Below are 55,665 nucleotides of genomic sequence, written 5' to 3' on the forward strand. Positions count from 1 at the left end.
GAGACGCACGGCGCACACGGACCGGCCGGTGCGGCCGGAGGTCCGCCGAGCGTGTACCACCCGCAGACGGCCGCGGTCCCCTCGTACGAGGAGTACGCCGACCCCGCCGCCGCCCACGGCTGGCAGAACGCGTACGACGAGACGCGCGAGCTGCCCGCCGTACCCTCGGCCGGCGGCCCCGGCGAGGCCTTCGCCGAGGCGTCCGGCCGGGCCGACCGCAGGCGACGGCGGAAGCGGGGCGGGCGCCGCCGGGCGACCGTCGTCGCGGGCGTGCTCGGCGTGGTCTGCGCGGGCGCGGTCGTCACCGTCCTGCTGGCTTCGGGGCCCTCGGCCACGCCGCGCTCCGGCGACCGGCAGCGCACCTTCGGCGGCGCACCGGGCGGGGCGAGTGCCGGCCCGGCCGCCGCTTCCCCGGTCGCGACGGGCGGAGCCGGACGGGACGCCGTCACGTCCACCGCGTCCCCGTCGGCCGGCGCCTCCGCGTCCGGTACCGGCGCGCCGTCGGTCTCGACCACCGGTTCCCCGCCCGGCACGGCTCCCTCGGCCCCCGCCGCGACGGCCCCCGGCACCAGCGTCTCGACCCCCTTCCAGCCCGGCGGCCAGGGCAGAGGACGGGGACATGCGAAGAGGCCCAAGTAGCGGCACGCGGCGGTAACTTGGGTTCGCCGAGGGAAGGGCGGGCATGGAGTTCTCGCTGTTGAACGACGAGCCGGTGACCGAGCCGGACGCCGATCTGCTGGGCGCCGGCCGGGCCGCCCGGGAACTGGCCCGGCTGCTGCACGACTCCCGTACGTCGACCCCCTTCACGCTGGCGGTCGACGCCGGGTGGGGGATGGGCAAGAGCTCTCTGATGCGGCTGGTCGAGGCGGAGCTGCGGCTGCGGAAGGACACGGTGGCCGTCTGGTACAACGCGTGGACCTCGACCGGGCCGGACGCGTTGGAGGGGCTGATCAAGTCCGTCCTGATGCGGTTCGACCGGCGGGTGCTGCGGCGTGCGCTGAACCGGCTGGCCGAGCGGCGCACGCTGATCACGGCGGCCCGTACGGTGGCCGCCGTGGCGGCGGCCCCGCTCGGGGTGGCCGGGCTGGTGGACCGGTTGTGGCGGGAGCTGTCGGCCGATCCCACGTCCCGCAACGCGATGCGGGACTCGCTGCGCGAACTGGCCGCGGAGTGGGCCGAGTCGACGGCGTACGAGCCCCGGCGGCTGCTCGTCGTCTTCATCGACGACCTCGACCGCTGCTCGGAGGAGACCGTGCTCGCGGTGTGCGAGGCGGTCAAGGTCTACCTCGACGTGCCGGGCCTGGCCTTCGTCATCGGCTGCGACCGCTCGGCCCTCGGCCCCTCGGGCCTGCTTCGGGACCTGTCACCGGCCGGGTCGGCGTTCATGGAGAAGATCTTCCAGACGAGCTACCGGTTACCGGGGCCGAGTCCGGACGACGTCGAGGCCTACGTCCACCGGTGCGCGCTGCGTTCGGGTCTGCGCGAGCTGCTGGACGACGATCTGGTCAAGCTGATCGCCGAGCGCTCCGCCCGCAACCCGCGCCGGATCAAACGGCTCATCAACGGCTTCGGGCTGGAGTACGGGCTGAACCCGGTGTGGGCCCGGTTCGCCCCGGAAGCGGTGATCAGGACGCTGCTGCTGCAGCACCTCTACGCCGATTTCTACCGGACCCTGCTCGCGGGCGACCGGAATCACCCGGACGCGGCCCGGGAGTTCCTCGACTACCGCAGGGCCCGCAGGGTGCTGAGCAGCCCGTCGGACACGCCGGATGCGGAGGACTGGGGGATCACGGTCTCCTGCGTCTCGGGGCACGGGCTGACCGCGCCGCCGCGGGACCGGCCCGAGGAGTGGGGGCCGTTGCTGGCCCGGCTGGAGGAGTATCTGCCCACCGGTTTCCCGGCGCTGGAGCGGGACCCGAGGTTCGTGACGCTCGTGCAGGAGCTGATGGCCATGGCCGACGCCGATGAGCTGGTGCGCCAGCTCCAGTACGGTGCCGCGCCGGTCACGTCCGTGTATCCCGGCGATGAGCGCGACATCACCTACGACGGGACCCGCGCACGCTCGACTCCCTATGAGGGCGCACATGTGCTGTGGGTGGACGACCACCCGGAGAACAACAGCAGTGAAGCGGGACGCCTGGAGGCGCTGGGCGCACGGGTGTGGATCGCCCGGGACGCCCGGGAGGCCGAGCAGGTCCTCGGCGCCGTCCGGGTCGACCTGCTCCTCTCGGACGTGGCGCGGGGGTGGCGGAGCGAGGCCGGACTCGACGCCCTGCGCCGCTGGCGCGACAGCGGGCGCTACCAGGGTCCCGTCGTCTTCTTCTGCGGGCGGATCACCCCGGACCGCCAGGCGCGGTGCCGGGAACTCGGGGCGCACATCACCCTGTCCAGCGCGGAGTTGACCGTCCTGACCGACAGCCTGTTGCTCGCGGCTCTCGCGGCCCGCTCGGCGGACTAGTCGCATACAACTCCTTGCCCGGACACCCCTCACACTCCACAATGCTCATGACAAATGAGCGGGCGGCCGGAAGTCTTCCGGTCGCCCAAGTCATAAGAGGGGACCCCCACATGAACAAGCCTCTCCTTGCCGTGCTCTCCTCCCTGGCCCTAGCCGGGGTGGGCGCTGCCCCCGCGGTCGCCGCGCCGCAGGCGAAGGCCCCGAGAGCGACCGTCGACTTCGCCGGCACCGTCTCGCTCAGCAACTGCTCCGGCTCGGTCATCCGCTTCCCCAACTCCGCCGACAGCGACCCCGCGCTCGTCATGACCAACGGCCACTGCCTGGAGACCGGTTTCCCGTCCCCGGGCGAGGTCATCACCGGCCAGTCCTCCAGCCGCAGCTTCGGCCTGCTGAACTCCTCCGGCAGCAGGATCGCCACGCTCCGCGCCAACCAGGTCGTCTACTCGACCATGACCGACACGGACGTCACGATCTACCGGCTGACCACCACGTACGCGCAGATCAAGAGCTCGTACGGGATCAACGCGCTCACGGTCAGCGACAGCCACCCCGTCGCCGGCACCTCCATCAAGGTCGTCTCCGGCTACTGGAAGCGGACCTACAGCTGCAGCATCGACGGGTTCGTGTACCGGCTGAAGGAGGGCGACTGGACCTGGAAGGACTCGGTCCGTTACACCTCCTCCTGCAACACCATCGGCGGCACCTCCGGCTCCCCGGTGATCGACACCGCCAGCGGCAAGGTCGTGGCCGTCAACAACACCGGCAACGAGGACGGCGAGACCTGCACGGAGAACAACCCGTGCGAGGTGGACGAGAGCGGCAAGGTCACCGTCCGCCAGGGCATCAACTACGCCGAGGAGACCTACACCATCCCGGCCTGCTTCACCACCGGCAACAAGCTGAACCTCGACGCGTCCGGCTGCACCCTGCCCAAGCCGTGATCCGGGCTCAGCGGTCGGTCCGGCGGACCGACCGCCCGGCCAGCACATCCGTGCGCCGGCCGTCCTCGATCACGAAGCGGCCGTCGACCAGGACGTACGGGATCCCCGTCGGCAGCCCGCGCGGCTCGGCGAACGTGGCGCCGGCCGCGACCGTGACCGGATCGAACAGGACCAGGTCGGCCCGGTAGCCCTCGCGCACCAGCCCGCGGTCCGGCAGACGCAGCCGGGCCGCGGGCCGCGCGGTGAGATGGGCGACGCACTCCTCCAGGGAGAGGAGACCCGACTCCCGTACGTAGTGGCCCAGATAGTGAGGGAACGTGCCGTACGCGCGCGGGTGCGGCTTGGCGCCCTGAAGGATGCCGTCGGAGCCGCCGGTGTGGGTGGGGTGCCGCATGATCGCGCGGACGTTCTCCTCGTGGCCGACGTGCTGGAGGATCGTCGGGCCGAGCCGGTCCTCGGTCAGCAGCCGCCGCGCCACCGTCCACGGGCTCTCGCCGCGCAGGTGAGCCGACTCCTGGACGGTACGGCCCACGAAGTCGCCGAGGGCCGGGTCGCTCACGCCGGAGATCTCGATCGTCTCCCACTCCACCGGCACGCCGTGGCAGCCGTCGGAGCCGCTCACCTCCAGGTCGTGCCGGATGCGTTCGGCGGTCGCCGGGTCGGCGAGACGGGCCAGGATCTCCTGGGGGCCGCCCTCGCTCGCCCAGCTCGGCAGCAGCGCGGCCAGGGTGGTGCAGCCGGGGGTGTACGGGTAGGTGTCCAGCGTGATGTCCGCGCCCGAGTCCAGCGCCTGGTCGAGGAGGGCGAGGAGTTCGGGTGCGCGGCCCTTGTTCACGCCGAAGTTCATGGTGGCGTGGGCGAGATGGAGCGGGCAGCCGGCCTCCCGGGTCAGGGCGACCATCTCGGCGTACGCCTCCAGGGCGCCGGCGCCGTAGGAGCGGTGGTGCGGGCAGTAGTAGCCGCCGTACCGGGCCACCACCCGGCACAGTTCGGTGAGTTCGGCGTCCTCGGCGTACATGCCGGGCGTGTAGGTGAGCCCGGAGGACAGCCCGACCGCGCCCTGTTCGAGCCCCTCGGCCACCAGCTGCCGCATCCGGTCCAGCTCCGCGGGCGTCGCCGGGCGGTCCGCCCAGCCGACGACCAGCGCGCGGACCGTGCCCTGCGGGATCAGATAGGCGGCGTTGACCGCGATGCCCCCGTCCAGGCGGTCGAGGTACTCGCCGACCGTGCGCCAGTCGAACTCGATGCCGTCCCCGTACCCGTTCCAGCCGGTGATCGCCCGGCGGACCTCCTCCAGGGTGCGGTCGTCCACCGGCGCGTACGACAGCCCGTCCTGGCCGATGACTTCGAGGGTGACTCCCTGGGCCGCCTTCGCGCTGTGGTCGGGGTCGTGCAGGAGGGCCAGGTCGGAGTGGGCGTGCATGTCGATGAAGCCGGGGGAGAGGACCAGGCCTTCCGCGTCCAGCTCGCGCATGGCGCGCGGGCGCAGGCAGCCGGCCGCCGCGGCCTCCCTGACGATCGAGACGACACGGCCGCCGTCGACCACCACATCGGCCCGGTACGACGGCTCCCCGCTGCCGTCGACCACGTCGGCGTCCCGGATGACCAGGTCCTCCACGAAAGGCTCCCTAGAAGTAGGTGCGGATGTAGTCGACGACCGTCCCGTCCGCCTCGGCCACCGGGATCAGCTGCCACTTGTCGAAGGACGTGCACGGGTGGGACAGGCCGAAGCCGACCCAGTCGCCGACCTCGACGTCCGCGTCCGGCGCGGTGCCCAGCCACAGGTGCTGGTCGGACAGGGCGGTCACCTCGATCCCGGTCGCCGGGTGCTCCGTGCCGTCCCGGCGTACCACCTGGACGACGGGCAGGTCCAGGTCGTAGGCGGCGTCCCGCTTGCCCGCGTTGACGAAGGCCTGGTCGGCCGAGGGGCGGGAGACGACCTGGGCCCACAGCCGGAACGCGGGCTCCAGGGCACCCTCCTCGGGGACCCGGTTGAACGGGGTGAGCCTCCTGTAGTGCACGTCGTCGTGCGAGACGTAGGCGCCCGAGCGGAGCAGCTTCAGGACCGGGCGGGAGAGTTCGGGGATCCGGGCGAAGACGTCGGCCACCGAGTCGAACCACTCGCTGCCGCCCGCGCTCACCATGATCTCCTCGGCCCCGGCGAACCGCCCCGCCCTGTCGAACTCGGCGGCGAGCGCGACCAGCCGGGTCAGCCACTCCCGCACGCGCTCCGGGTCGGCGCCGGGCACCTGGGCCTCGTAACCCGCCACGCCCACCAGCCGCAGCGTCCGTGTGCGGGCCACCGCGTCCGCGACCGCCCGCGCGTCCGCCTCCGTGCGCACACCGGTCCGGGCGCCGTCGCCCGCGCCCAGCTCCACCACGACCTCCACCGGCCGGGCGGCGCCGCGCAGAGCCGCGTCCATCAGCTCCGCCCCGCGCACGGAGTCGACGTAGCAGACGAAGCGGAACTCCGGGTCGGCGGCGAGTTCGGCGGCGATCCAGCGCAGCGCGGAGGCGTCCACCACCTCATTGGCGAGGAAGATCCGCCGCACACCGAACTCCCGGGCCACCCGCACCTGATGGGGCAGGGCGAGGGTGATGCCCCAGGCGCCGTGCTCGATCTGCCGCCGGAAGAGCTGAGGGGCCATCGAGGTCTTGCCGTGCGGGGCGAAGGCCAGGCCGTGCCGGCTCATGTACGTCTCCATGAGCGCCAGGTTGTGCTCCAGGCGCTCGGCGGACAGCGCGAGGACCGGGGTCGTGAAGCCGCCGGTGAACAGGTTGCGGCGCTGGGCGGTCAGCTCGGCCACGGTCAGGCCGTCGGCGTCCGGCGGGAGTCCCTTGAAGCGGTGGTCGACGCGTTCCTCGGCCAGGCGGGTGAGCGCTGCGGTGCTCATGAGGCCCCTCTCCACCGTTGCAACATCTGCAACGGTCATTGCATGTAGTGCTATCGGTGTCTAGCATCTCGCCGACACCCGGTCAACGGCGCGGCCGCCGCCCGGACATCGACAGGAGTCATCATCGACGACGCTGCTTACGATGCCGTTCTCGCCCCCGACGCCGTCGAGGTCGTCGCGCTCGGCGAGTCCATGGTCACGTTTCTGCCCACCCGGCCGGGGCGGCTCGCGGACGTGCCCTCCTTCGAGCGCGCCATCGGCGGAGCCGAGTCCAACGTGGCCTGCGTGCTGGCCGCCGCCGGGCACACCACCCGCTGGGTCAGCCGGGTCGGCGCGGACGGCTTCGGCGACCATCTGGTGGAGACGGTCGGTTCGTACGGCGTCGACGTGTCCTTCGTGCGCCGGGATCCGGCACGCCCGACCGGCGTGTACTTCCGCACGGCGGGCGACCGTGCCACGGACCAGCACGAGGTGGCGTACTACCGGGCGGGGTCGGCGGCGTCCGCGATGTCACCGGCGCACGTGGACCTGGGGGCGGTACGCGCGGGCCGGGTACTGCACCTGTCGGGGATCACGGCGGCGTTGTCCGGGGGGTGCCTGGAACTGCTGCGCATGCTCACCGCGCCGGGCCCGTGTCGGCGCCCGGTCTCCTTCGACGTCAACTACCGGCCGGGACTGTGGCGCGACCCCGGCGGGCCCGAGGTGCTGCTGGAGCTGGCCCGGAGGTGCGAGCTGGTCTTCGTCGGAACCGACGAGGCCGAAGCGGCCTGGGGTGTCACCGGAGGGCCGGAGGCGATCCGCGCGCTGCTCCCCGAGCCGAGCGTGCTGGTGGTGAAGGAAGGTGCTCGGGGGGCAACGGCGTTCGACGGCCGTCCCGGCCGTCCAGCCGCGGGCACTTCGTGCCCGCCTGGCTTCGGGCAGTCGTGCCTCCCCCAAAGCCTCAAGGACCTGGGGGGACCCCCAGGCGGCACGGGTGGGCGCAGCGGCACCCCGCAGGCGCGGGCGAACGAAACCCGCCCCCGCCCGGCCACCGCACCGCCCGCCTTCCAACCCGCCCCCACCGTGGACGTCGTGGCGACGGTGGGCGCAGGAGACGCCTTCGCCGCCGGCTTCCTGTCCGCGACCCTGCGCGGCCTCCCCGTGAGGGAATGCCTCAGACACGGCCACCTCACGGCGGCAGCCGCCCTCACCGTCCCCGGCGACCTCGCCGCCCCTCCCGCCCGCGGCCACGCCGACCGCCTGGCAGCCCTGGACGACCAGGCATGGGGGAGACTTCGACTCGGCCCCGGCTGGACGCAAGCCGAGCAGGCCACGGAGGAGGCGATCACCCCATGAGTCAGACCGTCGACCGCGCCCTGAGCATCCTGCCGCTGCTCGCCGAGGGCCCCGCCGACCTCGGCCAGGTCGCCGACCGGCTCGGCGTGCACAAGTCCACGGCGCTGCGGCTCCTGCGCACCCTGCACGAGCACGGCCTGGTCTACCGCCAGTCCGACCAGCGCTACCGGCTCGGCGCCCGCCTCTTCGCCCTGGCCCAGGAGGCGATGGAGAACCTCGACATCCGCGAGATCGCCCACCCTCACCTCGCGCGCCTCAACGAGAGCTGCGGCCACACCGTGCACCTCGCCGTCCACGAGGAGAACGAGGTCCTCTACATCGACAAGGTGGAGAGCCGCTACCCGGTGCGCATGTACTCGCGGATCGGCAAGCCGGTCGCGATCACCGTGGCCGCCGTGGCCAAGCTGCTCCTCGCCGACCTGCCCGAACCAGAGCGCCGCGCTCTCGCGGACAAGCTCGACTACCCCCTGTACACGGCCCGTTCGACCCCCAACGCCGCCGCGTTCCTCCGGGAGCTGGAGCAGGTGCGCGAACAGGGCTGGGCCACCGACCTCGGTGGCCACGAGGAGTCGATCAACTGCGTCGCGGCGCCGATCCGCGGCGCCGACGGCCGGGTGGTCGCCGCGATGTCGGTGTCCGCGCCGAACGTCGTCGTCACCGCCGAGGAACTCCTCACCCTGCTCCCGCAGGTGCGCCGTACCGCGGACGCGATCAGCGGCGAGTACTCCGGAAGAACGCCGGTGAAGGGCACCCCCCCGATGACCGAGACGCCAGCGAAGGGCACCCCCGCATGACCGAGAAGACCGCGCTCACCCCGAAGACCCACACCACCCCGCCCGCGAAGTTCTCCCACGGCGTGAAGAAGGGCAACATCCTCCAGGTCGCCGGCCAGGTCGGCTTCCTGCCCGCAGAGGAGGGCAAGCCCCCGACGCCGGCCGGCCCCACCCTGCGCGAGCAGACCCTGCAGACCCTCGCCAACGTCCGGGCGATCCTCGAAGAGGGCGGCGCGAGCTGGGACGACGCGATGATGATCCGCGTCTACCTCACCGACGTGGACCACTTCGCCGAGATGAACGCCCTCTACAACGCCTACTTCGAGGAGCAGGGCCTCACCCAGCCGCCCGCCGCGCGCACCACGGTCTACGTCGGTCTGCCGGCCGGCCTCCTCATCGAGATCGACGCCCTCGCCGTCCTGAGCTGACGGCACCTCACTCTCTCCCGCACGTCCCGCACGGCGCGGCCCCCCCCGGGGTGCCGTGCCGCGCCCCGCCCTGCCCGAAAGCACCAATGCATTTACGAAGAGGACCCCCGTATGTCCTTTCCGCTCGCCGCAACCGCTCCCGCGACCCCACCCCACACCGGAGGCCTGCTCCTCCTCGTCGACGGCACCACGGGACTGCTCACCGTCGCCGCCATCGGCATAGTTCTGCTGCTCCTCCTGATCATCAAGGTCCGGCTGCAGCCCTTCGTCGCCCTGCTCGCCGTCTCCATAGTCGTAGGCCTGCTCGCCGGTCTCCCGGTCACCGAACTCTTCGGCACCGTCCAGCGCTCCGACGCCGTCTCCACCATCGAGTCCGGGATGGGCGGCATCCTCGGCCACGTCGCGATCATCATCGGGCTCGGCACGATGCTCGGCGCGATCCTCGAAGTCAGCGGCGGGGCCGAGGTGCTGGCCTCCCGACTGCTCGGCCTGTTCGGGGAGGAGCGAGCTCCCCTCGCCATGGGCCTGACCGGCCTGATCTTCGGCATCCCGGTCTTCTTCGACGTGGGCATCTTCGTCCTGGCGCCCCTCGTGTACGCGGCCGCCAGGCGCGGCGGCAAGTCGATCCTCCTCTACTGCCTGCCGCTGCTCGCCGGCCTCTCCATGACCCACGCCTTCCTGCCGCCGCACCCCGGCCCGGTCGCCGCCGCCGGACTGCTGCACGTCCAGCTCGGCTGGGTGATCCTCATGGGCATCGTCTGCGGCATCCCCGCCGTCCTCGCCGCCTGGGCGTTCTCCGCCTGGATCGGCGAGCGGATCTTCGTCGCCGTACCGCAGGACATGGTCGAGGCGGCCGAGGAGGCGAAGCGGGCCGTCGCCGCCGAGCAGCGCGCACAGGGTGTGGAACCGCGGGAGAACCCGGTGCCGTTCGGCACGGTCCTCGCCATCATCGGCACGCCGCTGCTGCTGATCCTCGCCGCGACCTTCTCCTCCATCGCCCTCGACCCGTCCCCGGGCCGCTCGGTCCTGGAGTTCTTCGGCAGCCCCTTCGTCGCCCTCACCCTCGCCCTGCTGCTCGCCTACTACCTGCTGGGCATCCGGCGCGGCTGGTCCCGCACGTCCCTGGAGGCCGTGTCGACCTCGTCCCTCAAGCCGGTCGGCAACATCCTGCTGGTGGTCGGCGCGGGCGGGGTCTTCGGCGCCGTGCTCAAGGCCAGCGGGGTCGCCCAGGCCCTGTCTGACACCTTCCACGACGTCGGCCTGCCGGTGATCGTGCTGTCGTACCTGATCTCGCTGGTGCTGCGCGTCGCCCAGGGATCGGCCACGGTCGCGATCGTCACCACCGCCGGCATCGTGGCGCCGCTGCTGACGGGAGGCCACCACTCCCAGGCATTCGTGGCCCTGGTCATCATGGCCATCTCGGCGGGCTCCATCTTCGCCTCGCACGTCAACGACGGGGGTTTCTGGATGGTCGCCAAGTACTTCGGCATCGGCGAGCGGGACACGCTGCGCACCTGGACGGTGCTGGAGTCGGTGCTCTCGGTGGCGGGGTTCGCCACGGCGGGGGTGGTGAGCCTGTTCCTGTAGGCAGTATGGGTGGGTGACCTTCTCTTCCTCCCGGCCGACCGGTCTCGTCGACGACATCACCGCCGAACGCGACGCCGTGCTCGGCGAGTTGGCCCGGCAATCCGCCGACGGCCCGGAAACCGCCGAGCTGTGCGGATACGCGGGAGAGCTGAGCCACCGGCTGTATCTGCTGCGGGACGACGACGGCCGGGACGAGGAACTCGCCCTGGCCGTCGAGGCGTTCGAACACGCCTTCCGCAACCCGGGCGCCGAGCCGATCTGGTCGGCCTGGCGGGTCCGGTTCGGGCATGTGCGGGGTGTGCAGTACGACGGCGGCGGCGGGCGGCACCTGCTGGAGGACGCGTTCGAGCTGCTGCGGGCAGGAGCGGAGGGGCTGCCGGCCGACGACCCCGACTTCGCCTGGGAACGAGTGTGGGGGCGGCAGGTGCTCGCCGTGTGCGCCAAGCTGCGCTGTGTCGCCGAACCCGACTCCGCCGAACTGCTGGCCGAGGCCCTGCGCAGGCACGACGACGCCCTGCGGGACGCGGAGCCCGACAGCGAGGAAGAGGCCGAACTGCGGGCCGGAGCCGGATACCTGTCCATGCGGCGCGCCCTGCTCCACGGCGACCTCGACGCCGCCGACGCCTCGGCCCGCCACTACCGCGCCCTGCTCGACACCGCCCCGCCCGCCGACGTCCCGCACCTGCGCTACAGCCTGGGCCTGACCGCGATGGTGCGCGGCCGGGTGCGGATCGACCGGGAGGAACTGGAAAGTGCCCGGGACGCCTTCGACACCGCGCTCACCGAGGCCCGGCGGGCGGGCGGACCCGAACCCGACTGGGCGTTCGAGGCCGAGGCCAACGCCCTCCTCGTACGGACCCTGATCTGGTCCACCTGGAAGGACGTCGGCCACAGCCGGGCCGCCGAGGTCGAGCTGCGCCGCCTGCTGGAGCGGCCCGGCGCCGAGGAACAGCTGCTGCCGCAGTACCTGGACATGTTCGGGCGCCTGCTGTACGAGCGGGCCGCCGCCCGTGACGACGCCGAGGGCAGGGACCGCGGCATCTCCCTGGTCCGCCGGGCCATCGACACCTGGCGGCCGCAGCGGGACGGCGACATCGGCGCCACCGCGCTCTTCCTCGCCCTCTTCCAGCAGTCCCGTCACCACGACGACCCCCGCCCGGACCGTGCCGAGGACGTGCTGCGGGCCGCCGGTCTCGTCCTGGACTCCGGGACCGGCAACCACGACCTGCTGCAGTCCGCCCGCCTGCTCGACGGCTGGGCCCGCTTCACCCTCGCCGACCACGGGGTGCTGTCCGAGACCGACGGACACCCGGAGGGACTCGACGCCGAACGGCTGAAGCAGACCTGGGACGGCCTGCTCGACGACATCCGCGAGGGCCGGGCCCACGTCGACTTCGGGGAGGAGGAGTTCCTGCGGGGCATGGAACGGGACGTCGTCGGAGCCCGCCGGCGCATCCAGGGCTTCGAGCAGGCCCTGGCCCGGCTGCGCTCGCTCGAACCGGGCAGCCCCGGCCGGGCCCAGCTCGCCTCGCTGATGCTGAACAACCTCTCCCTCGTCGACCCCGAGGGCACCCACGTCACCGCCGAGCACCGGCGGGAGCTCACCCAGGCCGTCCTGGAACGGGCCGAACGGGACCCGGCCTGGCGGGGTCCGGCGCATGCCATCACCGGCTTCGCGCGGCTGCACGAGGAGATGAGCAGCGGCTCCGGCACCGGGTTCGACGAGGCACTCGCCCACTTCGACCGGGCCGAGGCCGACGGCGGCCTCGGCGACGAGCCCGGCTACGCCCTCGCCCTCGCCCGCTTCCTGGCCCAGACCCAGCGCGGCCAGACCGGCGGCGCCGACGACGACATGGAGGCCGGTGCCGCCACCTGGCGCCGGCTGCGCTCCGACCCCGCCCTGCCCGCCCATCTGCGCCGTCTGATGGACCTCCAGCAGGCGGGCTTCGACGCGCACACCGCCGTCCGGCGCGGCGACCTGGCCGCCGCCGACCGGCACATCGCCGCGCTCACCGAGGGGCACGCCGCGCTCAGCGCCGAGGATCCCTCCCGTATCGAGATCCTCATCCTCCTGGAGAACGCCCGCCTCGGCCGCGACAACCTCGCCCACCGCCTCGGCGTACCCCCGCTGCCGCCGCTCGCCGCCCGCCCCGGCGCGACGGAACTGCGGCGCGAGGCACGCCGGTTGCCGCGCGACCATCGCGCCTGGGTGCTCGGCGACACCGGCATGACCCGGTTCGCACAGGCCGCCGCCCGGCAGGACGGACCGGGACTCCTGGCGGCCATCGGCCTCCTCCAGGAGGCCCACGAACTGTGCGAACCGGGCAGCGACAGCCGTCTGCGCTACGCCAACGGACTGGGCATCGCCCACTGCGCGCTGTCCGAGATGCAGATCGACCGGGTGCGCCGACGCGAGCGCCTGGCCAAGGGCATCACCTTGCTGGAGGGCGTCTTCGTGGAGGCCGGCGGCCCCGAGCACCGCCTCTACGCCGACACCGGCCTGGCCCTCGCCCGGGCCCTGCGCACCCGCGACGACCTGCACCGCCGCGACCGGTCCCACGCCCGCGCCACGGGGCTTGAGTCCTTGCGCGGCCACGCCTGGGCCGCCCTGCTGCAGTCCGGCACCGACCACGCCACCGTCGCCGCCGCGCAGGCCACCGGGGCCGCGCTGGAGGTGGCCGGCTGGTGCCTGAAGGACGACCGTCCCGAGGAGGCCCTCCAGGCCCTGGACGCCTGCCGGGGCCTGGTCCTGCACGCGACCCTCACCTCCGCCACCGTCCCCGACCTGCTCACCGCCACCGGACACACCGACCTGGCCCGGGAGTGGCGGGCCGCCGGAGCCGACACGGCCGAACAGCCCTCCGACCCCCTCACCGCCGCCCGGACCCCCCTCACCGTCCCCAGCGCCCTGCGCCGGCGCGTCCTGGCCGCCCTCACCGGCACCCACCAGGCCCGGCTCCTCGACCCGCCCACCCCCACCGAGATCGCCGAGGCTCTGCGCACCCTCACCAAGGACGCCCTGGTCTACCTGGTCCCGGCCACGGAGGACACCCCGGGCACCGCCCTGGTCGTCACATCGAGGGGCGCGGTCCACGCCGTACCCCTGCCGACGCTGACGCAGGACGCGGCGCCGTTGCGGGAGTACGGTCCGGCGCAGGAGGCGTCCCGCGAGGAAGGCCCCCGCGACCTCGGCCCCGTCCCAGGCCGCCGTCCCGCCGCCCCGCCCTCCCTGCGCGCCCAGCTCGACCGGCTGTGCGGGTGGGCCTGGTACGCGGCGATGAAGCCTCTGCTGGAAGCCTTCGAGATGCCGGCCGGGCGGCTGCCCAGGCTGGCACTGGTGCCCATGGGGAAGCTGGGGCTGGTGCCCTGGCACGCCGCCTGGCAGGCGGGCGGGCCGCGCGGGCGCCAGTACGCGCTGCAGGCCGCCGAGATCTCGTACGCCGCCTCGGCCCGCCTGCTGTGCCAGGTGGCCGCCCGGCCCGCCGCCGAGCACACCGGCGCCGCCCTGATCGTCGGCAACCCCACCGGCGACCTGCGTCACGCGGGCGAGGAGGCCGACGCCGTCCAGCGGGCCTTCTACCCCGAGGCCCGCTTCCTCGGCCGCCGCACGACCGGCCCCACCGACGGCCCGGGCACCCCGGGCGAGGTGCTGCGCTGGCTGCGCGAGAGCCCGCGGGACGGAGGCGTGCTCCATCTCGCCTGCCACGCCTCCGTCACCGAGAACGCCCGCCGCAGCGCCTGTCTCTCCCTGCACGACGGCCGGCTGGCCGCCGAGGAGATCACCGGGGCGGGCGGCGAGCGGCTCGGCCTGGTCCTGCTGGCCGCCTGCCGCAGCCATGTCTCGGGCCGCGGTCACAACGAGGCCTACAGCCTCGCCACCGCCTTCCTCGCGGCCGGCGCCCGCTCGGTCGTCGGCTCGCTGTGGCCGGTCCCGGACGAGGCGACCTCGGTCCTGATGTTCCTCACCCACCATTTCCTGCGCACCCACGGCGAACCCCCGGCCCGGGCCCTGCGCCGGGCCCAGCTGTGGATGCTCAACCCCGACCGCGAACCACCGCCCGGCCTTCCGGAGTTCCTCGCCGAACGGGCCCGCCGCACCGACCCGCACGACCTGAGCGCCTGGGCCGGCTTCACCCACCTGGGCCACTGACCCCGTGCGCCGCCCTCGGCACGAACGTGCGCAGCGGCACCGTCACCGCCGTCCAGCGGCCCGCCGCCCCCAGGACGGGACCGAGGACCCGGCGCCCGGCGGCCGTGTCCCAGGGGGACAACCGGAACGGCACCGTGTTCAACTCCCGGTCCGCCACGATCAGTTTGAGCCAGTCCCGCGCCTCGGCCCCCGGCACCACCGGCCGGGAGGCGGGAAGCGACAGCTGCACGGGGTCGCCGTCCAGCGCGTGTCCCGTGTGCCCCGGGCCGATGAAGTGCCCCGGATACAGCACCGGGTCGCAGGCGTAGCCGTCGGTCAGGTCCAGCAGCACACACCACAGGGTGCGGTCGGGGGAGCGGTTGTGCAGCCGGATCGACACCCACGGCGGGCGCGGGCCGGCGGGGCTCGGTGCGTACGGGCAGACCAGCTCCCCGGACGCGTCCGGCCGCAACGGCTCGTCCGAGCCCCACGGGACGATCTCCAGCTCCACCAGCCCGTCCAGCAGCGAGGGCCGCGGGGCGAGGTCGCGCACCTGGTGCCAGCGGGTGAGGTGGGCCAGACAGTCCGCGACCCGCCCCGCGTCCGCAGGGCCTTCGAACGGCAGCGGCGCCGTGAACTCCGTACCGTCGCGCCGCAGGACGTGGGCCCGCCCGTCGCGCACATGCACCCGGAAGTGCAGCCCGCGCGCCTCCTCGGGCCCGTCCACCGGCCGTACCAGCGGCCCGAGTTCGCCGTTCAGCAGCCGTTTGTCCTCGGGATCGCCGTCCACCGTCACACTGGCCGGCGGCAGCGCGACCTCCGACAGCGCGACCGGATACACCCGCTCCTGCTCCGGCTCCCAGTCCACCGGCGCGACCAGCGTCCGCGCGGCCGACACCTCCAGCGCCCGTACGACCCCCCGGTCCGGCCCCTCGTCCAGCGCCGCGAACAAGGTGCCCCGCGCCGCCTCACCGCCCTCCCGCAGCCCGTGCACCCCGCCGCAGTCCACCTCCCAGCCGTCGGCGCCGTACCGCAGCAGGTGCGGGCTCGCCGTCCGGGCCGGGCCGCCGAGCAGCGGCCGGTCCGCCGCTCCGCCCGGCAGGTCGGGGAAGAGCACCGGATGCTGGGTGCTGCCCGCCCGCTGCACCCGCGCGGACGCCCCCGCGAGGAGCTCCCGGCAGGTGGCGCCGGGCCCGGCCGCCCGCACCGCGTCGACCAGCGCGTGCGTGAACGCCCCGTGTCTGCGCCCCTCGAACCAGCCCTCGTACGACGGCTCGTCCAGCCGGCTCGCCGCCAGCAGCACATGCCGGGCCGGTCCTGCGGGCTCCCGCGCGCCCAGGTCCCAGTCCGGCCGCGGCGGCGCGTACCGCTCGACGAGTTCCGCCTCGCGGGTCGCGCCCCCGGAGTGGCAGCAGTCCAGGACCGCCACGACCTGGGCGCCGCCCGCCGCGACCCGGTCCAGCAGCGCGCCGAGCCGTTTGTCCGGCAGCGGCCCGTCCACGCACACCAGCGCCTGGTTGCGGCCCGTCGCCTCGATCAACAGGTCGTCGCCGGTGGCGAGTTCCTCGGTGCCGTGGCCGGAGAACCACAGCAGGGCCGTGTCCCCGGGACCGGCCGAGCCGAGGTGCTCCAGCACCGCGTCCGTCACGAGGTCCACCGTCGCCCACGCGTCCAGCAGGACGCGGATCTCGGCCCGTTCGCCGGCCAGGTCCTCCAGCAGCCGGCGCGCCTCGGCGATGTCGTTCGCGCAGCCGCCCAACGGCGTCGCCACGTCCGCCGGGTAGTCGTCGATGCCCACCAGGAGCGCCTTGATCATCCCCATGCCGGAGAGTTTGCCAGGGTCGCACGGGGGTCAATACGCGGTACGGAGATGCACTCTTGACGTGACGTCACTAACCTTCACCTTCCGTGCATCGCACAACCGCTGACCACCCATGACTCTCGGGGGACACATGGGGAACACCGAACGGCCGCGCCGTATCGTGCGGCCGGCACAGCAGGGCCTCGCCGCTCAGCCCGGCCTGGGCGCCCGGCGGGCCTCCGCACCCGCGAACCCGGCACCCGGCGTCGTACGCCGCGAGCTGTACACCCCGCGCTCCCGGAAGCTGATGGACGCCGTGGGCCGGCTCGACGCGGGACTCGACGAGCAGGCCTGCCGGTCGCTGGCCGACTGGCTGCGCGAGCAGTACACGACGGCCTACGGCTCGGTACCGCTCGGCTACGTCGCCCGCTGCCACCTGGGCCCGCCCTACGTCGACCACCAGCTCAGCCTCCTCGGCGTCATCGTCCGGCACTTCTCGGCCGCCGAGCCGATGCCCGAGCCGTTCTCGGCCGCCCGCATGCTCGCCCGCTCCGGCGGCTACGCCTACATCGAGGTCTACGACGACGGCCTGATCCTCCCCGTCCTGGACGACGGCACCGTCGTCCGCCCCTGATCCCGACCCCCGCCCGCTCACCCCGCAGCACGCGAACGGAGTTCCGCATGTCCGAGGTCGACCTCGCCCTGCACCGCAAGGTGCAGGAAGTCAGCAACCTCGTCATCAGACTCAGCGAACAGGTCGGCTCCGTGTCCGGCCAGGTCTCCACCGTCGAGGCCAACCAGCACCAGACCCGCACCGAACTCCAGCAGCTGCGCGACGAGTTCCTCGCCTTCGTCAAGCAGGCCGAGGCCACCGCGCACGTGCAGCGCGCCGAGACCCGCATCGGGGCCATCGAGGACAAGATCGACCACGAGTTCGGCCACCACAAGACGGTCCGCCGCACCGCGGTCGGCATGCTCCAGGCCTTCGACGTCGGCCTGGTGTCGGAGGAGAACGTCCGGATGGTCGGCGACCAGCTGATGCTCCAGACCCCCCGCTACTGGCTCGCCCCCGCCCTGGTCGCCCTCGCCTCCTGGTCCGCCGACGACCGCACCCTGTGCGACCGCGCCGTCGACGAGGCCTTCCGCCGCTCGCCCGACCGCACCTCCCTGTTCTTCGCTCTCGTCCTGCGCCGCCAGGGCCGCTCCGAGGCCGCCGTCCGCTGGCTGCGCCACTACCTCCTCGCCCAGGACCCGGCCGCGCTCGGCCGCGAGTTCGCGGTCATCCTGGAGGCCATCGCCCAGGGCGCGTTCGGCCTCGTGGGCCGCGAGCTCCTCGACCGCACCCTCGCCGAGTGGCGCTCCCAGCTGATGGACAGCGCCGACGCCCAGGCCAAGCAGGTGCGGCGCTGGCGCGACGAGCTGGAGTCCCTGCGCGGACCGTCCCAGGCCGCCGAGTTCCCGCGCCTGGCCGTCCTGTCCCCGCAGTGGGTCACCCTCGACGGCGTGCTCTCCTCCGCGCGCGGCCAGCAGCCCGTGCTGGACAAGTACAAGGCCGTCATGGACCGCGAGTTCCGGCCGTCCGAGCGCATCGAGGACGCCGTCGACGACATCCTCGACCGGCTCGTCTCCGAGTACGACAACGAGGAGCTGCCGCTCCGCCGCGACCTCGCCTTCAACCAGGCGGTGGTCGACCACGACGGCGACCTCGCCACCGCCCGCAAGACCGCCGACGCGGACTCCGCGTCGTACGAGGAGACCCTCGACTACCTGACCGTGCAGACCACGGCCGCCCTCAACCCGCAGGCCATCGGCACCTCGCCGGCCACCCAGCGGCTCTCCGTCGCGGCCTGCCACGACTGGTTCCAGCAGGCGCACGCCGCCCACACCCGCGACTACCGGGCCGCCGTACCGCAGGACGTCCAGGCCCAGTTCGCCGCCACGCACACGGTCGGAGCGCAGCATTTCCAGCTGCCCACCTGGGTCGGCTCGTTCACCCAGCCGCTGGCCGCCCTGGAGAAGTCCCTGGGCGACCACTGGGACCACTACACGCGCCCGTTCGTGGACGCGCTCGCCTTCCCGTGGCTGAAGAAGGTGGCCCCGCTGGCCGGCGTCGTCGCGGCGATCCTCCTCTTCCTGGCCGGCAGCTGGCCCGGCTTCGCCATCGGCGCCGCGGCGATCGTCGCCGTCGTCTGGGGCCTGATCCTGCGCAACCAGGCCCAGACGGCGGCCCGCGCCCAGGACGCGGCCCGCGAGCTGCTGGAGCGGGCCAAGACCGAGTCCCTGCACCAGCTGCGCGGCGTCTCGGCCGAACTGACCGACTGGTACGAGAAGTTCACCGCGGCCGACCGGGTGGAGGCGAAGGTACGCGAGCTGATCGCCACGCTGCCGACGGCGGGCGGCGGCGCGTCCCCGTTCGAGGGACGCACGGTAGGCAAGAAGGCCGCGGCCGATCCGGCGCCCGCGGAGCGCCCCGCCCCCGAGCCGCAGGCCGCCTGGCGGGCGGTGCCCGAGTCCCGCCTCGCGAAGGAAGCCACGCCCGGGGCGAAGGAATCCGTGCCCGGGGCTGTGGAGTCCGTGCCGGAGGCGGAGGGGATCCGGTCCGAGGCGAAGGAGACCGCGTCCGGGTCCGCGCAGTCGGCGCCCGCGGATCGTCGCGCCCCCGAGCCGCAGGCCGCCCGGCGGGCGGTGCCCGAGCCCCGGCCGGCCCAGGAAGCCGCGCCCGAGGCGCAGGAGGCCGCGCCCGAGACGGCGGAGACCTCGCCCCAGCCGAAGGAGACCGCGCCCGAGCCCCAGGAGGACAGCGCCCGATGAGCACGCCACCGCCGCCCGCCCACCGGCCCGACCCGACGCCGTCGGCGACCGCGTCCCAGCGCTCCTGGGCCGCGACCGGGCAGTCCGGGGCCACACCGCCTTCCCAGGGAGCCACCCCGGCCCCCTGGGCCGCCGCCCCCCAGCCCACCGGCAGCGGCACCGCACAGCAGCCCGCCGCCTCACCCTGGGCCGCCTCCGCCGACGCGGGCCGCGCCCAGTCCTCTCCCTGGGCCGCGCAGCGCCGCCCGCAGCAGGAACGGATCACCAGCAGGCTGCGCAAGGTCGTGGAAGGGCTGCCCGACTGGGAGCCGCTGCCGCCCGGCGAAACCCTCGTACGCCGGCCGGGCAGCACCGCATGACCGGCCTGTGGGGCGACGGCGGCCCCTACCAGGCCTGGGTCGCCTTCCTGCGCCGCTGGGCGGCCCTGGAACCCGTCGACCCGGCCACCCTGCCCGCCCTGCCCGAGGAGCAGTGGGACGGCGACACCTGGGCACGGCTGGGCGAACACCTCGGCGCCGCCCTGGGCACCCGGCTCACCGCCTGGGCCGAGCACCTGGTGCGCGCCCTGAACGAGGCCCGGGACGAGTTCTCGTACGGCCGTGAACTCGCCCAGGCCCGCACCGGCCTGCACACGATCCGTGCCCTGGCGGCCCACCCCGGACTGCCGGAGGACCTGCGCAGCACGCTCACCGAGATCGTCGACGGGCAGATCACACAGGTGCAGGGCCAGCTGGAGCAGAGCCTGGACGACGAGGCCCGGCGCGGCGCCGACCCGCGCCTCGTGGAGCGCCGCCGTCGCACCCTGCGGGACAACGCGCTGACCGCGACGCTCACCGCGCCGCCGCCCGGCATGCCGTCCACCGACGGCACCACGCCCTCGGGCGCCTGGTCGTACGACCCCGCGGCCCCGCCGAGACGGCGCATCGTGCCCGGCTGAGGCGACCGACCACGGAGCGCCTCACCGCCGCCCCGCCGCCCGCACCCCACCCTCGCAGAAGGCCCGAACCCCGAATGTCGAACTACGCCGAGAGCCTCAGCCACCTCGACAGCTACATCTCCGCCCGTGTCCCGGTCATCGCGATGCGCACCATCGAACAGCAGCGTGCCCTGCGTCTGCTGCGCGAGGCGGCCACCCAGTCCCGGCGCAGCAGCATGCCGTTCTGGATCTACACCCGGGCCACCGGCCTGCGCGACCTGCGCACCAACGCGCCCGTGCAGGACGACCGTTCGCTGGCCGGCGCGATGGACTTCGCCGCGTCCCAGTTCGGCAGCCGGGCCAATGCCACGGTCGTCTTCGTCGACCCGGACGAGCTCGAATCGGACACGCCGGTCACCCGCCACTTCGCCGAACTGGCCCGCCTGGCCGACAGCAACATGGGCAGCATCGTCCTGATCACGGACACCCCCATCTGGAGCGGCCTGCAGCGCCTCGGCATGAGCCTGCGCCTGGACCTGCCCGACTCCGAGGAGATGTACGGCATCCTCAGCGGCTTCCTCGGCGACCACCACGGCCACATCCCCATCGAGTGGACCGAGGAGGACGCCCGCCGCGCGGCCGAGTTCCTGAGCGGCGTCACCGAGGCCGAGTGCGTCAACCTGATGGCGACCATCGCCGCCAAGGGCGCCATCCGCCGCGAGGACGTCCTCGGCCTCGCCCAGGCCAAGGACCGCATCTTCAGCGACCTCACCGGCCTGGAACGGGTCCACCTCAAGCAGAGCGACTACGCCATCGGCGGCCTGACCGGCCTGCGCACCTGGCTGGAACGCAAGCACGACATGATCTCCCGCGACCTGCGCCACACCGCCCTGCGCCCGCCCCGGGGCGTCCTGCTGGTCGGCGTCCCGGGCTGCGGCAAGTCGCTCTCGGCCAAGGCGATCGCGCACGACTGGCGGCTGCCCCTCTACCGGCTGGACATGGCGAGCATCCACGGCAAGTACCTGGGCGAGTCGGAAGGCCGCTTCCGCGAGGCACTGGCGATGGCCGACCGGGTGGCCCCCTGCGTCCTGTGGATCGACGAGATCGAGAAGGGCCTGGCGGGCCGCGACGACATGTCCGGCGTCCCGCAGCGCATCATCGGCCAGTTCCTGTACTGGCTCCAGGAGTCCCAGTCCCGGGCCTTCGTCGTGGCCACGGCGAACGACATCCGCAGCCTGCCGCCGGAGCTGCTGCGCAAGGGCCGCTTCGACGAACTCTTCTTCGTGGACCTGCCCGACGCCCAGGACCGCAAGGAGATCATCCGCATCTACCACCAGCGCTACCTCCAGGCCGACCCCACCCCCGAGCAGCTCGACCGCCTGGTCGACCTCTCCGAGGGCTTCGCCGGTTCCGATCTGGAGGCCGCGCTGCACGACGTCGGCGAGGAGGCGGTGCGCCGCGGCGGATTCGTCCAGTTGAAGGACTCGTACGTCATGGACACCTTCGCCCAGGTACGCCCGCTCAGCGTCAGCAACCCCGAGCAGATCGAGGAGATCCGGGCCTGGGGCCGCGAGCGCGCGGTACCGGCGGGCCGGGCGGCGGTGACGCCGGTGCCGGGCGACGGAGGCCGCACGCGCCGCATCGTCTTCATGGACGAGTGAGGCGAGTGAGACGAGTGAGGCGAGTGAGGCGAGTGCGAGGGCCGGACGAGTGACCAGCGGCACCCCATACGGAGACCAGCGGCACCCCATGGGGTGACCAGAGTCAACCCATGCGCCGGGTGGTCCGACTGGTTCCGGCACAGCAATGTCGTCCATACTGCCGCCGTGGAGCAGCGCATAGGATCGAACAGCAAGCCCCTGAAGGGCGAGCCCGTCAAGGGCGCCGGATTCGACCCGGCCTTCATCCCCGGGCTCACCGCGCCCGCGAAGGCCGAGCCGGAGGACGCGGAGCCGACGGCGGAGGCGGACGAGCAGCCGGTGCCGGAACCCGCCGAGGAGCCGGAGGCACAGCCGGCCGACGCGGCGGCCGAGACGGAGGAGCCGGAGGACCCGGAGGAAGAGGCTGAGGCCCCCGAGGGCGGCCCCGTCTTCGAGGCCTCCGACCGCCGGGCCAAGTTCGTCGCCGACCACCGCGGGGTGCGTCTCAGCCTGGACGAGGAGAACTGCGAGTTCCGCTGGGCCGAGATCGCGGCGGTCGAGACGGAGTCCCCCCGTTTCGGCAAGCGTTTCACCATCACGGTGCACACCCCTGACCGCCGTTGGTACCCGATCGAGATCGAGGCGACGGCCAGGGCGCGCTTCAAGGAGTGGGAGGACCAGCTGGACGCCGTGCTGGACGCCTACTTCGAGTCCGACTGACCGGGGGCGCTAGCTGCAGTACTGGTCGGCCTTCCCGATCGACCTGTACATACAGTCCGCGTTCTCCAGCAGCTGCAGCACCGCGTCCTTGTTCCGGGAGGTCTCCCGCTCGATGACTTCATCGGGCGGGTAGAACCCACCCTCCGAACTGGACGTCGGATACATCTCGAAGGTGTAGTCGAAGATCTTCTGCGTACCCCACAGATAGTCGTCGATCGACCCGTCGGTGATGTACAGATCGCTCGACTGCTCCGGCGTGTACCCGTTGCTGGCGGCCATCTTCTGCCCCACGGCCTTGTACGCGGCGGCGTCGTCGGCGGTCATCCCGGGGGCCGTGTCCGAGTACGTGTAGCCGAACGGCCACAGCACCAGCTCGCTGTAGGTGTGGAAGTCGATCCCGGCCTTGATCTGCTGCTTGCCGCCGATCACCCGGCTGCGCACGAAGTCGGCGACGACCTTCACCTCGGGCGCGGACTCGGCGGCGGACCCGCGATAGGTCTCGGACGACTTCGACCCGGACGAGCCACCACAGCAGCCCCACTTGTAGTTCCAGTTCCGGTTGAGGTCGGTCCCGACGTACGAGGACCCGGAATTGGGCTGCCGGTTCTTCCGCCACGACCGGTACGACCCCGTCGCGATGTCGTACTCACCGCCATCCGGATTCAGATCCGGCACGATCCATATCTCGCGGCTGTTGACGATGTCGGTGATCCGGGAGTCCTTCCCGTACCCGGCCCCCAGCTCCCGCAGCAGATACAGCGCCATCTCCACGGTCAGATGCTCACGCGCGTGCTGATGGAAGGTGAACAGCACCTCGGGTTCGTCCTCGTCGGTGCCCACGTTGTCGCTGACCTTGATGGCGACGATGTCCCGGCCCTCGTACGACTTCCCGATCACCCGCTTGCTCATGATGTTCGGGTAGGCGGCGAGCCGCTGGTCGATCTCGGCGTTCATCTCGGCGTAGTTGTGGTACTTCGAGTCGGCGCTGGGGAAGTCGAAGAGCCGGGCTCCGGAACGTTGCGGCGCCGCCCCCAACGGGCTGACGTCATAGCCGAGTTGCCGGAGCTTCCTGATCTGCTCGGCACGCCCCGACACGACGACGGTCTCCTCGTCGGCCTCGTCGACGGTGACGCCGGCGGCCTGGATGGCGGTGCGGGTCACGGGTGTGGTGCCCTGGTGGATCTCGTACTGCCGGATGTCCTCACCGGAGGCCGTGGCCTTCCGGGCGCTGTCGGCGGTGGCGTGGGTGGCGGTGGCCGACACGGGGGCGGCGAGGGCGAGGGCCAGCAGCGCGCCGAGCGTGGCGGTACGTCTGCCGCCGCGCACGCCGGAGCCGCGGATGCGGAGTCGCATGAATTCTCCTTGGTTCTCCAGAAATTCCGGGGTCGCCGGAAGTGGGGGAGTGGAGCTGGGGAGTGGAGCTCGGAGAGTGGGGCTGGGGGTGCTTCAGTGCGACGGTGCGGATTGGCGCCCATGGTGAAGCCTTGGCATGGCCTGGTCAAGGATGCGCCAAAGCGGCACCGCCGGAAATCGGCCGGAACCGCTCGCTCCTCGACCGGTGCTCAGCGGCGGGTCGGCCGAAGCCGCTCGATCCGGTCTAGGTCACCGGCGAGAAGGTCGTCGTGCCCGATGGCGAAGTCTCCGTTGAGCAGGGCTCGCCCGTCGCCGAAGTGGCGGCCCACGACGGCGTCCGGAAGAAACGTCCGCAGACTGTGGCGCATGTTCGGCGGGTGCTCGACAGGGACGCCCCAGCCGACCGGGCTCTGGTCCGTCGCGAGCAGGACCCAGTGGTCCACGGGGACCTCCGCGTCCAGATCCGGCGGCCCTCCCGTGTGACTGTCCAGCGCCGGCAGGACCAGCCGGTCGGGGTCGAGGGGCGGGTACCAGAGCAGCAGGGGCTTGGCGCGCCGGGCGTCGGCGTTGTCGAAGCAGCAGAGGGCAATGGTGTGGTCGGGGAAGGCGTCGGCGTAGAAGCGCAGCAGGTCGGGGTCGATGGCGGGACGCCGACGGAAGGGCACCTGCTGGAGTGCGGCGGGAACGAGGGTGGGGTCGGAGGCGAGGAGCACGGTGTAGACGTCATGCTCGAAGACCTCTACGGACCGTGAACTCCCATCCATCCAGTCGATGCCGTCGTCCTCGGCGGCCTCCACCGCGGTGACCATGCGCCGCAGGACGTCACCGCTGCGCCCGACGGAGACGAACTGCTCGGGAGTGACCTGCCGTGCGGGGAGATGCAGCAGCATGGCGTTCGGACCGTCGGCCAGATTGACGGCGGTGTTCTGGTACCCCATGACATGGATGAGGCCGTGCAGGGGGTGATGCTGCCGCCCGCAGTACAGGATCGTGCCGGAGAAGGCGGCTTCACCCGCCGAGATGCACACGGCCGCGCCTCACTTGAAGGGGACGGTGAGCCAGGGGCTGTCGGGTTCGGACATCAGGACCTGGTGGACGTCGACCATGTCCGTGTACCACTCCCCGAACTCCTCGTCGTCGAAGTGCAGACAGCGCCCGAGGATGTACCCGGCGGCGAAGTCCTGCCAGGACTTGTACGACCGCGCCGAGGCCCGGCCCGCCTCGACGACGGCGGACTCGGCCTCCTTCAGCGAGCAGTACCGGGAGCCCAGCCCCCAGCGGGCCATGGCGGAGGCCCGCCCGAAGTTCCAGGCGTCCACGGAACTGACGAACCGGTTCCCGTCGAGAATGCCGTCGGCCCGGAAGCGCGCCTCGTACCGGGTGATACGCCCGACGAGATGCTGCACGCCCTTGATACGCGCCTCGATCTCCGCCTCCGGGGCGCCGGGCGTGGTGGTGACCCCGTCCGGCGTGATGACGGTCTCCCCGTCCGCACGGCCCCGCAGTACCCGGGCAACCGCGTCACGCCAGTAGGCGGTGTCGACATGGCCGCCGAAGTCACGGGCGATGGTGCGGCGCAGCCCGAGAGCGAACTCCCAGACGGGGTTGCCGCCGTCGGGGTCGAGCAGGGCGCTCTGCTGGACCTGCCACTCCTCCCGGCTCGTGACACCCCACCACTCCCGGAGCAACGCGCGCTCCGCTTTATAGCCGTTGCCGTGATACGCCATGGCGTTCCAGGGCAGCCCGTGCCACACGATCAGCAGGGCGCCGCAGGCCAGCCCCTGCGCGACAGGCCCCTCCAGAGGCCCACCGAGCCGGAGCGTACTGACCCTCGTCCGGTTCAACGGACCCTTCGCCTTGTGCTGCGACCACGCGGCGGAGTGCGGCGGGGCCGAGGGCAGAAACGCCTCGCACGGGCTGCCCGGATTGACCACGATCATGGCCGGATCGCTCGGCTCCCACACCCGGGCGAACCACCCGAGGCTCTGCCAGTCGAGCACCCGGTGCGGGTCCGGCACGGGCAGCATCCCCTCCGTGTACACGGCCCAGATCCGACCGCCGGCGACCCGGGGATCGTGTCCGAAGACAGGAATGGTCTTGCTCGGTTCGGCATCGGCCCCGTCGCGCCGTATCTCGAAGTACAGCCGACAGTCCGCGAGGATGTCGAAGTAGGCCGCCCAGTCCTCACGCGACTTGGCCTCGAAGAGGTCCTGCTCGATGGCGGTGGGCGCGGTCCAGGCGGGCGCGGCCGGGGCGGGCGGAGCCGACGGGGGAGGGGTGGTGGCCGGGGGAACCGAAGGGGGCGGCGTCGCAGGCCCGAACCCTGCGGGAGGCGGACCGAACGACATGTTTGCCCTTTTCAACTTATGGCCGACTGAGGCAACTTGACTTGTGTGGTTATGTTATGCGACACGCTGACGGCCGCTTCAGTGGGGCAGCGTGTCCACGACAGCGGTGATGACGATGCCTTTCTCCAGCAGTCCCACGCCTTCGCCGGTGAGCCGGACCTTGGCGCTGTGGGGCGGATCCACGAAATCGACCGGCCGCTCATAGCGAAGAATCCAGGCGAGTGCGATCAGCGGCGAGCCGCCCTCCGTACCGCCGCCTTTCGTATCGTCAGCAGAGCCGACGCCGAACCGCTGCCCGACGCGTACGACACCGCCCACGCACCGGACGATGCACGTGGCGGCCTGGGCATCCCGCTCCTCCACCGAGTGGATCCGCAACTTCGCGTCGGCACGGGTGAGGAAGAGCCGCTCCTCGTGGTCCAGGACGAGGACCCGCTCGTCGCCGTCGATGATCACGAGGTCGTCCGAGCCCGGGTACCAGAGGTCGTCGAGCCGTTCGAGTACGGCCCGGTAGGCGACCCGCACCGCCGTGCGCATGTCCGGCCAGGCCGCCCAGACGTCCTGCCCCACATCCGCGACGGCCGTGCGCAGGGCGTCTCTCAGCTGGCCGGCGTCGAGATCGGACACGTCGAGGGCGACCTCGGCCCGCTTGACCAAAACGGTGAGCCGGGCCGGCGAACCGCCGAGAGCGGCGAGGAACCCGTCGTAAGAACCGGGCCCTTCGTACGCCCCTATGGCGGCCAGGGTTTCCCGCAGGTGGGGAGGCATGTCGTCGGTTCACGGTCCCTTCGTCGCCGATCGGGCGTCAGCCATGGGCCGACGGCCCTAGGGCACTGTCCGCTACCAGTCGGAACTGTGAATGCCGGCCGGGATCACGCGATCCATCGGACAGTGCCGCATCGCTACGGCCCGACGATGGCGCGGAGGGCGGCCAGATGCGCCTGGTAGGCCTGTCGTCCGTCGCGGGTCAGGCTCAGCCACACGCGCTGGCGGGTGTCGCGCACGGCTTTGCGCTGCTCGACATATCCAGCCTCCATCAGCACTGTGATGTGCTTGCTCAGCACCGACGCGGAGACGTCGAGCTGCTTTTGCACCACTGCGAACTCGGCCTCGTCGGCGGTGTCGAGCAGGGCACAGACGCGCAGCCGGTTCGGAGCGTGGATGGTGGTGTCGAAGCCGTCCATCGGGTCGCTTGCGCCGCTACGTGTGCCGGGGTTCATGAGGTCTGACGGTGCAGGCGGACGAAGACGAGGTGAAAGCCGACGGACACCGCAGCGCCGACGACGGAGGCGGCGAACAGCCAGACGGACTGGCCGGTGCCGCGGAAGGCCAGCACCGACCCGGCCAGGAGCGCCGGAAGCCCGATCATCAGTGGCAGCGTGACCTTCTTGGGCAGTACGTCCAGGCGCAGCGCCACGCCGGTCTTCTCGCGCCAGCCGGCCGCGGCAACGGCGAACAGCGCCGAGTAGCCCGTGGTCGCGACCACCATGATGGCGGTCCATGCGAGCTTCGGCAGCAGCCACTGGGGACTTGCCGTCATGCCCCCGAAGACCGGTGGGATCGCGGCGATGTACAGCGTGAGGACGACGGCGAACCAGCGAGGCCACGGGGTGGCGGACAAGGCGGCGGCGGAGGCCTGGACGCGCTCCAGCTCGGCCAGGGCGGCGCGGGCCTCTTGCGGGGTTGGGCGGATGACAGCGCCGTTACTTTCCATGCTGGAAACACTAGCCGTGTGTTTCCACTACGGCAAGTCTCGACTTTCCGTGATGGAAAATATCGGCGTCGGCCGCCCTCACGCGTGCAGCGCACTTGCGTCACCAGCAGCCCACCCGCCGGACAAGCGCCAAGGCCTGGGGCCGATCCCGAGCCCCTCCTCCGTCACATGATCCGTGCCCCGTGACTGCATTGTCCGGAGTCCGTGACACAGGTCGCTCTGGTAGTGCGTTGCGAGCCGAGGCGTTGTTACGGTCCGGACCCGGGAGCGGCAGTTCAAGCCGCCCGTGAACAGGGGGGACGTCCCAACATGAACACCCATCGCCTCAGACCCGCCGTCATCGCGATCGCCGCCGCCGCGCTGGCCGCCGTGCTCACCGGTTGCCAGGGGGACGATTCCGCCGCCGGAGCCGACGGCACGCCGAACGCCACCGCCACGGCGAGCAAGGCGCCCGGCACGTCCGGCGGCGGCAAGGGCGGGGCCACCGGGAGCGCGGGAGGCACTGGAGGCACGGCCGGCTCGGGGGCCACTGCGACCACGTCGCCGAGTACGGCCGGTGCCGGAACGCCCGCGGCGAAGCCCGCCACCAAGGCCCCCGGTTCGGCCAAGACCACGGCGCCGGCCGCCGGCTGCGCCGCCACGGCGCCGGACCCGGACCATGTCGACCCCGACGAGATCGCCGTCTACCGCGTCGAAAAACTTCCCGCCAGCACCGGGAAGGTGAACCTCGTCATCCAGCACGGGGCGTGGGGATGCCCCGGCAAGGACACCGACGGCAAACCGTTCGTCGTCACCGGCGAGGACGCCCGCTGGGCCCTCGACCAGGCCGCGTACGTCACCGCCACCAACCCCATCGTCGCGAGCAGCAAGAACCAGCGCATCGGCGTGCAGGAACTGATCGACTGGATCGACGCGCACCCCGACTCGGGCCTGGTGTTCAAGTACGGGACGGGAGACGACGGCGCGATCCACAGCCTGGAGCAGGTGTACACGCCGTAGCCACCGGGGCGACGCAAAGGGCAGGGGAACGGGCTACTGCCCGGCGATGAGCGCGGGCAGTTTGCGCATGTCGTCGAAGACGGTGGTGCCGGGACCTTCGAGCCGTACGGCCGGGGTGAGCCCACCGGCGTATCCGAGGGCGCGCATGCCGGCCGCGCGGGCGGCCAGGACGCCGGGCCGGCTGTCCTCGACCACCACGCAGGCGGCGGGGGCGACCCCCATCCGCCGGGCGGCATGCAGGAACAGATCTGGGGCGGGCTTGCCGCGGGCGACTTCGGAGGCGCTGAAGATACGGCCCGCGAAGCGGTCGTAGAGCCCGGTGCGACCGAGCGTGTGCCGCATCTTGTCGTGGGAGCCGCTGGAGGCCACGCAGGTCGGCAGGGCTATCGCGTCGAGCGCCTCGGGCAGCCCGTCGACCGGGGCGAGGTCGGCGTCCACGGCTTCACGGTGGAGCTGTTCGAACCGCTCCGCCCAGATCGCGGCGGTCTCCTCACCGAGACGTTCACGGACCTGCTCACGGATGGCGGCGTGCGACCGCCCGATGAAGCGTTCGACGACCTCCTCCTCGGTGAGGGGCCAGCCCAGCTCCGCGCCGAGGGAGACCTGGACGCGGGCGGCGATGCGTTCGCTGTCGACCAGGACGCCGTCGCAGTCGAATATGACGAGCTCAATCGGCTTGATCATCCGGGCAGCTTAGGAGCTTGCCCGATCAGGCCGTTGATCTTTAGGGGGTGTTCGGCGAGCCGTCCATGTGCGAAGCGGGCGACGGGCGCCAAGCCCTAGCCGAGGCGGTCGATGGCCTCCTTGGCCTCCTTCAGGCCGGCGCCAGTGTCCTCCCGGTACACCTTGATCGCCTGGATCTTCTTCCCCTCGCGTACGAGCGCGTTCACCTCGTCCATCCGCGGGATCTCCTCTTGCAGGTCCAGGTGCTTCATGACCAGGTCGAGCTTGCGCTCGACGCGCTTGAGGCGCTGCTCGGCCCGCGCGAACCGGCTCACGGTGCTGAGGGTGAGGCCGAGCACGGCCAGGGCGAGAGCGAGGAAACCCAGTATGTCCATGCCCGTGATCTTAGAAGCCGGCGGCACGCGTTCGCCGCAGGCGGGACGGCGTCTTCGGCTCACGGCCCCGTGGGGTGAGTCTCCTTCAGGGCTTCGATGAAGGGGGCGAAGGATGCGGCGGGGAAGGTGAGGGTGGCTCTGGCTGGGGCCTTGGAGTCGCGGATGGATATGTGGGTGTCCAGGTCCGCGACTTCGACGCACGTGTTGCCGTCGCCTCCGCCGGAGTACGACGACTTCTGCCAGCGGACGGCCTGGGTCATGTGAGGGCCTCAGACTTCCTTCGTCAGGTGGTGAATGAAGTCCCGTGATTCCACGGGCTGGAGTGCTGCCTTTCCCACCTTATTGAGCATGGCTCGGAAGCGCGCCAGCTGAGATTCGGCATCGATGAAGGCGGTGCCGTGCGGAGCGTCGCGCAGCACGGTATCCAGCTGTGGCAGCGGCCCACCGACGTACATCATTTCGATCCCGGCCCCGGCGAACCCTTCCCTCGCCAACGGGATGACACGCACCGTTGCCCGTCCGTCCTCGATCGCGCGCAGCACTTCCAGGAGCTGTGCACGAGCGGTACGACGATCCGAGACGAGGATGCGCAGTGCTGCCTCGTGAATGATCGTCTCGTAGGGGATTGAGACCTCGCGCTCCAGTACGGACCTGCGCCTCATCCGATGCTCGACGCGGGGCTTCAGCTCGCTCTCCGGCAGCTCGGGGATCATGTAGCCGAAGATGGCACGGGCGTAGTCGGGCGTCTGGAGCAGTCCTGGCACGTGGCCGGTGACGACCTCACGGAGGAACGTGCCGTGATGCTCGGTCTCGGCGACGTCCAGGAACACTGGTGGGAGTACTCCGCGATACTCCTCCCACCAGCCTTGCGTCCGGTCGGTAGCCATTGCGACAAGGGCTTCGATCAGCGCCTCGTCGGCACAGGCGTAGTGGGCGGCGAGACGCCGTGCGCGTTCCTCACTGACACCCGCGAGCCCTGCTTCGACTTGGCTCATCTGGGCCGAGGTGGAGCTGAGCAGCCCGGCCACCTCACGTGCCTTCAGGCCAGCCGCTTCTCGCAGCCTGCGCAGCTCGGTACCCAATCGCACCTGCCGTGCCGTGGGTTGACTCCTTGGCGCCATGTGCCCTCCTGGCCTTCAACCACCGTGCTGGCGTGCCTCGTTCGGGGGACAGATTACGCGACTGGCTATGTGAGGAAAAATTTTTGCTCTACCGTCAGTGACGAGACGCACACGTAGTGGAAGTGCACCGCTTCGTCCTGCCATGACGGCTGCGGCAATGCCACCGCACGCGAAATCCCTTTTTCTTGAGCGGAGTTGACGTATGCCCGAAACCTGGGACTACACCGTCTACATCCCCAACGACCTCAGAGCGGTCACGGTCTGTCGCCGCACATTGCGTCTGATCCTGACCCTGCACGGGTTGACCGGGTTGGTGGATACGGCGGAGTTGTTGGCGGCGGAGCTGGTGTCGAACGCGGTACGGCACACGAAGGGCCCGGCGGCACTGAGGGTGCGGCGGACGGTGGAGGGGGTGGTGTGGATCGGGGCGTGGGACACGGACCCCGGGCCGCCTGAGCCGCCGCAACCGCTGCAGCAGGAGGGGGAGCTGGAAGAGGCGGGTCGGGGGCTGGGGCTGGTCGTGGCCTGTGCGGATTGCTGGGGCTGGCAGCCGTCGGCGCGGTTCGGGAACCGGGGCAAGTACGTGTGGTGTGAGCTGGAGGCCGCGTGATGGTGGGCTCGTCGCACGAGGCGCTGCACCGGATCTTCCAAAAAGACCCGGCGCTGCTGACCCGGGCCTTACAGAGTGTGCTGCACGTCCCGTTTCCTGAGCCGCGGGGGATCGCTGCACTGAACGTGGACCTGACCGAGATCGAGCCGGTCGAGCGGCGGGTGGACACGCTGCTGCGGGCGGAGACGGACGAGGGCACGTATCTGCTCGCGGTCGAGTCGCAGGGGAAGGCGGACGACCGCGAGCAGGGCAGCGGGCGATATGCGGACCAACAGCCGATCCATCGACCGCGCAACGCCCTCCTGGAAAGACCCAACCGCACCGATTTCGCACGCGACAGCGCCAGGAATCGACCCGGCATACCGTCATGGCACCGAGAGGCTCACGCTTCGGTACGCAATACGCAGCACATGCGAGACCATATTTTACTCGTTCAACTCGGCGGCCAGCGTTCGCGACGCCTGCGGGGAAGACGGCAGAAGTACTCGGAATGTGGTCTTTTTTGGCCTGGAAGTTCCGGCTTCGCGGCCCAATACCTGGCCGCATCCGTAAGTGCTTGATAGAAGATCGCCCGTTCTTCAGGGCTGCCTGACAGCGCAGATTCGGCATCGTCGACGGTCAGCAGAAAGTGCGAGGCCGGAATCCAGCCGAGATCCTGCAAGCAGTCACGCAGGGCATCCCAGTTCCAGCCGAAGTAGTCAGGAAGATGCAAGTGCTCATAAAATTGGGCAAAGACTCCATCGGAGTCGACCATTTCCCGCCCCGCCATCCTGGCAGAGTAGATGAGTCCACTTGGCGGCAGCGCACTGGCCAAGAAGCCCCGCCCTCGTACCCAGCCATGCCCGGGATAGTCACATCAGCACATTGACGGATGCAACGCGATACGCAGGGCACCCTCCACGTCTGGCCGAATTCGCATCACCGTGCCCCACGCGTACGGCACCACGCATACGGCAACGCCCGGACCCACACGGGCCCGGGCGTCCTCACGCCGAGAAGTCAGAGAGGCTCAAGAACCTCCCGCTACGGCAGCCCATGCACATGCGCCCCCACCGAGTTCGACCAAGCATTGCCGGACGCCGCGTCCCAGTTGGTCGACCACGTCATCGCGCCCCGCAGGTCGGGGTACGTCTTCGACGGCTTGAAGGAGCCGCAGCCGGTGCCCTTCGTCAGGCAGTCCAGGGCGTTGTTCACGACGGAAGGAGAGACGTACCCGCTGCCCGCCGCACTCGTCGACGCCGGCAGTCCCAGGCCCACCTGGGACGGGGACAGGCCGCCCTCCAGTTGGATGCAGGCGAGGGCCGTCAGGAAGTCCACCGAGCCCTGGCTGTACACCTTGCCGTCGCAACCCAGCATGGAACCGCTGTTGTAGTACTGCATGTTGACGACCGTGAGAATGTCCTTCACATTCAGCGCCGTCTGGAAGTAGGAATTCGACGTCGACTGCATGTCGATCGTCTGCGGGGCCATCGTGATGACCAGCGACGAGCCCGCCTTCGCCGACAAGGCACGCAGCGCCTGCGTCATGTACGTCGCGTTGAGGCCGTTCTCCAGGTCGATGTCCACGCCGTCGAAGCCGTACGTCTGCATCAGTGAGTAGACGGAATTCGCGAAGTTCGCCGCCGACGCCGAGTCGCTCACCGACACCGTGCCGTTCTGGCCGCCGATGGAGACGACGACCTTCTTGCCGGCCGCCTGCTTGGCCTTGATGTCGGCCTTGAACTGGTCGACCGTGTAGCCGCCGAGGCCGGCCGAGTCCAGGTTGAAGGAGACCGCTCCCGGCGTCGAGGCCGCGTCCGCGAAGGCCACGGCGATGATGTCGTACGAGGACGGGACGTCGGACAGCTTCTGGACCGTCGCGCCGTTGTTGAAGTTCTGCCAGTAGCCCGTCACGGCGTGCTTGGGGAGACTCCCGCCGCTGCCGCCGCTGTTTCCGGAGGTCGTCGTGCCCGTCACCGCCGCCGACTTCGCCGACTCACCCGCCGAGTTGGTCGCCGTGATCTGGAAGGAGTACGACGTCGACGCCGACAAACCGGTGACCGTGGCCGAGGTGCCGGTCACCGCACTCACCTTCGTGCCGTCGCGGTACACGTTGTACCCCGTCGCGCCCGACACCGTGGGCCAGGAGAGGGAGACCGAGGACGAGGTGGTGCCGGAGACCGACAGGCCGGAAGGTGCGGACGGCACGGAAGGGGCCGGGGCGCCGCCGCCTCCGCCGTCGGGGCCGTACACCGAGATGTCGTCGGCGTAGTAGGCGGCCTGGCCGTACCAGCCGTGTGTGTACACCGTGACGGACGTCGTGGACGCGCCCGTGGTGAACGTCGTCGACAGTTGCTTCCACGAAGACGAGTCCGGGGTCCAGGTCGAGACGTCCGTCGTGCCCGTGCCCGTCACGCCCAGGTAGGAGTAGCCGCCCTGCACCCACGCGCTCAGCGTGTACGTCGAGTTGGGCTTCACCGCCACCGACTGGGTGCACTGGGCGTTGTCCTGACCGGCCGGGGTCGCCTTGAGGGCCGAGGTGCCGCCGTGGACCGGGGACGAGACCGTCGTGCCGCTGCCGGCCGAGCAGGTCCAGTTGGTCAGGCCCGACTCGAAGCCGGTGTTCTTGGCGTTGTTGACGTCCGCGGCGGACGCGGGGGTGGCGGCGAGGCCCGCCACCGAGAGGGCTAGGGCGGTGGCGGCGGACCACGTCGCGATCCGCCGTCCGCGTGGTCTGGGCATGCCTGGTGCGCGGTCCACTGGGGCCTCCGGTGGGGAGTCTGCGGGGAGGGAGAAGGGGAGAGAGGGAGGGGGAGGGGAAAGAAGGGGAGAGAGGTGAGGGGGCGGTGGCCACCGTCGGCAAACAAGTTGGTCCAGACCAATCCCGCTGTCAAGAGGTCCAGACCAAAACCATCTCCGCCACCTTGACGGTCACTCGTTCAACCTGTCCTGTTTTGGCGGGACTTGTGACCGGGGAGTTCCATACGAGCTACACAAACGCTGTTCTCCGGTCATTGGGGCGTGGATACAGTGCTCACGTAGTCACGCAATGAAGTCGTCCTGGCGCATTGGCGTTACACCGGTGGGCCGAAGGGTGTGAAGAGCGGGGAGCTGCGCGTGCCAACTGCCATTGCCGTGACCAGTGCCGACATGGCACTGCCGGCGCAGGACGAACGGACCATGCCGGCCGTCGTACTGCGCGATCTCGACCAGCGCCCGCTGGAGCAGTCGCTGACCGAACTGCACACCCTCACCGAGCAGTACGGGTATGTGGTCGTCGTGTGTTCCCTGGCCACTCCTGAGCCCGTCGTGCGACGGCTGTACACCCTGCGGTCGCTGCTGGAGAGCGACCGGATAGCCCTCTTCCGGCCCGAGCTGCCCCCGCTCGGCACAGCCGTCCTCGCCCGGCAGCTGCGGCAGCTCGCCTCCTGCGATCTGAGTCCTGGCGTGCTCGCCTCCGCCGGGCGGCTGCTCACCCACTACATCCACGCCGGCGCCGTGCTCGGCTCGGTCGCGCGGCTCGACCGGGTGCCGGTCGGGCTCAAGGCACACGCCAAGTCATGGGTGCCGGGCAGCCAGTTCGCCGTCGTCGCCCATCCCGAACCGCAGCTCGTCAAGGTCGCCCCTGGCGTCACCCTCAAGGGGCCCGAGTTCAGTACCTGGATGCTCGTCGCCAAGGGGCAGCTGCAGACCGACTGGGTCGCGGGGCTCGCCGAGGCGTGGAGCGCGCACGGCCTGCGCGAGACGCCGCTGCCCGCCGAGTCCCCGCGGTGGTGGGGGACCGGGCGGATGGTCGAGTTCTGCAGCCATCTCGCCGACCTTTCGGTGCTGTACCAACTGGTGACCTCGGTACGGCAGTCCCTGTGCCACTGGTGCGGGATCGAGGTCATCGGCGACCGCTGCGTCTTCTGCTCCGCCACCCCGCCCGTCTACGAGCCCCCGGCTCCCCGTGCCCTGGAGCAACGAACGCCCGCCTGACCGACTCGCACGGCCGGCACTCACATCCCGCACATTCCGCTCGACCGATTCCCCCCAATGAGGTTGCACGGTTCATGAACTCCCGTCAGCGCCGCGGCGTGATACTCCTGATCCTGTCGGTCCTGTGCGCTCTCGGCGCGTTCGCCGGTGTGCTCTCCGTCGTCGACGACGTCCAGTCCAAGGTCGGGCCCGAGGTCAGCGCCTATCGGATCAGGTCCGACGTGAAGCCGTACACCGCGCTGAGCACGGGCCAGTTCGAGAAGATCAAGATGCCCGAGCGGTGGCTGTCCGGCAATGCCGTCACCGATCTCCACGGGATCCAGGGCAAGATCGCCGTCACCACCCTGCACGCCGGCTCCCTGCTCCAGAACGACATGATCGTCGACCAGCCCGCCCTCCAGCCCGGTCAGCAGGAGGTCGCCATCATGATCGACGCCGCGACGGGCGTGGCGGGCAAGATCACTCCGGGCTCGCGGGTCAACGTGTACGCCACCTTCGAGGGCAAGAAGCAGGGCGACCCCGACCAGTCAAAGATCATCGTCACCAACGCCCGGGTCCTCGACGTCGGCCAGATCACCGCCCTCGATCCCGACCGCGACAAGAACCAACAGCCCACCGAGGCCGTCCCCATCACCTTCGCGCTGTCCACCCTCGACGCCCAGCGCATCACCTACGCCGAGTCCTTCGCCCAGCGGGTCCGGCTCGCCCTGGTGGCCCCCGGCAGCGAGACCAGCGTCCCGGACAAGGACCGCACCTATGAACTCGCGACGGACAAATGAGAGGCGGCCCGCATGCCCACCAGGATCCTCCCGGCCGGCGCGGACCCGGACGCCGTCCGCTCCCTCGTGACGCTGCTCAGCCAGCTCCCCGACGCCGAACCGCAGCCGCCCGTCGTCGACTCCACCCAACTGGTCGACACCCTCGCCCGCCTGGCGGCGGATTCGGTGGACGAGCTGCCCGAGGTCGTGGTCGTCCATGAGCGCATCGGGCCGGTTCCCGCGCTGGAGCTGATCCGTGAGGTCGCCCTGCGCTTCCCGGCCGTCGGCGTCGTTCTCGTCACCACCGACGCGAGCCCCGGCCTGTTCGCCGCCGCCATGGACTCCGGCGCGCGCGGCCTGGTCGCGCTCCCGCTGTCGTACGAGGAACTCGCCAGCCGCGTCCAGGCGGTCGCCCAGTGGTCCGCCGGAGTACGCCGCCATCTGGGACACGGCGGCTCCGACATCCTCGGCGGCGTCGGCGGTACGGTCGTCACGGTCAGCGGCGCCAAGGGAGGCGTCGGCGCGACCCTGGCGGCCATCCAGCTCGCCCTCGCCGCGCAGGCCTCCGGCCGGGCCGTCGCCCTGGTCGACCTCGACCTCCAGACCGGCGACATCGCCTCCTACCTGGACGTCCAGTTCCGTCGCTCGGTCGTGGACCTGGCCGCCATCACCGACATCTCCCCGCGGGTCCTCGCCGACGCCGTCTTCCGTCACGACACCGGTCTCGCCCTGCTCCTCGCACCCGCCGAGGGCGAACGCGGCGAGGAGGTCACCGACCGTGCCGCCCGCCAGATCGTCAGCGCCCTGCGCTCCCGGTACGAGGTCGTCGTCGTGGACTGCGGCGCCCAGCTCGGCGGGGCCGGCGCGGCAGTGGTGGAGATGGCCGACACCGCCCTGCTGGTGACCACGCCCGACGTGGTCGCCGTACGGGCCGCCAAGCGCACCGTACGCATGTGGGACCGGTTGCAGATCCGCAAGGCCGAGGAGACGACCGTCGTCGTCAACCGGCACACACGCAGTACGGAGATCCAGCCGGCGCTCGTGCAGCGGATCACGGGTACGGCGGTGGCGCGCACCGCCGTGCCCGCCAACTTCAAGGAACTGCACGCGGTCGTGGACGCCGGGCGGCTGCACGACCTGGACGGCCGGAGCACGGTGAAGCAGGCGTTGTGGGCGCTCGCCGGGGAACTGGGGCTGGTGAAGGCGGCCGAGGGGTCCCATCGCGGGGGCGGCCGCCTGCGCGGCGACCGCGGGCCGGTGAGCATGCGGCGGCGGAAGGAGTGAGGGGTGGGGAAACGGCTGGGAGGCGATCGCGGGCAGGTCAGCATCGAGTTCCTCGGGATGACGCCGCTGATCGTCCTGACCCTGGTGCTCATGTGGCAGTGCGTGCTCGTGGGGTACGCCTACACGCTCGCGGGGAATGCTGCGGACGAGGGGGTGCGTGCGGGGACGGCGGCGCATCGGGGCGGCGAGCGGCAGGCCGCGTGCGCGGCGGCCGGGATGAAGCACCTGTCGGGGGCGTGGAAGGGGGGAGCGTCGGTGAAATGCAGTCCGTCCGGCTATGTGACGGCCGATGTCGACCTCAAGGTCCCCGTCCTCTTCCCCGGATCGATCGACTTCCCCGTCACGGTGCACGGCCACGCCGGCGCCGTGGAGGAGGTGAAGGACTGAGATGCCGTACCGCCGTGGACGCGACGCGGGCCAGGTCGCGATCGAGTACCTCGGGTTCGTCCCCGTCCTGCTGATCGTCGGGCTGGCCGGCTTCCAGATCGGGGCCGTCGCCTACGCGGCCGAGCAGGCCGGTACGGCGGCTCGGGCGGGGGCGCGGGCCGCGTCGTTGCGACAGGACGCGCAGCAGGCGTGTGCGGAGGCGGTCAGCGGCGGGCTCACGGTGCGTTGCTCGCCGGCGGAAGGGGGCGACACGGTCACCGTCACCGCGTCCGTCGGCATCCCCTCGATCGTCCCCGGCTGGCACTTCGACCCCGCCGAGAAGTCCGCCACCATGCCCCTCGACCACTGACCGAGGAGAAGCGAACCCATGAGCCTGCGGGCACGGATCAACACTCCCGAGGAGCACGGCAGCCGGGGCGAGGACGGGCATCTGGTCGCCTCCTACCGGGCCAAGCTGCTGGAGGAGATCGACCTCGCGGAGATGAGTTCGCTGGCGGCCGCCGACCGCCGGGCCCGCCTCGAACGCGTGCTCGGGCACATCATCAGCCGCGAGGGCCCGGTGCTGTCGACGGTGGAACGCTCGCAGCTGATCCGCCGCGTGGTGGACGAGGCGCTGGGCCTCGGCATCCTGGAGCCGCTCCTCGAGGACGCGTCGATCACGGAGATCATGGTGAACGGCCCGGACGCGATCTTCGTGGAACGCGGCGGCCGGGTCGAGCAGTTGCCGCTCCGCTTCGTGTCGGCGGACCAGCTGATGCAGACCATCGAGCGGATCGTGTCCACGGTCAACCGCCGGGTGGACGAATCGAACCCGATGGTGGACGCCCGCCTCCCCTCCGGCGAGCGCGTCAACGTCATCATCCCGCCGCTGTCCCTGACCGGCCCCACCCTCACCATCCGCCGCTTCCCGCGCTCCTTCACCCTCCAGGAACTCATCGCCTTCGGCTCCCTCGACGAGCACATGGTGTTCCTGCTGGCGGGCCTGGTGCAGGCGAAGTTCAATATCATCGTCTCCGGGGCGACCGGCACCGGGAAGACGACCCTGCTCAACGCCCTCTCCGCGCTGATCCCGGAACACGAACGCATCATCACCATCGAGGACTCGGCCGAACTGCAGCTCCAGCAGTCGCACGTGGTCCGGCTGGAGTCGCGGCCTCCGAACGTCGAGGGCAAGGGCCAGGTCACCATCCGCGACCTGGTCCGCAACTCCCTGCGCATGCGGCCCGACCGGATCGTGGTCGGCGAGGTCCGCGGCGGAGAGTCCCTCGACATGCTGCAGGCCATGTCCACGGGCCACGACGGCTCCCTCGCCACCGTCCACGCCAACAGCGCGGAGGACGCGCTCACCCGCCTGCAGACCCTCGCCTCGATGTCCGACGTCGAGGTGCCCTTCGTAGCCCTGCACGACCAGATCAACAGCGCGGTCGACGTCATCGTCCAGCTCACCCGGTTCGCCGACGGGGCCCGCCGCATCACCGAGGTCGCGCTGCTCGACAGCCACGGCGGCGAGCCGTACCGCCTGGCGACCGCGGCCCGCTTCACCGCACAGCCCATGACCGCCGACGGCCGGGTGTACGGCACCTTCGACTACTTCCCCCTCCCGCGCCGCACCGCCGACCGCCTCTACATGGCGGGCCAGCCCATCCCGCAGGCCTTCGGCGTCGCCCATTCCACGGACCAGCTCGCCACCCGAGAAGCCAGGTAGGTAGGCCACCGCATGGAACTCCACACGCTCGTCCGGCTCACCACCGGTGTCGCCCTGCTGACCTGCGTCCTGGCCGTCGTCGGCGTGCACGTCTACGCCTCGGGCCGGGCCCAGCGCGCCGAGCTGATCGACCGCCTCTCGCACACCGGTCCCGTCCCGGCCACCGGCCGCCGGCGCCGCTTCCGCGCCCTGGACCGCCGCCTGCGCGGTACGGCACTCGGCCGGAAACTGGAGCTGAAGCTGGCGGCCACCGGCCTGGACGTCACCCCGGGCGAGTTCTTCGCCTACATGCTCGCCGCGGTCGCCGCGCTCTGGCTGATAGGCCAGGCCACCCTGGCCCCGTTCTTCGGCCCCCTCGCGGGCCTGCTCGGCGTCTGGGCGGCGATCCAGTTCCTCAACTGGCAGCGGCAGAAACGCATCGAACGCTTCATCAACCAGCTTCCCGAGCTGGCCCGCATCCTGGCCAACGCCACCCAGGCCGGCCTCGCCCTGCGGACCGCGATCGGTATGGCGGCCGAGGAGCTGGAGGCCCCGGCGGGCGAGGAACTGGCCAAGGTGTCCGACCAGCTGGCGATCGGCCACTCCCTGGAGGACGCCCTCGGCGAACTGGCCGACCGCCTCCCCTCCCGCGAACTGGTCGTACTCGTCACCACCCTGGTCCTCTCCAACCGGGCCGGCGGCCAGGTCGTGTCGGCCCTGCGGAACCTGACCGAGACCCTGGAGGAACGCAAGGAGACCCGGCGCGAGATCCGCACCCAGCTCTCCCAGGTGACCATGACGTCGTACGCCGTCCCCGTCCTCGGCATCGGCGCCCTGTTCCTGATGAACGGGGTCAAGAGCGGCGCCCTGGACCGGATGACGGGCTCACCGGTCGGCCAGGCCTGCGTGATCATCGCGTTCGGGATGTACGCCGTCGGCTTCGTGCTCATCCGCCGGATGAGCCGGATCGACGTGTGAGGGGGCCGGTCCGATGATGGCGATTTCGCTCGCACTGCTGATGGGCCTCGGCGTCTGGGGCGCCTTCGCCGGCATCCGGATGTACCGCGCGGACGCGAAGCTCCCCGGCGACCTGGTGCTCGCCCTGGAGGTCGGCGCCACCCGCACGGGCGCGGTCGGCTCGGTGATCGACCGCATGGGCATGCGCTACGCCCCCGCGGTGCTGCGCATGATGGGCCCCCGCCTGGTGGCCAAGTACCGCCGCAAGATCGACCTCGCGGGCAACCCCGGCGGCCTGACCATCGACCGCTACGCGGCCCGCCGCGCGGTCTACGGCGCCCTGGGCGCCGTCGGCTTCCTGGTCTTCCTCCTGCGCGGCCAGTGGTTCGTGGCCCTGATCCTCCTCCTGTTCGGGGCGTTCTGGACGGAGGTCGGCATCTGGTCGGCGATCCGTGTCCGCAAGGACGTGATCGAGCGGACACTGCCGGACTTCCTCGACGTGCTGGCGGTGGTGGTGAGCGCCGGGCTGGGCTTCCGGCAGGCCCTGGACCGGGTGGCCTCCCGCTACGAGGGCCCCTGGGCGGACGAACTCCGCATCACCCTGCGCCAGATGGACCTCGGCATGAGCCGCCGCCAGGCCTTCGCGGAGCTACGGCGCCGCAACGACTCGGAGCAGGTGGCGATGTTCGTGACGGCGCTGCAGCAGGGCGAGGAGCTGGGCGCCCCGATCGTCGACACCCTCGTCTCCCTGGCCAAGGACATGCGCCGCACGGACGCCCAGAACGCCCGCCGCAAGGCCGCCCGCGCGGTCCCCAAGGCCACGCTGATGATCACCACGTTCATGGTCCCGGCGACCATGCTCCTGCTCGGCGCGGGCCTCCTGCTCGGCTCGGGCGTGGACTTCGGCTCACTGACGGGGAAGTAGACGGGGGGTGGGGTGATGGCCATGGCGATGACGAGGGAGGGCAGGGAAGGCAGGGCGGCCAGGGAAGGCAGGCAGGTCAGGGAAAGCGGGGAAGGCACGGGCAGGCGGCATTGGCGCGTACGTCCTGCCGCCGACGGCGCGGGTGGGAAAGTGAATCCGGCCGCAGGCCGGACGCACCTCGACGGCGACCCCGCACCCGAAAAGCTGCAGATCCGAGCCCTGCAGGCGATGTGCCGGCAGGTCTTCGGCTTCCGGCTGGCGATGATCGTGCTGGCGGCCCCCGCGGCCCTCCTGAACGCGGCCCCCGGCCTGGGTGTCCGCCTGGTCGGCTCGGCGGTGGTCGTCACCTTCATGGTGTCCTACGTCCTCTTCCGGGACTGGGAACGCTTCGGCCCCCTCCTCCTGCGCCACCCCAGCCTCCTCGCGGCCGACACCCTCTTCGGCTCCTTCCTGCTGATCTCCGCGGGCCCCGACACCACCCTCGCCTACGTCAGCGTCTGCACCCCCCTGCTGGCCGGCCTGGTCTACAGCTGGCGGGGAGCGGCCTGCTTCGCCTCGCTCCAGTCCCTGATCCTGCTCCTGGTCCACGCCACCCTGAAGGCGGACCACAAGGCGGGCGTGGCCGAGTCCCTCCTCCTGCCCGGCCTGTGCGTCATCGCCGGCGCGATGGGCTCGACCCTGCGCAATCTGATGCTCCGCTTCGGCGCGGCCACCGAGGCCCTGACGGCGGTCCAGGCCCGCCTCGCCGCGACGGAGGCGGTGCACGCGGAACGGGCCCGCCTCGCCCGCGAGATGCACGACTCGGTGGCCAAGACCCTGTACGGCGTGGCCCTGGCGGCCGACGGTCTGGCCGCGACGGCGTCGGCCGACGCCCCCGACCCGGACCGCATCCGCCGCCAGGCGGACCTCGTGTCCCGCTCGGCCCGCAGAGCGGCGGCGGAGTCCCGGGAACTGCTGGAGGACCTGCGCCGGGAGGAGACCCCCGGTTCGGCGAGCCCGACGGACATCTGGACGGAACTCGCGGCACGCACGACCGACTTCACGACCCGCACGGGCCTACGGGTGGAGTGCCGCCGGACCGGCTCAGCGCCCCTTCCCTCCGTCCCCTCACCCCTCGCCCGCCACCTCTTGGCCATCGCCACGGAGGCACTGGAGAACGCCCACCGCCATGCGTCGGCGAGCCGGGTGGAGCTGACGGCGGGAGTGGACGGCGACATGTTCCGCCTGACGATCCAGGACGACGGCCGAGGCCTGCCCCCAGGTACGACCCTCGAACGCCTGCGCCTCTCGGGCCACTTCGGCCTGCTGGGCATGGTCGAACGGGCGGCGGCGGCAGGGGCCCGCATCCGGGTGGGGGACGCGGGGCACGGTGAGCACGCAGAGTACGGCGGCCACGGCGACCGTGGCGAGCACGGCGACCACGAACGAGGCACGCGGGTGGTCGTGGACCTGCCGCTGCGGGCCCTCACCTTCGACCTTTCATCCCAGGAAACCTGAGAGGAGGCACCCGATGCAGCATCCGAACCCCGGCCAGGACTTCCCCTCGCCCACCATCACGGCCCCCCTCCGCCTCGTGGTGGCCGACGACAACCCCGTGATCCGTGCGGGCCTCACGGCCCTCCTCTCCGACCGCGAGGACACCACGGTGGTGGCGGAGGCGGCGGACGGCCGCGAGGCCTACGAGGCGGCACTGCGGCACCGCCCCGACGTCATCCTCCTCGACGTCCGCATGCCCGGAGTCGACGGAATCTCGGCATTGCCCCACCTGGTCCGGCTCGCCCCCGTCATGATGCTCACCTACAGCCACGAGACGGAGACGGTGCGGGAGGCGCTGCGACTCGGTGCGGGGGGCTATCTGGTGCACGGGGAGTTCACAGCCGAGCAGTTGACGAGGGCGGTGCGGGATGTGCGGGAGGGGCGGCCGCATGTGACACCGGGCGCCACGAAGGCGTTATTGACCTACCTCCAGCCAAGTGCATCTGCACACACGAAACCGGAACTTCCCGTCCCCCTGGGTAAAATTCCATCCCAAAACCTTTCGCGATTGCAATCAGATCTGGGACAGTCAGCTAGGTCGAGGTTCCAACTCAGCACCAGGGAGGCGGAGATCATGGACCTCATCGCGTCCGGCATGACCAACCAGCAGATCGCCGCCACCTGCTTCATCAGCGAGAAGACGGTCAAGAACCACATCAACCACATCTTCGCCAAGCTCCACAGCACGAGCAGGTCGCAGGCGGCGGCGAAGTGGTTGGGGGTGGCGTGAAGTGGCCGGGTGGGGGAGGCGATGGGTCCGGGAATGGGTCCGGGGGCCCTCTGGAGGGTGGGGTGTTCCGCCGTACGTTCTCGGGACCGGAGGCGAACCTGGAGGGGAACACCATGAGCAACTGGTTCAACACCACCGTCGCACACCTGCAGGCCCGGGCCGTCCGCGACGACAAGGGCCAGACTGCGGTGGAGTACCTCGGGATCATCGCGGTGGTTGTGGCGATCGTGCTGGCGATCACGGGTACGAGCATCGGCCAGTCGATCTACGACGCGATCACGCAGAAGATCTCCGAAGTCACCGGCGGCTGATCGGCTCGCACCGGTATCGCGACGCAGGGCAGGCCTTCCCCATCTACATCACGGTGGTGGCAGGCCTGCTCTTTCTTGCGTTGGCCTACCTCGCCGTCGGTCAAGCCGCGGTCAATCGGAGCGGTGCTCAGACGGCGGCTGATGCTGCGGCCCTCGCGGCGGCCCAGAACAGGCGTGATCAACTCGTGGCGAAGTGGGTGAAGGACGTCCTGGACCCGACCAAGTGGCAGGACGATTTGGACGGCAAAGTGCCGCTCGGGTCATCGTGCTGGCGCGCTGACCAACTTGCGGCGCAGAACGACGCCAAAGCGCAGTGCGACGCGCCTGAGCCACTCACGTTCACGGTCACGGCCACGACCAACAAGTCCGTCGGCCGCTCTGTCGTTCCGGGTAGCGAGAACTATTACTCGACGGCGTCCGCCATGGCCGTGATCGAGCCCCTCTGTGAGTTCGAACTCCCTGGCAAGGGTGCGGGAAACAGCGTGCTGCCGCGGCTCACCTGCAAGGACCGGGACTGGGATCTGAACCCGGACAACCTGACCGACCTTCCTGGGCCCGAGGATCTTTTCGACGTCCACCTGGCTGACCGACAAGCGAACGACGCGTAAAGAAGGAAGCAGAGCCATGAGTATTCGGTTCACTGGGAAGGCCACCAGGGGGATGGTCGCGTTGACCGCGATCGCTGGTCTGGCCCTCGGCGTCACCAGCTGTGGCGGTGGCGGTGGCGACGATGCCAAGAAACCGGGCCGTACGGCGTCCGCCTCCACGTCCGGTGGGTCGAACCCGAGCGCCCAAGAGGGGCAGTCGGACACTCCATTGGCTGAACTGAAGGGCTCGGACGGCCTCCTCCTCCAGATCACCTCCGCTCAACGTGATTCCGGTGGATTCGTCACTGTGAACGGCAATCTGAAAAACGATGGCGGCAACAGCGTCGTCGTTCCCTCTGCCCTGAGCGGCAACGAGACCGAGATCGTCAGGAACGGCAGGTCCCTGGGAGGTGCCACGCTGGTCGACCCTCAAGGGAAGAAGCGTTACTACGTTCTGCGTGACACGGAAGGGCGCCCGCTGACCACCACCGGATTCTCAACGCTCAAGGGTGGTGAGAACCTGGCGGTCTTCATGCAGTTCCCCGCACCGCCGGCGAACATCTCCGAGGTGGAGTTCCAGCTGCCGACGTTCTCGGCCGCCACCATCAAAATCTCCGGGTGAGGCCAAAGTGACCACCACACCCCGACTGGCCCTCACCCTCACCACGGCAGCCCTCCTCGCGGCCGCCAACCTCACGCTGGCCCACGCCGACGACACGGACCCCAGCCAACCCCCGGGCACCGAACCCTCCGCCGCCGCCCCGGTGAAGATCGACCCCACCGACCCGGACCTCAAGCTCCCCGAGGGCGCCACCCTCGCCCAGCCCAAGGTGCTGGACATCAAGTCGGTCGTGGAGGACCAGAGCGGGGACGAACGCCGGGAGGACACGAACGCCGACGTCACCTTCGCCCTGCAGGCCGAAGTCCTCTTCGGCAAGGACAGCGCCAAGCTCGGCGACGAGGCCAAGGCCCGCATCGGGACGATCGCCGAGGAGGTCAAGAAGCAGAACGCGACCCAGGTCCGCGTCTTCGGCTTCACCGACAACCTCGGTTCCTCCGCCCACGGCGACATCCTCTCCAGGCAGCGCGCCAACGCCGTACAGGCGGTCCTCGACCAGGACCTGAACGACCCGAACATCACCTTCGACGTACGCGGCTACGGCGAGCAGTACCCGATCGCCGACAACTCAACGGAGGAGGGCCGGAAGAAGAACCGCCGGGTGGAGGTCACCTTCCCGCGCTCGGGGAGCTGACCAGTGCGAGCCGGCAAAGAGACGAAAGGCGCCGACGTATACGTCAAGTATACTCGTGTCATGCCTGACGTCATGATTCGCGTGCCCGCCGAAGTCCGCGACCAGCTCGCCGCCGTAGCGGAAGCGCGAGGGACCAGCCTCCGTGCCCTCATGCAGGAGATAGCTGCTCAGACCCTGACTCCCGAGCAGGTCAAGGCACGGGCCGATCGCACCCGCGCCTTGCTCGCCGAGCGGTTCGGGCACTACGTGACGGATGAGGAATCCGCCGAGATGCGACGCAAAATGCGGGAGGCCTCCGCCGCTCACCGGGCTGCTCTCGCGGAAGCGGAGTCGTCTCGTTGAGTCAGATCGAACACTACGTCCTCGACAGTCCCACACTGCTGGCGATGGGCGGCAACAAGCAGGTCTCCGGCCTCGTTCATGCTGCGGCGTCCAGCGATGACGTGCGCCTGTGGGTGCCCGTCCTGTGCCTCCTGGAGGCTGAGCGTGAACGCGTGGGGATCGTCGCGCACGCCGGTGTGCTGTTGGACGTACTCCGCGTCATCGATGACGACTACGCGATGGCCATGACCGTCGCCGAACTACTCCGTGACGGTCTAGTCCCCGGTATCGCGGCAGCCGTACATGTGGCGCGACCGAACCCGATGCTCCCTGAGGGGGCGCTGGTGGCCACTGTCTCGCCGGAGGCTTACGACAGGCTCGGAGTCGGAGTCATGGACCTGAATCGCTGACGATTTGGATGAACGGAGCCGGGGGCAGGTCCAGGGCGGCGACCCCTTGCACGCCAGAGGGCTGGTCCGTGCACGACTGGCATAGGGTTCCCGTCATGGCGCTGACGGACATAACCCGCATCGAGGTCAGCAAGGCGATCGAGGAGTACGACCGACTCGGCCGCGATGCGTTCCTCCGGCGCTATGGCTTTGGACGCGCCCGCCGCTACCTGCTGTTGTGCGGTGGCCGGCATTACGACTCCAAGGCGATCGTCGGCGCCGCACACGGTTATGTGCCTGGTCTACAGCCACTGGCGGCGGGGGAGTTCTCCGGCGGGGCAGCGCACGCCGTGAGCCTCCTCCGGGGCCTGGGTTTCACCGTGCTGGAAGAGATGCCGGAAAGTGCCCTCCTCCGCGACGACCTCATCGACCGCGTCGCCCAGTTGAAGGTGAACCGTTCTTCCGGACGCCCGGCCCTGTTCCAGCCGATCGTGCTGCTGTGGGCCATCGGACGCGCCCGCCGCGGCGAGCCCCGGCTCCTGTCGTGGCGGGAGACCGAGGATCAGCTCACGAATCTCCTCCAGAGGCACGGCATGAGGGGAGAGCGCCCGCGGCCCGACTATCCGGTCGCGGCTCTGCGCCGTGCCGGCCTCTGGGTGCTGCCCGATCACCAGGGCACGGTGCCCGCGGCCCATGGCGACACGGAGCTGCGTGGCTGGTTCCGCGGCAATCAGCCGCTCGGCGGCTTGGCGGAGCCGGTGTACGACCTGCTTCGACGTTCCGGCGACACCCGCCTCGCGGTGATCGGTGAGCTGCTGTGCAGGTTCTTCGACGACCTGGACTACGGCCCGCTCCTGACCGACGTCGGTCTGTACGACGACGACGTCGCAGGCGACGAGCCCCATCCGCTCAAGTGCCGCCCGCGGCCCGCCCGTCTGCTGGTCACCCACCTCGTACTCGAACCGGATCCGATGGGCGCCGTCCGAGTCGACCGCCATGCCGCCGGCCCCTCGGATCCCGGCCAGTGCCCCGGTCCCGCTCCCACGACACCTCCGCAACCTCACCCTTGTACCGCTTCCGCATCGTGGCCACCCCGACGTACACCGCCGTCTCGACCACCGGCTCCGGCAACGTGCACCTGTGCCGGGCTGACGTGCTCTGCCGCTTCCGGCCTGCTGCACAGCGATAGCTCGGCGAGAGCGGGCTACCGCCAGGCGGGGAGATCGCGGTGCGAATGGTCGATGCGAGACGGTGGTTTAGCTGCCCCCGGCAGCGCCGAGTCACGGTTTCACCCTGTTGTGCCCACCGTTGCGCCCGCTTACGCCCTGGACATGAGTAGGAGTACTCAGTCGCCGTGGAGCATCGCACGGATACAGTGCGTGGCGACCACGAAGTAACTTCCGCAACGGCAGGCTCAGTTGGTGCCGTTGACGCGCGTACAAGGGGGAGGGGGCCACGCATGGCGTGGGACGAGTGGGAGCAGCTGAAGGCGGATGTGGCGGCGCGTGGATCTGCTCGGATGCAGCTGAATCACCTGCCGGACACCGTGAGTGGTGGTTCTTCCGGTGTGACCTCGGACAAGCTGAAGTCGGACAAGAAAGTCTGGGCGAAGGCCGGTGGTGACGTCAAAGGACTGAAGGACGACGTCGGCAAGGCGCTGGGAAAGCTGGACGACGGGCAGTCGGGGCTCGGGGATGGCGCGGGATGTGAGTCGGCCGCGGCGCAGAAGGAGCTGTTCGACTCCTGGAAGCAGTATGTCGGTGACGTGGGCGGGCGCTGTGGCGAGCTGGGAGGGCTGCTGGAGCGTTCGGGGCATGACCTGGCGATGTCCGATGCGGACGTCAAGGCCGAACTGGACAAGATCAAGCTGAAGTACCAGGACACCGAGGCGGTCGGTGGCCAGGCGAAGGGCAGGTAACCGGCGCCATGGATTTTGCGACGCTGAAGGCGTTAAAGCCTTCCGAGTACGAGGAAGCCGCCGACGGGTATCGGGCCACGAGTGAGATGGCCAGTTCGGCGAAGGACGCCATCGACAACCGGATCTGCGCCGGGATCCGTAACCAACTCGACGGTGAGACGGCGAAAGCTGCGCTGCGAGAGCTCCAGGAAGTATCGAAGGACTTTCACTACATCCAGACCGAGTGCGCGCTGGCCAGTACCGCGCTGAACGGTTTCGCCTTCGACATGGCGGCGGCGAAGCGGAAGCTGGAGGCGGTGCTTGAGGACGCGAAGGCGGCCGGTTGCACCGTGGGCGCGGACGGCTCGGTCACCTATCCGGCGGGTGGCAAGGAAGTCGACGGCAAGGTGCCAGAGGGCGGCACTATGCCGCCGGGTACGAGCCCGACGGATCCGACGTCGGCGTCGCTGGAGCGTTCGGCGGCCAACATCCACCCGAATCCGAACTTCGGCAAGGCGCAGGACTTCGCGAACCGCATCGGCGACGCGCTGCAGCAAGCCGCAGAGGCGGACACGAAGTGGGCACCCAAGCTCCGTGCCCTCAAGGCCGATGACGACCTGGCGGTCTCCAACCGGGACTGGACCGATGCCAAGTCGGACATGGACGGTGTCCGTGGCGCCGGTAAGAGCTACCTCGACTCCCTGCCGCACCCTCCCAAGGACGGCAGTCCGAAGGACAACGCTGCTTGGTGGAAAGGCCTCACCGACGAGCAGCGGTCGGACTACCTGGCAGTCCACCCTGACTCGGTCGGCGCGCTGGACGGGCTCCCTGCCACAGTGCGGGACCAGGCCAACCGCACGGTGCTTGACGAGACCCGCGCAAAGGCCCAACTGGACTACGACGCCTGGTTGAAGGATCACCCTGAGCCCCCGCGGTACCAGGACCATATCAACATGCACACCGGGATGAAGCAGGGCAAGGAGGAACTGCCGGCGTGGGAGGAATGGGAAGCGGAACGGGAGAAGATGCACAAAGGGCTTGACGGCATGAAGGCGATACAGGACCGTTTCGATGCGACGGGTACTTCCGACGCGACGGGTGCCAACAAACTACCCGAGGCATACCTGCTGGGCTTCAGCGAGGCGGGAGACGGTCGCGCGATCATTGCCAACGGTAACCCGGACACCGCGGATCACCAGGCGGTCTATGTGCCGGGTACGACTTCAGATTTGGACAGCATCGGGGGGAACATCAACCGGATGACCAGTCTCTGGCAGACAGCCCACGCTGTATCTGGTGGAAAATCCGTCTCCACAATCACCTGGCTCGGCTACGACGCACCTAACGACGTCGTAAAAGACGCGACTTTCACCCACTACGCATACGATGGCGCACCGGCCTTCAATAAATTCCTCGATGGACTTGACGCATCACATTCCGGCGATTCGGCACCGCACCGTACCGTGATCGGCCACTCGTACGGATCGAGCCTCGTGGGCGCCGCGGCCCAGACCGGGGATCTCCACACCAACGACATCGTCTTCGCGGGCAGTCCCGGCGTGGAGGTTTCTCGCGCCGATCAGCTCGACGTTCCGAAGGGGCATGTGTGGAACGAGTACGCCGACGGGGACCCGGTTCCAGATCTCGGCCGCATGATCCATGGCGGAGGTTTTGGGCGCGAAATTCCCGCCGATTCAGGCTTCGGCGCCAACCAGATGGCCACGAACACCGAGGGGCACGGCGGTTACTGGAACCCGGGCTCCGAGAGCTTGAAAAACCAGGCCCTGGTAGTCGTCGGCAAATACGACGACGTAAAGGCGGCGCCGGAGCCGACCAGACCGTATGCACCGCACACAGTGTGGGAAAAATAGGAACGCCCACATAGAGGTGCTGGTACGCAGGCGATGAGACGACGACCGACCCACAGCCCAGTCCGACGGAATAAGGCTCCCTGCCATGAAGGAAAAGCTGAGCACTCTTGTGCTCGCCGCACCCCTTGCAATCATTACTCTCACGGGATGCAGTATGTCTGACCAGAACTCCGATGAAACCAAGTTCGCCGGCACGAGCACCACAAAGGATGCCTCTGATGCGCTACTGAAGGTATCCAGCGGTATCTATGACTTGATCGGCGTCAAGGGAAAAGCATCCGACGGTTCCACAGGGGTCCAGGAATGCCCAGGAAAGGACCCGAAAAAATACTTCCAGATCTTTCACCCGTGGAGTTTGCGCCCGGCCTCGGCGAGTGACGTCGAAAAGGCAATGAAGAATCTCAGGGCGGAACTCCCGAAGCATGGCTGGAAGATCGTCGAATACGGTCCGGACACCAGCAAGAACAAGAACATCAATCTGACCGCCGACAATGACGAGAAGAAGGCCGGTGTAAACGTCGTTCAGATGTTGAAGGACAACCCGCCGATGCTAAGCCTCACCGTCGTGTCCGGTTGCTACAAGGTGCCGGACGGTCAGAAGGTCCAATACTTCTGAGGACGGTTGGTACGAGCGCCTCAAGAGCTCGTAACACGACCATGGTTGGGTCTTCTTGAGTCGTCTCCAGCAGGTGATGCTGCACGCTAGTGGGGCGAGGGCGTCGTGCAGGTCGAGGCGTCGTTCCCATCGGGCGGCCAGGCGCTTGAAATGGTGCACGAGCGAGAGGGGCTGCTCCACGACGTAGCGGAGCTTGCCCAATCCCTTGATGTTGGGGGCGCCCTTGCGGGAGATCACCGGCAGGATCCGGCGCTTGCGCATTTCACGGCGGTTGGGGTTGCTGTCGTATCCCTTGTCGCCGAGCACGGCGTCGGGTCGGTGCCGGGGACGATGATCCGACATCCGATGAATTCGGCGGGCAGGCCTTCCATGTCGCCGACGGAGAGCTACCGGAGGGCGACTCACTGAACAACATGGCGAAGATCGTGACTGGAGGAACCCCATGAGGCTGTAGCGGGCATTGTCGGTCATCGCCATACTGACCGCGTCCGCGGCGATGGCGGCGTGCGGGTCGGGGCAGACGGGACGTAGCGGCGGCAGCACAGGATCGAAGCAGGTCACCATGGACGAGCAGCAAGCAACCAAACGCGCCGAGGAAATCATTCACCAGGCCGTGGACGGCATGTCTCCCAAGCCGATCCTCAGGCGCACCGGGCTGAGGCCTGTCGGAGCCTGTGTCGCCGACGAGCACAGTGCCGGCGAGCGCCAGCAGGTCTCGCTCTCGTACCAGCTGACCGGAGTGCCGGGCACCGAGGCGCTCCAGCAGGTCCCGATGGCGACCGGAATCCCCGCGCTTCTGGCCCGCAATGCCGAGGACGAGAGCGTGGCCCAGCTGGCCCCCTCGACCGACGGCACCCTGAGGGTGGCAGTAACGACTCCCGCGGCAGGCCCAAGGGCCGCGACAGCATGACGGCACAACCATCCGGCTCCTGCAGGTAGTCGGGCTATCTGCGTGAGACCTGACGGAACTACTTATCCACCTCGTACTCGAAGCAGATCCGATGGGTGCCGTCCGCGTCGACCGCCATGCCACCGGCCCCTCGGATCCCGGCCAGCGCCGCGGTCCCGCTCCCCGGCACGATCACGAAGAATTCGGCCTCCTGCCCCTCTCCCAGGGTCGTGGCCGAGTGGGCGAAGTTGAAGGAGCCGGTCCGCTCATGGAGGGTCCCCTCGAAGGACTCCATGGCGACGTACGTACCGGTCCCGCTGGCCTGGTCATACGCAGCGGTGAACAGCGTCGCCGACACCCCCGCAACCTCGCCCTCGTACCGCTTTCGCATCGTGGCCACCCCGACGGGCACCGCCGTCCCGACCACCGGCTCCGGCACCTGCACGTGCGCCGGGGTGAAATCCTCAACCGTGAACGTTCCTGAAGCGCGCATGCCCGGATGCTAAGGGGCCCCACTGACAATGCCGACGCTCGGCGTGCAGCTACAGCAGGTGGTCCGCCTTCCCCGCCTTGATCTCCAGAATGAGGGCGCGGAGGGCATCACGGCTGTCGGTGAGGTGGTGCTCCTCCTGCCCGGCGACGGCGATGTGGGCATTGCCGGCGGAGTCGGTGCCTATGCGGAAGCAGTTGTTGCCCTCGGCGCAGAAGGGGTCTTCCCATGTGATGTCGGCCATGGTGGCTCCTCAGAGTTCGCGGGCGATGGCACGGACGAAGTCGCGTGACGCTTGACAGCTCAGTGAGTTGTCTTGCCACCAGTCCATGTGGGCACGGTACTTCGCAAGTTGGGCTTCAGCGTGAGTGAACTCTCCGCCGTGTGCTGAATCCAGCTGCACGGTATCCAGCTGGGGCACCACGCCGCTCGCGTACAGCACGGCGTGACCCGCTCCCGGGAAGGCGCCGGCTTCGACGGGCAGGACGCGCACGTCGACGTTCTCGCGTTCGGACATCTCGCACAGGTGCTGGAGCTGCTCGCGGGGCGCTCGCCGCCCTCCGAACTGCATGCGCAGTGCCCACTCGTGGACATACGCGACGTACTCGACGGGACGTTCACGCTCCAGAACCCGCTGCCGTTGCATACGCTGAGCTACCCGCAGCTCCACCTCCGACTTGGGAAGCGGGGGCAGGGCGGAGTCGAAGATGGCGCGGGCGTATCCACTCAGCTGCAGCAGTCCTGGCACGTGCACGGTCTGGAGGGTCCGCAGCCGAGTGGCGTGCCACTCCAACTCAGCGACGTCGAGCAGGCCTTGCGGAAGGCTTCCGCGGTACTGCTCCCACCATCCGCGCTTGCGCGAGTCGGCCATTGCGGCCAGTCCGTCCACATAGGCCTGGTCGGCGCAGTCGTAGTTGCTGGCGAGTATCCGGATGCGCTCGGGCGAGGTAGAGCGGATCCCCGACTCCATGTTGGACACCTTCGTGCGGTCCAGCCCGAGCAGACCGGCGGCGTACTCGGTGGTTTTGCCCGCCGCAAGCCGCATCCCGCGCAACTCGGCACCCAGGCGCCGCTGACGCTCCGTCGGTGTGGGCCGTGTCGGCATGCTCACCTTCCTCCGCATTTTGTGGGCCCAGTCTGCCCTCACGGGCCCTCCAGTCGGTGACGGATCGACTACAGATAGGCCGATCCGTCGACATCCGTCGAACCGGAAGCGCATCGCACGAGCCCGCCAGCAGCCTCCTTCCCTGGGAGGGGTGGGTCGTGCCAGGGAGACGAGCCACCCACCGGAAGTCAACCGATCTGCATGGAAAGGAAGTTGCCGTGCCCGTGATGCCCACGTCGTCCTGCTGGGTGCCCACCCTCGAAGACGCCCCGCCCACACCCCCGACCCCCGAAGGCCTCACCTACAGCCTCACCCTGCCCGCGGCCCCGCAGAGCCCGCCCATCGCCCGCGCGGCAACCCGTACGATCCTGCTAGCACACGATCTGGAAGACGTATCGGAGCCGGCAGTGCAGGTGGCGGGCGAACTGACCTGCTGCGCCTGCCGTTTCACACCCGCTGCCGACGTGTATATGTCCCTGCGGTATCGGGATGGCGCCCTGCGCGTGATCCTCTACGATGGCCATCCGCGCCACACCCACGCACGCCTGGCCACCGCCTGCGACAGCCGCCGACGCGACACACTGGGTGTCCTGGCCGGGGTTGTCCGGGGGGCCAGGGTGACTGGGGCTTCGGCGAAGCCCGCGAGCCGGGCGGCGGAACGCGTATGTGGGCGGTACTGCCGCGGGCAGGGGCCGAGGCATACGCGAAGCATGAATGACGGAGTGAGCCGAGGGTGAGGGTCGTCGGCAGCTACCGCGTCTCGATGCCGACTGCACCCCCACCCCTAGTCCCCAACCGGCCATGGCTCCGGCCTCCGCCTCCAGTGCATGCCCGGAGCGGAGCCGGGGCAGGCACAGGCGGCCCGGCCTCATCGTGTGTACGGCTATGACGGTGACGCGACGGTTCAGGTAGGCGACGTCGATGGGAAAGCACATGTTGAAGGTGTGCATGCCGCTGGCAGGGGAGACCAGGATCAGCCCGCGGACGGAGGCGCGGCCCAGCGATCCCTTGGTGCCGTCCGATATGAGGTGGCGATCTCCACGAGGACGGACGCCGATTGTCCGCCGGTGCTGTGAACGACCAGTTTTCCCGTGTCGGTTCCGCCAACGAGCCGCGCTTACCACTCCCGTTCTGAACGACCGTACGGGTGAGCCGGTTGGCACGGGCGGCCAGCCTAACTGAGTACTCGTACTCATGTCCTCGCACGGGTCCTGCTGCCACAGTGGCCACAATGGGGTTCTTTCGCGCGACTCCTTTGACTCCATTGAGAGGACAGTCGGCTACCGCCTCGCGTCGGTCAGTCGAGAGTGGCTTCGTATGGCGGGCTGCAGACACGATTCACGCTCAGACCCTGGATGCTGTGGGTGAAAGGACAGTGTTGGTGCCGCTGTCGTGATGCTGGGCAGATGCGCTTTCCAGCCAGCGATGCCCCACGCTGGCGTCAGGATTCCGTGAAGCCTCAAGATCGCAGATACCGTGCTGGAGTTGCTTGTGTTACGGATAGAGATATCAAGGGCACTGTCAGCAAGTACTGAGGTGCTGACCACGCAGGGGAGAGCGCAGTGACCGAGGCGGCGGGGGATCCGCAGGCGACTGCCGCTGCACTGGAAGCGGCCGCTGGGGCAATCGCGGCGTCCGGCATTGGTCCGATCGCTGGGATCGGTGCCGCCATGGCCCGCGAACTGCGGGTCGAGGCCGAGACGTTGACGGCCTTCAAGAACCGGGTGAACGACCTTCTGACCCGGCTGGAGAAGTCAAAGGCTGCTCCGAACAGCATCGCGGACGGCGCGCTGCCGACGGGCCGGTTGGGCAATTTTGACGAAGCCGACGCGCTCCACGGCACCTACACCCAGGTGCATTGCCAGCTGGAGCGCCTTTCCAGGATGCTGGCGCTGCAGATCGAGGGGCTGATGGTCACGGTCGATGCGTCGAAGACCAACTATCACAACCTTGACGACGACGTTCGCGATCGCCTGCACCGCATCCGCGTCGAGGCCAACAAGCTGGCTGTCGACCAGGGCCGGCCGAGAACAACAGAGGGACACGCCAGCGGTGGGGCGGATGGACCCGGCCACAGCGGGC

Annotated in this window: 56 protein-coding genes and 2 pseudogenes (2 of these 58 cut by a window edge); 39 read left to right on the forward strand and 19 right to left on the reverse strand. The window is 70.2% G+C overall.

Annotated elements, in window-relative coordinates; all coding sequences use genetic code 11:
- The 3 genes from AVL59_RS05610 to AVL59_RS05620 all read left to right on the forward strand — a co-directional run.
- Positions 1 to 639: the 3' portion of a hypothetical protein gene (locus AVL59_RS05610; protein ID WP_237281441.1), read on the forward strand. 27 nt of this gene lie to the left of the window's left edge; the window shows 639 of its 666 coding nt (coding positions 28-666); its start codon lies beyond the left edge, outside the window; the stop codon is at positions 637 to 639.
- A gap of 43 nt (positions 640 to 682) precedes the next feature.
- Entirely contained in the window at positions 683 to 2,458 is a 1,776-nt protein-coding gene (locus AVL59_RS05615) for a P-loop NTPase fold protein (RefSeq protein WP_067300079.1), read from the forward strand.
- A gap of 110 nt (positions 2,459 to 2,568) precedes the next feature.
- Positions 2,569 to 3,399, forward strand: a complete 831-nt coding sequence (locus AVL59_RS05620) for a trypsin-like serine peptidase (RefSeq protein WP_067300080.1) — start codon at positions 2,569 to 2,571, stop codon at positions 3,397 to 3,399.
- A gap of 7 nt (positions 3,400 to 3,406) precedes the next feature.
- On the opposite strand, the gene AVL59_RS05625 is transcribed toward AVL59_RS05620, so the two are convergent.
- Positions 3,407 to 5,017 carry an N-acyl-D-amino-acid deacylase family protein gene (locus AVL59_RS05625; RefSeq protein WP_067300081.1) on the reverse strand — a complete coding sequence of 537 codons (1,611 nt, stop codon included), beginning with the start codon at positions 5,015 to 5,017 and terminating at the stop codon, positions 3,407 to 3,409.
- A 10-nt stretch (positions 5,018 to 5,027) separates the two neighbouring features.
- Positions 5,028 to 6,293: an amino acid deaminase gene (locus tag AVL59_RS05630; RefSeq protein ID WP_067300082.1), complete on the reverse strand. Its 1,266-nt coding sequence runs from the start codon at positions 6,291 to 6,293 to the stop codon at positions 5,028 to 5,030.
- A 192-nt stretch (positions 6,294 to 6,485) separates the two neighbouring features.
- On the opposite strand from AVL59_RS05630, the gene AVL59_RS05635 reads away from it, so the two are divergent.
- The 5 genes from AVL59_RS05635 to AVL59_RS55510 all read left to right on the forward strand — a co-directional run bounded on the left by AVL59_RS05635 (position 6,486) and on the right by AVL59_RS55510 (position 14,566).
- Entirely contained in the window at positions 6,486 to 7,628 is a 1,143-nt protein-coding gene (locus tag AVL59_RS05635) for a sugar kinase (protein WP_079146536.1), read from the forward strand.
- Positions 7,625 to 8,422, forward strand: a complete 798-nt coding sequence (locus AVL59_RS05640; RefSeq protein WP_067300084.1) for an IclR family transcriptional regulator — start codon at positions 7,625 to 7,627, stop codon at positions 8,420 to 8,422. The genes AVL59_RS05635 and AVL59_RS05640 overlap by 4 nt, the downstream gene beginning before the upstream one ends.
- On the forward strand, positions 8,419 to 8,829 hold the full coding sequence (locus tag AVL59_RS05645) for a RidA family protein (RefSeq protein ID WP_067300085.1): 411 nt from the start codon (positions 8,419 to 8,421) through the stop codon (positions 8,827 to 8,829). Before AVL59_RS05640 ends, AVL59_RS05645 begins: the two co-directional genes overlap by 4 nt.
- A gap of 111 nt (positions 8,830 to 8,940) precedes the next feature.
- Positions 8,941 to 10,416: a GntP family permease gene (locus tag AVL59_RS05650; protein WP_067300086.1), complete on the forward strand. Its 1,476-nt coding sequence runs from the start codon at positions 8,941 to 8,943 to the stop codon at positions 10,414 to 10,416.
- Between the two features lie 13 nt (positions 10,417 to 10,429).
- Complete coding sequence (locus AVL59_RS55510) at positions 10,430 to 14,566, forward strand: CHAT domain-containing protein (protein WP_067300087.1); 4,137 nt, start codon at positions 10,430 to 10,432, stop codon at positions 14,564 to 14,566.
- Here AVL59_RS55510 and AVL59_RS05660 read toward each other — a convergent pair.
- Positions 14,547 to 16,367 carry a caspase family protein gene (locus AVL59_RS05660; protein WP_067300088.1) on the reverse strand — a complete coding sequence of 607 codons (1,821 nt, stop codon included), beginning with the start codon at positions 16,365 to 16,367 and terminating at the stop codon, positions 14,547 to 14,549. The genes AVL59_RS55510 and AVL59_RS05660 overlap by 20 nt on opposite strands.
- 130 nt (positions 16,368 to 16,497) lie before the next feature.
- Here AVL59_RS05660 and AVL59_RS05665 point away from each other — a divergent pair, with 130 nt between their 5' ends.
- The 6 genes from AVL59_RS05665 (at position 16,498) to AVL59_RS05690 (ending at position 22,433) form a co-directional block, all read left to right on the forward strand.
- Entirely contained in the window at positions 16,498 to 16,980 is a 483-nt protein-coding gene (locus AVL59_RS05665; protein ID WP_067300089.1) for a hypothetical protein, read from the forward strand.
- A 47-nt stretch (positions 16,981 to 17,027) separates the two neighbouring features.
- Positions 17,028 to 19,157, forward strand: coding sequence for a hypothetical protein (locus AVL59_RS05670; protein WP_237281442.1), 2,130 nt, complete (start codon positions 17,028 to 17,030; stop codon positions 19,155 to 19,157).
- Complete coding sequence (locus AVL59_RS55820; RefSeq protein ID WP_079146537.1) at positions 19,154 to 19,516, forward strand: hypothetical protein; 363 nt, start codon at positions 19,154 to 19,156, stop codon at positions 19,514 to 19,516. The genes AVL59_RS05670 and AVL59_RS55820 overlap by 4 nt, the downstream gene beginning before the upstream one ends.
- Positions 19,513 to 20,094 carry a hypothetical protein gene (locus tag AVL59_RS05680; RefSeq protein ID WP_067300090.1) on the forward strand — a complete coding sequence of 194 codons (582 nt, stop codon included), beginning with the start codon at positions 19,513 to 19,515 and terminating at the stop codon, positions 20,092 to 20,094. The genes AVL59_RS55820 and AVL59_RS05680 overlap by 4 nt, the downstream gene beginning before the upstream one ends.
- Before the next feature lie 74 nt (positions 20,095 to 20,168).
- Positions 20,169 to 21,734 (forward strand): AAA family ATPase, encoded by a 1,566-nt coding sequence (locus AVL59_RS05685; RefSeq protein WP_067300091.1) that lies wholly within the window; start codon positions 20,169 to 20,171, stop codon positions 21,732 to 21,734.
- A 165-nt stretch (positions 21,735 to 21,899) separates the two neighbouring features.
- Complete coding sequence (locus AVL59_RS05690) at positions 21,900 to 22,433, forward strand: hypothetical protein (RefSeq protein WP_067300092.1); 534 nt, start codon at positions 21,900 to 21,902, stop codon at positions 22,431 to 22,433.
- A gap of 9 nt (positions 22,434 to 22,442) precedes the next feature.
- Here AVL59_RS05690 and AVL59_RS05695 read toward each other — a convergent pair whose 3' ends face one another.
- From AVL59_RS05695 to AVL59_RS05720, 6 genes are all read right to left on the reverse strand, one after another.
- Positions 22,443 to 23,786, reverse strand: a complete 1,344-nt coding sequence (locus AVL59_RS05695) for a M14 family metallopeptidase (protein ID WP_067300093.1) — start codon at positions 23,784 to 23,786, stop codon at positions 22,443 to 22,445.
- A gap of 209 nt (positions 23,787 to 23,995) precedes the next feature.
- On the reverse strand, positions 23,996 to 24,814 hold the full coding sequence (locus AVL59_RS05700) for a hypothetical protein (RefSeq protein WP_067300094.1): 819 nt from the start codon (positions 24,812 to 24,814) through the stop codon (positions 23,996 to 23,998).
- 9 nt (positions 24,815 to 24,823) lie between these two features.
- Positions 24,824 to 26,134: a DUF1266 domain-containing protein gene (locus AVL59_RS05705; protein WP_067300095.1), complete on the reverse strand. Its 1,311-nt coding sequence runs from the start codon at positions 26,132 to 26,134 to the stop codon at positions 24,824 to 24,826.
- Between the two features lie 78 nt (positions 26,135 to 26,212).
- Positions 26,213 to 26,902, reverse strand: coding sequence for a hypothetical protein (locus AVL59_RS53935; RefSeq protein WP_237281443.1), 690 nt, complete (start codon positions 26,900 to 26,902; stop codon positions 26,213 to 26,215).
- A gap of 134 nt (positions 26,903 to 27,036) precedes the next feature.
- Positions 27,037 to 27,354 (reverse strand): transcriptional regulator, encoded by a 318-nt coding sequence (locus AVL59_RS05715; RefSeq protein WP_067300096.1) that lies wholly within the window; start codon positions 27,352 to 27,354, stop codon positions 27,037 to 27,039.
- Positions 27,351 to 27,848, reverse strand: coding sequence for a hypothetical protein (locus AVL59_RS05720; RefSeq protein WP_067300097.1), 498 nt, complete (start codon positions 27,846 to 27,848; stop codon positions 27,351 to 27,353). Before AVL59_RS05720 ends, AVL59_RS05715 begins: the two co-directional genes overlap by 4 nt.
- A 309-nt stretch (positions 27,849 to 28,157) precedes the next feature.
- Here AVL59_RS05720 and AVL59_RS05725 point away from each other — a divergent pair, with 309 nt between their 5' ends.
- Positions 28,158 to 28,847, forward strand: a complete 690-nt coding sequence (locus AVL59_RS05725; RefSeq protein ID WP_067300098.1) for a hypothetical protein — start codon at positions 28,158 to 28,160, stop codon at positions 28,845 to 28,847.
- A 33-nt stretch (positions 28,848 to 28,880) separates the two neighbouring features.
- Here AVL59_RS05725 and AVL59_RS05730 read toward each other — a convergent pair whose 3' ends face one another.
- The 4 genes from AVL59_RS05730 to AVL59_RS05745 all read right to left on the reverse strand — a co-directional run bounded on the left by AVL59_RS05730 (position 28,881) and on the right by AVL59_RS05745 (position 31,026).
- Positions 28,881 to 29,531, reverse strand: coding sequence for an HAD family hydrolase (locus AVL59_RS05730; RefSeq protein WP_067300099.1), 651 nt, complete (start codon positions 29,529 to 29,531; stop codon positions 28,881 to 28,883).
- Positions 29,532 to 29,626: 95 nt separating this feature from the next.
- Positions 29,627 to 29,905: a ribosomal protein L7/L12 gene (locus AVL59_RS05735; protein WP_067300100.1), complete on the reverse strand. Its 279-nt coding sequence runs from the start codon at positions 29,903 to 29,905 to the stop codon at positions 29,627 to 29,629.
- 59 nt (positions 29,906 to 29,964) lie between these two features.
- Positions 29,965 to 30,165, reverse strand: a complete 201-nt coding sequence (locus AVL59_RS05740) for a DUF397 domain-containing protein (RefSeq protein ID WP_067300101.1) — start codon at positions 30,163 to 30,165, stop codon at positions 29,965 to 29,967.
- A gap of 9 nt (positions 30,166 to 30,174) precedes the next feature.
- The gene (locus AVL59_RS05745) at positions 30,175 to 31,026 is read right to left on the reverse strand and encodes a helix-turn-helix domain-containing protein (RefSeq protein ID WP_067300102.1); all 852 of its coding nucleotides are present in this window, start codon (positions 31,024 to 31,026) and stop codon (positions 30,175 to 30,177) included.
- A 202-nt stretch (positions 31,027 to 31,228) separates the two neighbouring features.
- Between AVL59_RS05745 and AVL59_RS05750 the strand changes: the two genes are divergently transcribed.
- Entirely contained in the window at positions 31,229 to 31,636 is a 408-nt protein-coding gene (locus tag AVL59_RS05750) for an ATP-binding protein (RefSeq protein ID WP_067300103.1), read from the forward strand.
- Positions 31,636 to 31,899: pseudogene (locus tag AVL59_RS47495) on the forward strand (hypothetical protein); the annotation flags it as partial. The gene AVL59_RS05750 and the pseudogene AVL59_RS47495, both read left to right, overlap by 1 nt.
- Before the next feature lie 170 nt (positions 31,900 to 32,069).
- Here the strand turns inward: AVL59_RS47495 and AVL59_RS47500 are convergent.
- Positions 32,070 to 32,405, reverse strand: coding sequence for a barstar family protein (locus AVL59_RS47500; protein WP_099053005.1), 336 nt, complete (start codon positions 32,403 to 32,405; stop codon positions 32,070 to 32,072).
- Positions 32,406 to 32,659: 254 nt separating this feature from the next.
- The gene (locus tag AVL59_RS05760) at positions 32,660 to 34,357 is read right to left on the reverse strand and encodes a chitinase (RefSeq protein ID WP_079146538.1); all 1,698 of its coding nucleotides are present in this window, start codon (positions 34,355 to 34,357) and stop codon (positions 32,660 to 32,662) included.
- A gap of 393 nt (positions 34,358 to 34,750) precedes the next feature.
- On the opposite strand from AVL59_RS05760, the gene AVL59_RS05765 reads away from it, so the two are divergent.
- From AVL59_RS05765 to AVL59_RS53470, 21 genes are all read left to right on the forward strand, one after another.
- Entirely contained in the window at positions 34,751 to 35,593 is an 843-nt protein-coding gene (locus AVL59_RS05765; protein WP_208870577.1) for a hypothetical protein, read from the forward strand.
- Positions 35,594 to 35,667: 74 nt separating this feature from the next.
- On the forward strand, positions 35,668 to 36,372 hold the full coding sequence (cpaB, locus tag AVL59_RS05770) for a Flp pilus assembly protein CpaB (protein WP_067300107.1): 705 nt from the start codon (positions 35,668 to 35,670) through the stop codon (positions 36,370 to 36,372).
- A 12-nt stretch (positions 36,373 to 36,384) separates the two neighbouring features.
- A complete protein-coding gene (locus tag AVL59_RS05775; RefSeq protein WP_067300108.1) occupies positions 36,385 to 37,635 on the forward strand; it encodes a CpaE/TadZ family protein in 1,251 nt (416 codons plus the stop codon).
- 3 nt (positions 37,636 to 37,638) lie between these two features.
- A complete protein-coding gene (locus tag AVL59_RS05780; protein WP_079146539.1) occupies positions 37,639 to 38,022 on the forward strand; it encodes a TadE family protein in 384 nt (127 codons plus the stop codon).
- 1 nt (position 38,023) lies between these two features.
- Positions 38,024 to 38,371, forward strand: a complete 348-nt coding sequence (locus tag AVL59_RS05785; RefSeq protein ID WP_067300109.1) for a TadE/TadG family type IV pilus assembly protein — start codon at positions 38,024 to 38,026, stop codon at positions 38,369 to 38,371.
- A gap of 18 nt (positions 38,372 to 38,389) precedes the next feature.
- A complete protein-coding gene (locus AVL59_RS05790; protein WP_067300110.1) occupies positions 38,390 to 39,727 on the forward strand; it encodes a CpaF family protein in 1,338 nt (445 codons plus the stop codon).
- Positions 39,728 to 39,739: 12 nt separating this feature from the next.
- Positions 39,740 to 40,684 carry a type II secretion system F family protein gene (locus AVL59_RS05795; protein WP_067300111.1) on the forward strand — a complete coding sequence of 315 codons (945 nt, stop codon included), beginning with the start codon at positions 39,740 to 39,742 and terminating at the stop codon, positions 40,682 to 40,684.
- Positions 40,685 to 40,700: 16 nt separating this feature from the next.
- Positions 40,701 to 41,588 carry a DUF5936 domain-containing protein gene (locus tag AVL59_RS05800; RefSeq protein ID WP_067316934.1) on the forward strand — a complete coding sequence of 296 codons (888 nt, stop codon included), beginning with the start codon at positions 40,701 to 40,703 and terminating at the stop codon, positions 41,586 to 41,588.
- A gap of 27 nt (positions 41,589 to 41,615) precedes the next feature.
- On the forward strand, positions 41,616 to 43,085 hold the full coding sequence (locus AVL59_RS05805; protein ID WP_372450361.1) for a sensor histidine kinase: 1,470 nt from the start codon (positions 41,616 to 41,618) through the stop codon (positions 43,083 to 43,085).
- 13 nt (positions 43,086 to 43,098) lie between these two features.
- On the forward strand, positions 43,099 to 43,854 hold the full coding sequence (locus tag AVL59_RS05810) for a response regulator (protein WP_067300112.1): 756 nt from the start codon (positions 43,099 to 43,101) through the stop codon (positions 43,852 to 43,854).
- A 113-nt stretch (positions 43,855 to 43,967) separates the two neighbouring features.
- Positions 43,968 to 44,165, forward strand: coding sequence for a Flp family type IVb pilin (locus AVL59_RS05815; RefSeq protein WP_067316936.1), 198 nt, complete (start codon positions 43,968 to 43,970; stop codon positions 44,163 to 44,165).
- Positions 44,162 to 44,773: a pilus assembly protein TadG-related protein gene (locus tag AVL59_RS05820; protein WP_245383191.1), complete on the forward strand. Its 612-nt coding sequence runs from the start codon at positions 44,162 to 44,164 to the stop codon at positions 44,771 to 44,773. Before AVL59_RS05815 ends, AVL59_RS05820 begins: the two co-directional genes overlap by 4 nt.
- 16 nt (positions 44,774 to 44,789) lie before the next feature.
- A complete protein-coding gene (locus tag AVL59_RS05825) occupies positions 44,790 to 45,374 on the forward strand; it encodes a hypothetical protein (protein ID WP_067300114.1) in 585 nt (194 codons plus the stop codon).
- Positions 45,375 to 45,381: 7 nt separating this feature from the next.
- On the forward strand, positions 45,382 to 46,005 hold the full coding sequence (locus AVL59_RS05830; RefSeq protein ID WP_067300115.1) for an OmpA family protein: 624 nt from the start codon (positions 45,382 to 45,384) through the stop codon (positions 46,003 to 46,005).
- Between the two features lie 60 nt (positions 46,006 to 46,065).
- Positions 46,066 to 46,347, forward strand: coding sequence for an Arc family DNA-binding protein (locus tag AVL59_RS05835; protein ID WP_067300116.1), 282 nt, complete (start codon positions 46,066 to 46,068; stop codon positions 46,345 to 46,347).
- Positions 46,344 to 46,736 (forward strand): PIN domain-containing protein, encoded by a 393-nt coding sequence (locus tag AVL59_RS05840; RefSeq protein ID WP_079146541.1) that lies wholly within the window; start codon positions 46,344 to 46,346, stop codon positions 46,734 to 46,736. Before AVL59_RS05835 ends, AVL59_RS05840 begins: the two co-directional genes overlap by 4 nt.
- Positions 46,737 to 46,831: 95 nt before the next feature.
- Positions 46,832 to 48,112, forward strand: a complete 1,281-nt coding sequence (locus AVL59_RS55955; RefSeq protein WP_208870314.1) for a phosphorothioated DNA-binding restriction endonuclease family protein — start codon at positions 46,832 to 46,834, stop codon at positions 48,110 to 48,112.
- Between the two features lie 62 nt (positions 48,113 to 48,174).
- Complete coding sequence (locus AVL59_RS05850; protein ID WP_067300118.1) at positions 48,175 to 48,633, forward strand: hypothetical protein; 459 nt, start codon at positions 48,175 to 48,177, stop codon at positions 48,631 to 48,633.
- An 8-nt stretch (positions 48,634 to 48,641) separates the two neighbouring features.
- Positions 48,642 to 50,483: an alpha/beta hydrolase gene (locus AVL59_RS05855; protein WP_067300119.1), complete on the forward strand. Its 1,842-nt coding sequence runs from the start codon at positions 48,642 to 48,644 to the stop codon at positions 50,481 to 50,483.
- Between the two features lie 85 nt (positions 50,484 to 50,568).
- Positions 50,569 to 51,099, forward strand: coding sequence for a hypothetical protein (locus tag AVL59_RS05860; RefSeq protein ID WP_067300120.1), 531 nt, complete (start codon positions 50,569 to 50,571; stop codon positions 51,097 to 51,099).
- A gap of 562 nt (positions 51,100 to 51,661) precedes the next feature.
- On the forward strand, positions 51,662 to 52,009 hold the full coding sequence (locus AVL59_RS53470; RefSeq protein ID WP_208870315.1) for a hypothetical protein: 348 nt from the start codon (positions 51,662 to 51,664) through the stop codon (positions 52,007 to 52,009).
- A 58-nt stretch (positions 52,010 to 52,067) separates the two neighbouring features.
- Here the strand turns inward: AVL59_RS53470 and AVL59_RS05875 are convergent, their stop codons facing one another.
- The 4 genes and pseudogenes from AVL59_RS05875 to AVL59_RS56260 all read right to left on the reverse strand — a co-directional run.
- Positions 52,068 to 52,481, reverse strand: coding sequence for a DUF3224 domain-containing protein (locus tag AVL59_RS05875; protein ID WP_067300123.1), 414 nt, complete (start codon positions 52,479 to 52,481; stop codon positions 52,068 to 52,070).
- Positions 52,482 to 52,530: 49 nt separating this feature from the next.
- Positions 52,531 to 52,722, reverse strand: coding sequence for a hypothetical protein (locus tag AVL59_RS05880; RefSeq protein ID WP_067300124.1), 192 nt, complete (start codon positions 52,720 to 52,722; stop codon positions 52,531 to 52,533).
- Positions 52,723 to 52,731: 9 nt separating this feature from the next.
- Complete coding sequence (locus AVL59_RS05885; RefSeq protein WP_067300125.1) at positions 52,732 to 53,583, reverse strand: helix-turn-helix domain-containing protein; 852 nt, start codon at positions 53,581 to 53,583, stop codon at positions 52,732 to 52,734.
- Between the two features lie 770 nt (positions 53,584 to 54,353).
- Positions 54,354 to 54,779: pseudogene (locus AVL59_RS56260) on the reverse strand (DUF192 domain-containing protein); the annotation flags it as partial.
- A gap of 366 nt (positions 54,780 to 55,145) precedes the next feature.
- Here AVL59_RS56260 and AVL59_RS05890 point away from each other — a divergent pair.
- On the forward strand, positions 55,146 to 55,665 hold the 5' portion of the coding sequence (locus tag AVL59_RS05890) for a hypothetical protein (RefSeq protein WP_067300126.1). It continues 38 nt past the right edge of the window; the window shows 520 of its 558 coding nt (coding positions 1-520); its start codon is at positions 55,146 to 55,148; its stop codon lies off the right edge, out of view.

The organism is Streptomyces griseochromogenes (assembly GCF_001542625.1).
Taxonomy (GTDB): Bacteria; Actinomycetota; Actinomycetes; order Streptomycetales; family Streptomycetaceae; genus Streptomyces; species Streptomyces griseochromogenes.

Excerpts from the sequence above, each read along its gene's own strand:
- AVL59_RS05615 (WP_067300079.1), top strand. The coding sequence starts at position 683 with ATGGAGTTCTCGCTGTTGAACGACGAGCCGGTGACCGAGCCGGACGCC.
- AVL59_RS05620 (WP_067300080.1), top strand. The coding sequence starts at position 2,569 with ATGAACAAGCCTCTCCTTGCCGTGCTCTCCTCCCTGGCCCTAGCCGGG.
- AVL59_RS05630 (WP_067300082.1), bottom strand. The coding sequence starts at position 6,293 with ATGAGCACCGCAGCGCTCACCCGCCTGGCCGAGGAACGCGTCGACCAC.
- AVL59_RS05635 (WP_079146536.1), top strand. The coding sequence starts at position 6,486 with ATGGTCACGTTTCTGCCCACCCGGCCGGGGCGGCTCGCGGACGTGCCC.
- AVL59_RS05640 (WP_067300084.1), top strand. The coding sequence starts at position 7,625 with ATGAGTCAGACCGTCGACCGCGCCCTGAGCATCCTGCCGCTGCTCGCC.
- AVL59_RS05645 (WP_067300085.1), top strand. The coding sequence starts at position 8,419 with ATGACCGAGAAGACCGCGCTCACCCCGAAGACCCACACCACCCCGCCC.
- AVL59_RS05650 (WP_067300086.1), top strand. The coding sequence starts at position 8,941 with ATGTCCTTTCCGCTCGCCGCAACCGCTCCCGCGACCCCACCCCACACC.
- AVL59_RS05660 (WP_067300088.1), bottom strand. The coding sequence starts at position 16,367 with ATGGGGATGATCAAGGCGCTCCTGGTGGGCATCGACGACTACCCGGCG.
- AVL59_RS05665 (WP_067300089.1), top strand. The coding sequence starts at position 16,498 with ATGGGGAACACCGAACGGCCGCGCCGTATCGTGCGGCCGGCACAGCAG.
- AVL59_RS05670 (WP_237281442.1), top strand. The coding sequence starts at position 17,028 with ATGTCCGAGGTCGACCTCGCCCTGCACCGCAAGGTGCAGGAAGTCAGC.
- AVL59_RS55820 (WP_079146537.1), top strand. The coding sequence starts at position 19,154 with ATGAGCACGCCACCGCCGCCCGCCCACCGGCCCGACCCGACGCCGTCG.
- AVL59_RS05680 (WP_067300090.1), top strand. The coding sequence starts at position 19,513 with ATGACCGGCCTGTGGGGCGACGGCGGCCCCTACCAGGCCTGGGTCGCC.
- AVL59_RS05685 (WP_067300091.1), top strand. The coding sequence starts at position 20,169 with ATGTCGAACTACGCCGAGAGCCTCAGCCACCTCGACAGCTACATCTCC.
- AVL59_RS05695 (WP_067300093.1), bottom strand. The coding sequence starts at position 23,786 with ATGCGACTCCGCATCCGCGGCTCCGGCGTGCGCGGCGGCAGACGTACC.
- AVL59_RS05705 (WP_067300095.1), bottom strand. The coding sequence starts at position 26,134 with ATGTCGTTCGGTCCGCCTCCCGCAGGGTTCGGGCCTGCGACGCCGCCC.
- AVL59_RS53935 (WP_237281443.1), bottom strand. The coding sequence starts at position 26,902 with ATGCCTCCCCACCTGCGGGAAACCCTGGCCGCCATAGGGGCGTACGAA.
- AVL59_RS05715 (WP_067300096.1), bottom strand. The coding sequence starts at position 27,354 with ATGAACCCCGGCACACGTAGCGGCGCAAGCGACCCGATGGACGGCTTC.
- AVL59_RS05720 (WP_067300097.1), bottom strand. The coding sequence starts at position 27,848 with ATGGAAAGTAACGGCGCTGTCATCCGCCCAACCCCGCAAGAGGCCCGC.
- AVL59_RS05725 (WP_067300098.1), top strand. The coding sequence starts at position 28,158 with ATGAACACCCATCGCCTCAGACCCGCCGTCATCGCGATCGCCGCCGCC.
- AVL59_RS05730 (WP_067300099.1), bottom strand. The coding sequence starts at position 29,531 with ATGATCAAGCCGATTGAGCTCGTCATATTCGACTGCGACGGCGTCCTG.
- AVL59_RS05735 (WP_067300100.1), bottom strand. The coding sequence starts at position 29,905 with ATGGACATACTGGGTTTCCTCGCTCTCGCCCTGGCCGTGCTCGGCCTC.
- AVL59_RS05740 (WP_067300101.1), bottom strand. The coding sequence starts at position 30,165 with ATGACCCAGGCCGTCCGCTGGCAGAAGTCGTCGTACTCCGGCGGAGGC.
- AVL59_RS05745 (WP_067300102.1), bottom strand. The coding sequence starts at position 31,026 with ATGGCGCCAAGGAGTCAACCCACGGCACGGCAGGTGCGATTGGGTACC.
- AVL59_RS05750 (WP_067300103.1), top strand. The coding sequence starts at position 31,229 with ATGCCCGAAACCTGGGACTACACCGTCTACATCCCCAACGACCTCAGA.
- AVL59_RS47500 (WP_099053005.1), bottom strand. The coding sequence starts at position 32,405 with ATGGCGGGGCGGGAAATGGTCGACTCCGATGGAGTCTTTGCCCAATTT.
- AVL59_RS05760 (WP_079146538.1), bottom strand. The coding sequence starts at position 34,357 with ATGCCCAGACCACGCGGACGGCGGATCGCGACGTGGTCCGCCGCCACC.
- cpaB (WP_067300107.1), top strand. The coding sequence starts at position 35,668 with ATGAACTCCCGTCAGCGCCGCGGCGTGATACTCCTGATCCTGTCGGTC.
- AVL59_RS05775 (WP_067300108.1), top strand. The coding sequence starts at position 36,385 with ATGCCCACCAGGATCCTCCCGGCCGGCGCGGACCCGGACGCCGTCCGC.
- AVL59_RS05785 (WP_067300109.1), top strand. The coding sequence starts at position 38,024 with ATGCCGTACCGCCGTGGACGCGACGCGGGCCAGGTCGCGATCGAGTAC.
- AVL59_RS05790 (WP_067300110.1), top strand. The coding sequence starts at position 38,390 with ATGAGCCTGCGGGCACGGATCAACACTCCCGAGGAGCACGGCAGCCGG.
- AVL59_RS05795 (WP_067300111.1), top strand. The coding sequence starts at position 39,740 with ATGGAACTCCACACGCTCGTCCGGCTCACCACCGGTGTCGCCCTGCTG.
- AVL59_RS05800 (WP_067316934.1), top strand. The coding sequence starts at position 40,701 with ATGGCGATTTCGCTCGCACTGCTGATGGGCCTCGGCGTCTGGGGCGCC.
- AVL59_RS05805 (WP_372450361.1), top strand. The coding sequence starts at position 41,616 with ATGACGAGGGAGGGCAGGGAAGGCAGGGCGGCCAGGGAAGGCAGGCAG.
- AVL59_RS05810 (WP_067300112.1), top strand. The coding sequence starts at position 43,099 with ATGCAGCATCCGAACCCCGGCCAGGACTTCCCCTCGCCCACCATCACG.
- AVL59_RS05815 (WP_067316936.1), top strand. The coding sequence starts at position 43,968 with ATGAGCAACTGGTTCAACACCACCGTCGCACACCTGCAGGCCCGGGCC.
- AVL59_RS05825 (WP_067300114.1), top strand. The coding sequence starts at position 44,790 with ATGAGTATTCGGTTCACTGGGAAGGCCACCAGGGGGATGGTCGCGTTG.
- AVL59_RS05835 (WP_067300116.1), top strand. The coding sequence starts at position 46,066 with ATGCCTGACGTCATGATTCGCGTGCCCGCCGAAGTCCGCGACCAGCTC.
- AVL59_RS55955 (WP_208870314.1), top strand. The coding sequence starts at position 46,832 with ATGGCGCTGACGGACATAACCCGCATCGAGGTCAGCAAGGCGATCGAG.
- AVL59_RS05850 (WP_067300118.1), top strand. The coding sequence starts at position 48,175 with ATGGCGTGGGACGAGTGGGAGCAGCTGAAGGCGGATGTGGCGGCGCGT.
- AVL59_RS05855 (WP_067300119.1), top strand. The coding sequence starts at position 48,642 with ATGGATTTTGCGACGCTGAAGGCGTTAAAGCCTTCCGAGTACGAGGAA.
- AVL59_RS05860 (WP_067300120.1), top strand. The coding sequence starts at position 50,569 with ATGAAGGAAAAGCTGAGCACTCTTGTGCTCGCCGCACCCCTTGCAATC.
- AVL59_RS53470 (WP_208870315.1), top strand. The coding sequence starts at position 51,662 with ATGGACGAGCAGCAAGCAACCAAACGCGCCGAGGAAATCATTCACCAG.
- AVL59_RS05875 (WP_067300123.1), bottom strand. The coding sequence starts at position 52,481 with ATGCGCGCTTCAGGAACGTTCACGGTTGAGGATTTCACCCCGGCGCAC.
- AVL59_RS05880 (WP_067300124.1), bottom strand. The coding sequence starts at position 52,722 with ATGGCCGACATCACATGGGAAGACCCCTTCTGCGCCGAGGGCAACAAC.
- AVL59_RS05885 (WP_067300125.1), bottom strand. The coding sequence starts at position 53,583 with ATGCCGACACGGCCCACACCGACGGAGCGTCAGCGGCGCCTGGGTGCC.